Below are 56,654 nucleotides of genomic sequence, written 5' to 3' on the forward strand. Positions count from 1 at the left end.
GCGAATGGCTGGATGCGATGGGCTTTGCGATGAACCTGTTGTTCATCGGCGTCCAGACCTACCTGGCCTTCATCCTGCTGATGTCGTTGAACGCATTTCTGCCGTTCATCACCATCGCTGCGGTGGCACGCTACGGGCAGCGCGCGATATTTCCGGTCTTGCTCAGCACCTTCGTGCTGATGCTGTCGACGGCGCCGGCAGGCTACTGGCTGTCGCGGCCGGCGTATTTCGTCTATGCCGTGGCACTCATCATCGTGCTGCCGTTGCTGGTGGCGCGCATCGTGCTTGCGATGCAGGAAGTGGCGCTGCAGGCGCTGGCCTCGCGCGATGCGCAAAGCCGCTTCATCAGCACCATGAATCACGAATTGCGCACGCCGTTGAATGCGGTGATCAACTGCGCGCAGTTGATCGACACCGATCAAATGCCGGCGCAGCAACGCGAACTGCTGCAAGCGGTGACCGTCAATGCGACCGCGCTGCGCCATCGCGTCAACGAGGTGCTGGACGTGGCAAGCATCGATGGCGGACGCCTGCAGCTGCACAGCAAGCCGTTGAACCTGCTGGACGTGGTCACCACGGTGAAGGCGGTCTGCGCCACCGCAGCGTCCAGCAAGGGCGTCACTCTCGACGTGCGTGTGGAGAGCCCGCTAACGCCGCACGTGATGGGCGACGAAGGCCGCATCGAACAGGTGATCAGCAACCTGGTGATCAACGCGATCAAGTTCACCCCGGCCGGCGGCACGGTGGATCTGCTGATCGACGCGACACAGGTGCAGGAGCGCTGGAGCATCGAGGTGACCGTCACCGACACCGGCATCGGCGTGCCCGACGACCACAAGGCCTACATCTTCACCCCGTTCACTCAGCTCAGCACCGGCTTCGGTCGCGTCGAAGGCGGCGTGGGCCTGGGGCTGTACATCGCGCTGTCGGTATCCGATGCGATGGGCGGCAGCCTGACGGTGAGCGACAACCCTGCCGGTGGCAGCATCTTCCGCTGGATCTTCGAGCTGCCCGGCGCTGCGGCCGGCAGCAGCACCCTGGCATTGCGCGATGCGCTGGCGCAACACGCACAACACGTGCTTCCACTGCATTGCCTGGTGTTCGAGGACATGGATACCAACCGGCTGGTGATCGGCAATCTGCTGACCCGCGCCGGGCATCGCGTGAGCTTCCAGATCGATGGCACCGATGCGGTGCAGCGCATCCGCGAGGCAGCGCCGGACCTGGTGTTCCTGGATCTGCACATGCCCGGCACCTCCGGTTGGGATGCGCTGCGCGAAGCGCGCGATGCGATGTCGGCGCTGCCGCCGATCATCGTGCTGACCGCCGACACGCGCACCGATTCGATGCGCGAGGCCAGCGCGGCCGGCGTGGCCGGCTATCTGCCCAAACCGATCAACGCGCACGAGTTGCTGGCATTGCTCGCCCACCACGCCAGCCATGCACGCACCTGAGCTCAAACCGGGCAACGCCGCGCGCTTGTACTGGCACCATGCCGAGCACACCGGCACGCCGCTGGCGTTGCTGTACCTGCATGGCTTCAGTGCCAGCCCGGGCGAAGCAGGCGCGCTGCCCGAGCAGATGGCCGATGCGCTGGCCGCCAACAGCTATGTGCATCGCTGGCCGGGGCATGGCGTCAGCGCCCCCGATGCACTGCAGGGGCTCACTCCGGCGGTGTTGCAAGCCTCGGCGCTGGAGGCGCTGGCCCAGGCGCAACGCATGGGCCAGCGGGTTGCGATTGTTGGTTCGTCGATGGGTGCCACGCTGGGTTTGTGGCTGGCCGCGCAGCGCCCGGACGCGGTGGCAGCGGTGGTCGCCTGGTCGCCCGGCATCCGGCCCGCCGACCCGGCATTGCTCGACCAGGTCTGCGCCGCGCAGGCGCCGCTGACCGACCCGCGCCCACGCACGCCGGCTGCACGCGTTTTCTGGTCGGAGACCATCCACCCGGACGGATTTCGCGCCTTGCGCGGCTTGTTTCAGATGGTTGCCGCCGACCCACCATGGCCACGCGTGCGCTGCCCGGTGTTTCTGGGTTACTACCGCGCCGCCGATGGCCGCGAAGACCCCACCGCGTCGGTGCCGGCGATGCTGCAGATGTTCGCGGCGCTGGGCACTGCGCCTGCACACACGCAGGCGCTCGCCTTCGACAGCGGCGCGCATGCGATCGGGTCGCCGCACAAGACGCCGCTGGCGGGCGCCGTTGCGCAGGCGTCCATCGCGTTTTTACAGGCGCAGCTCGGTGCCGCCTCGCACGGCGGCGATGCGTGAGCGCAACCTAGTACGCGCTTGTCACCGCGGGCGCGAACCGCGGTGCTCGCGTCGTGGTGAATACGCAGCGCTAGCGCCGGCTGCTGCCACCCGCACCCACGTGCGCCGCCCGCTGCATGGCGATCGCATACACTGGCGCACCATTCCGCTGTCGCCACGATGACCACCACGCCTGCCACGCCCGATCCGATCGCCGCGACCCGCAAGTGGATCGAGCGCGCGGTGATCGGCTTGAACCTGTGCCCGTTCGCCAAGGCGGTGTACGTCAAGGATCAGGTACGATTGGTGCTCAGCGATGCCAGCACGCCCGAGGCCTTGCTGGAACAACTGGCCGAAGAATTGGTCCTGCTGCGCGATACGCCGGCCGAGCAGATCGACACCACACTGATCGTGCACCCGGATGTGCTCACCGATTTCCTGGATTACAACGACTTTCTGGACAACGCCGATGCGGCGGTCGAAGCGCTGGATCTTCAAGGCGTGTTGCAGGTGGCCAGCTTCCATCCGGATTACCAGTTCGCAGGCGCCGCGCTGGACGATGTGGCCAACTTCACCAACCGTTCGCCCTTCCCCACCTTGCACTTGCTGCGCGAAGACAGCGTGGAGCGCGCAGTCGCGGCGTTCCCGGATCCGGACGTGATCGTCGAACGCAATATCCAGACGCTCGAACGCCTGGGCCGCGATGGCTGGGAGCGTGTGTTGAACGGGGCCGAGCACTAAAGCCACGTGCCACTGCGGGCGTGGGTCATGACGGGCGGCAGCGCGCACTTGCCGATGTGCGAACGTCTCGTAGCGGCCAGCAAGACCTGGAGAGCGCACCTCAGCGACATGCGGATCGCGCGCTTCAGCGGTGAAGTAGTCGCGTCAGCCGTGCCTTACCGCGCAATTGCACGCGCTTGGCACGAGCCCCATCACGTGATCGGCTGCGATTGACGTGGACGCGCAGCAGCGCTGGGCGGCTCGGGGACAGTGGGCGACGCACCTCGTTTGGCATTGCGAAGACCGGTGTGTGATCCGTCAAATCCAAGGTGGATGACAACATCCAGGCAATGCACGGAGCTCCCGCACGTGCACCTTCTTGCTACGACAACGACAGCCCACACGCTACAGTGCCATCCGCCCTTTACCGATGTGCCGCATGCCATGGCCTTGATCCCCCCGATTTCCGCATGGAACCCGTCACCGCTGCAGGACCGCGTGGTAGTGATCACCGGTGGCGCGCAAGGCATCGGCCGCGGTATTGCACAGGCGGTGCTGGGCGCGGGCGGCAACGTGGTGATCGGCGATCTGGATGCCGACGCCGGCAAGGCCTGCCTGCAGGAATGGGCACTGCTCCGTCGCAGCGCTTTCGTGCGTTGCGATGCCGCGCGCGAAGTGCAGGCCATGCGCCTGATCGCCACGGCGCTCAAGCGTTTCGGGCGCATCGATGGATTGGTCAACAACGCCGGTGTGCCCGACCCGCATATCGCGCCACTGCCGCAGCTGGACTGGGACGACTGGAATCGCCGGCTGTCGAGCCTGCACGGCGCCTTCCTGTGAAGCAAGCATGCGCTGCCCGCGCTGGCGCAGTCGCCTGGCGGCGGTGCGATGATCAACATCGCCTCCACCCGGGCCTGGCAGTCGGAACCGCATAGCGAAGCCTACGCCGCAGCCAAGGGCGGCCTGGTCGCGTTCACGCATGCACTGGCATTAAGCGAAGGTCCGCAGGTGCGCGTCAACAGCATCAGCCCGGGGTGGATCAGCACCGATGCGTGGCGCGCACCGCAGCGTCGACGTGTGCCCAAAGTGTCGCGGCGCGATCATGCACAGCATCCTGCCGGACGCGTAGGCGTGCCGGAAGACATCGCGCAGCTGGCGGTGTATCTACTTGCGCCGCAGCTATCCGGGTTCGTCACCGGGCAGGATTTCATCGTCGACGGAGGCATGTCGCGCAAGATGCAGTACGTCTGAGAACAACTCACCTACGACTGCGCAGCCGCCACGCGGGCGCGGGCGGTTCTCGGAACCGGCATGTCCCACGCGTCTCGCTCCGGTGCCGATACGCCTTCCACGTCCAGCTGACGACGGCTCGCTACCTTCTTAGCGGCGCTGATCCGGCGTCGCGCTGGTCTGCAGCACCTGGTGATCGGAGCTCGGCTAGTGCGACGACTTGGGGTTTGGTGCTCACGCATCACACGACAAGCGCGCTTCCAGCAACTGCTGCGCGTCGCTCAGCGAGGGCACGATGCGATGGCCGAGCGCGCGCACGGCGGCATCTGGTTCGAGCAGGTCCGGAATCTGGATCGGTGTCATGCCGGCTGCCAATGCTGCACGCACGCCGGTGGGCGAGTCCTCCAGCACCAGGCAGTGCGCAGGGTCCACCGCCAGCGTGCGTGCGGCCAACGCATAGATATCCGGCGCCGGCTTGGGATGGGCCACATCGCTGGCCGTACACACCGCATCGAAGCGCCACAGCAGATCGGCCGCTTCCAGCTTGCGCAGCGCCAGCGGGCGCTGGGTGGATGTCGCGACCGCACGCGGCATGCCCTGCGCGGCCAGATAGTCCAGCAACGCGATGATGCCTGGTCGGTGCGGGATGCCGCGTTCGACCGCAGCGGCGTACAACTGTCGCGCATGCTCCAACATGGTGTCGGCAGCGGCCTCGCCGATGCGTTCGCCCAGCAACCGCCGGCAGGCCGCATCGCCGGTGCCCACCATGCGTAGCCAGAACGCCGGCTCGATCTGCAGGCCCTGATCGTCGGCGGCCTGCGCAAGACAGGCGGTAATGGCGCGCTCGCTGTCCAGCATCAAGCCATCCATGTCGAAGATCACCGCCTGCGGGCGGAACGGCAGCGCTGCGATCTGCGTCATGCCGAAGCGCCGCGGCCGAACAACACCTCAAGATCACTCGCGTCCAGCGCACGCCATTGCCCGGACGGCAATGCCTCCAGCGACAGCCCGCCGATGCGGCTGCGGTGCAGGGCGACCACGTGGTTGCCGGCGGCAGCGAACATGCGCCGTACCTGGTGGTAGCGGCCTTCGTGCAAGCTCAGCCGCGCGTCGCGTGGGCCACGCACTTCCAGTTCGGCCGGCAGCAGCGGCTTGGTTTCGCCCTCCAGCAAGAGCGTGCCACTGGCAAACAACGCGGCTTCGTCGCCGCGCAGGTCTTCGGCCAGGGTAATGTCGTACACCTTGTCGAGGGCGGATTTGGGCGAAATGATCCGATGCAGCAGCGCGCCATCATCGGTCATCAACAGCATGCCGCTGGTCTCGCGGTCCAGCCGGCCCACCGGCGCCAACACCGGCGCGCGCGCGCGGAAGCGTGGCGGCAGCAGCTCGTAGATCAGCCGCCCGGTGTCCTTGGTCGAGCAGGTGTAGCCGCCGGGTTTATGCAGCAACAGGCTGAAGCCCGGTGGCGGATCGAGCGGCTCGCCATCGATGCGGATGGCGTCGTGCTCCACCTGGTCGTCGGCATACAGCACCTCGCCCTGCGCATCGGTGACCGCGCCCTGACGGAACAGCTGGGTCACCTGCTTGCGGCTGCCATAGCCGAGATTGGCGATGTGTTTGACCAGCTTCATGCGCGCGCTCCACGGCCGCGAATAGCCGAGATGAGCTTGAAGCCATCGCGCTCGGCAGCCACGCGCACCTGTCCGAAACTGTCGTTGAGCACTTGCTCGTAGGGCAGATGCCGGTTGGCCACCAACAACAGTTGCCCGCCTGGGCGCAGCGCCTGTGCAGCCACGGCGATGAAGCGCTGACCGATGTCCGGGCGATCGGCGCGCGAGGGCGTATGGAACGGCGGATTGCTGACGATGAAATCGTATTGCGCCACCAGCCCGGTGGTGACATCGCGCCAGTGGTAGTGCAGCTGCGCCGGATGCGTGATGCCCTGCAGATTGCGCTGCGCCAGCGTCAACGCCCGCGCCTCGGCTTCGTACAGATCCAGCGCGGTGACCTTGGGGCAACGCGCCAGCACTTCGGCCGACAGGTAACCGAAGCCCGCGCCCAGATCGGCGCCATGGCCGGCCAGCGTGGCGGGCAGATGCTCGACCAGCAGCGCCGACGCAGGGTCGATGCGATCCCAGGCGAACACGCCGGGGCGGCTGACAAAGCGGCCATCCAGAATCCTGCGCGGTGCATCCAGCGCTGCCCAGCGCGCCTGCAACGCGGCATCGGTGTCGGCCGGCAGCGGCGCGGTCCAGTAGGTGCGGCAGTGGTACTTGGTCAGACTACCGGACAGCCCGGTGAGCTGGCGCAGATCGGCTTCGCCCGAACGCGCACCCTCGTTATTGGACTGACAGGCCACCACGCGGCCACCGGGCGCAGTCAACGCCACCGCGCGTGCGAACAGCGCACGCGCTTCTTCGCGCTGCCGCGGCGGCAGCACCAGCACCAGCGAATAGCGCGTGCTGTCGGCCTCGATTTCGCTCTCCTCGCGCACGTTCCAGCCGTTGCGCTCCAGCACTTCGGCGAACGGGCGGAAGCTCTGCTCGCAGGTCAGCGTCTCGGCCACCGCCTGCTCGCGCAGCGAAAACCCGTCGCGCGCGCGCAGGAACAACACCGGCCCGTCCGGCCACGGCAGCACGCCCTGGGCAAAAGGCAGGAACAAGGCTTGAAGCGGGGCATCGTGCGGGCCAGCCATCGGATCATCGGGTCAGGAACAGGCGGCCATTGTAAGGGACCTGTGCCAAACGCCCGCCGCACGTCTTTCAATGTCTATACGGACTATTGATGCGCACGCAACATCCGCACACCTAGGCTGGAATCCAAGCCCACCCAGGAGAGACGCGATGCGAGCCTTGTTTGTTGGAGGAGTTGTCGACAACAGCGAAATGGATCTGGACGACACCCCGCCGCCGATGCATTACCCCGCAAACACCGGCGCCGGCCGCCCCCGCTACCGCCTGCACCAGGTTGGCGAACGCGATGATGGCTCCGTGGCCTACGCGGTCTACGGCGCACCGGAAATGGCCGACGACGACATCAACCGCATCACCGAAGAACGTGGCTATGCGCAGCGCTTCAGTGCGTCGCCTGAACTGCCGCGCTAAGGGGACAGGAGTTTTTAGAGAAGGCGTTGAGTGTCTTGGCCGCGTAGCGTCTTCCTCGAAGACGCTTGACGCATCTTGCTTGCAGCGTACGCAAGCGATTGCCCGCACGCGGTACGACGATGTACTAGCCCTGTGCCCGTTTTTTTGAGATCAGACAGGAGTTCGGCCAAGCCTGCGTGCTTGGTGAAAGTTCCTGAGATGACCGAACCGGATGCGTCTGTCTCCCCACTACAAAGGGGTGAAAGAGTGACGAGTCATTCATGCGCATCCTTCCAGACTGCGCCCGCCCCTTTCATCCGGGCCTTCGGCGCAGCGTCTCCCGGTGGGCGAAGCGTGTATTCATGGCAACCGTGACTGCTTACCGGGTGCGCAGGCGAACGTCAGGCTTGCGTTCAACGCGCCTTCGGCGTCACCCGCCAGATCACGTTACCCACATCGTCAGCCACCAGCAGCGCACCGCTGGTGTCCGACGCCACACCGACCGGGCGGCCCTGCGCATTGCCTTCGGCATCCAGGAATCCGTCCAGCACCGTGATGGGCGTACCGCTGGGCTTGCCGCCAGCGAACGGGACAAACAGCACCTTGTAGCCGCTGGGCGGGTCGCGATTCCATGAGCCGTGCTGGCCGATGAAGGCACCCTGGCGGAAGCGCTCAGGCAGCAAGGTGCCGTTGGCGAAGGTCAGGCCGAGCGACGCAGTATGTGGGCCAAGCGCGTAATCGGGCTTGATCGCTGTGGACACGAGCTCGGCATTCTGCGGTGTAACCCGCTCGTCCACGTGCTGGCCGTAGTAGCTATACGGCCAGCCGTAGAAACCGCCATCGCGCACCGAGGTCAGGTAATCCGGCACCAGATCGCTGCCGATTTCGTCGCGCTCGTTCACCACCACCCACAGCGATTTGCTCTGCGGCTCCCATGCGGTGCCCACCGGGTTGCGCAAGCCACTGGCGAACACCCGGCTGTTGCCGATGGCTGGGTCGATCTCCAGAATCGCGGCACGATTCAGCTCGGCCTCCATGCCATTTTCCGCCACGTTGCTGTTGGAGCCGACGCCGACGTACAGCTTGCTGCCGTCCGGGCTGGCCAGCAGCGACTTGGTCCAATGGTGGTTGAGTCCACCAGGCAGATTGGCCACGAAGGTCGGCTTGGCGGTGATGTGCGTGTCGCCAGGCTTGTACGGAAAACTCACCAGCGCATCGGCGTTGGCAACATAGAAACGGTCGCCAATCAGGGCCATGCCGAACGGCGAAAACAGGCCGCTGACGAACTGCGCCCGCACTTCTGCCACGCCGTCACCATCGGCGTCGCGCAGCAACGTAATGCGATTGGCGCTCGCCACCGCCGCGCCGGCCTTTGTCATCATCGCGCCCTGCACTTTCTTGCGCAGTCCAACGCCGGTTTTGGCATCTTCCGGCTTGGGCGGCTCGGCCGTTTCGGCGACCAACACATCACCGTTCGGCAACACGTAGATCCAGCGCGGGTGATCCAGGTCGCGCGCAAACGCGGCGACCTGCAGATCATCGGCGGCGACGGGCTTGGCATTGGCTGCCCAGCGCTTGACCGGTGCCACTTTGACCGTGGGAATCAGCCGCTTCACCGGTTCGGGCAACTGCGGATTCGGCCCAGTGCCCTGTTCGATGGCCAGCGTGGCGGTGTCACCGCACGCGGCGAGAAGGGCGACCGTCATCAACGACAGCGGCCAGCGAGCAAACTTCAACAGGGGTGCATTCATTGCGACGAAGTCCTGAACGGCGACGGCAGCGGGTCATCATGCCGTCAACGCGACGGTAAGAAGTAAACACACCGTCAACACACCGCCGTCACGGCATCGTTTGTGGATCAATACCTGGCGGCAATGGCTGTACCGCCACGATCCGGTCCATCCAGATCCATTGCGGCTCTTGTGAGGCATCCAGGTGATCCAGGCGCAGTTGCCCGTTGACGCCTTCGTTATCGTGTTCGTCGAGATAGATCTGGAGCGTTGGGCGCACGGCAACCGTGCCGCGGATCATGCTGCCGTCCTCCAGTTCGATCCGCACCCGTTCCTGACCATCGAGCAGGGACACCCAATGTTCGAGCGTGGCGATCTGGACCTGTTCGGAATACACATGCGGGGCATATTTGGGCATTGCGCTTTCTCCATGGGCGGGACGCTTCACGCTAGGCCAGCGCGCGTGAAAGCGGCAGAAAACATGCCGCGTGCTGGTGATTGGCACGGGTCTTGGCACGGCATTCGCGCCTTGCACGCCTGCGCAAGTGCCTGTCTTGCTGCCGCAACCACGGTACGCGCGTGTTGAAATACTGCTCCACGAAAAGGGAGCGTGGTCACAAGACAACCGGCTGCTGGTGGGCGGATTTGGCGCCGTCCGGGAAGACACCGAGCACGAACTCGCGCTGCGCTAGCACCATTCAAGGCGTGGCATCACCCACTTCCCAATAACTCCATGCGCGCCAGTGCCGCTGCACGCACGTTACTCCACTGCTTCGCGCGCAGCGCGCACGGCAGCGACCAGTTGCGCCACGCTGTACGGCTTGGCCAAATGCTCCTGAAACCCGGACTCCAGCGCGCGTTTGCGGTCGTCCTCGCGGGCCAGGGCGGTCACCGCCACGGCAGGCAGCGCAGCAGGGTCCAACCCGAGGTTTTCGCGCACGGTGCGGATCAAACCGTAGCCGTCCATGCCCGGCATCCCGATATCGGTCAGCATCAGATCGAAGCGTGCGTGGCCGCGATGATCGATCAGCGCCAATGCATCGGTGGCGCTGCCGGCGGTGACCACTTCGGCGCCCTGCTCTTCGAGCAGACGCCGCAGATAATCGAGCATGTCCGGCTGGTCTTCGACCGCCAGCAGGCGCAGGCCGTTGAGCGCACGCGCTTCGACGATCTGTTCGGACATCAGGCGCCGCCGCAATTCGCGACGCGGGCGCCGGGCCTGATCGGGAACGTGTTCCGGCAGGCGCACGGTAAACGTGGCGCCCTTGCCACGGCCACCGCTGGTGGCACCGACCTGACCGCCGTGCATTTCCACCAGCTGTTGCACGATGGCCAGGCCCAGACCCAGGCCGCCATGCTGGCGCGTGGTGGTGCCATCGGCCTGACGGAAACGGCCGAACAGATGCGGCAGGAATTCGGCGGCGATGCCGTCGCCGGAGTCGCAGACCGACACCAGCAGATGCCCATCGTCGCGCTCGATACTGACGTCGATACGGCCATGCGCCGGCGTGAACTTGATCGCGTTGGAAAGCAAATTCCACAACACCTGCTGCAGGCGCGTGGCATCGCCAAGCACCAGGCACGGCGTGGGCGGCACGTGCAGTTCCAGTATCTGGTCCTTGCCTTCGGCCGCCAGCTCCTGGGTGTTCAAGGCTTCGCGTACCTGCTCGACCAGATCCAGCGATTCGACCTCCAACTGCACCTTGCCCAGCAACATGCTGCTGAGATCGAGCATGTCGGAAATCAGCCGTTTCTGCGCACGCGCGCTGCTGGCGATCACCGACAAGCCCTTGTAGTTGGGTTGACCTTCTTCCACGCGCTGCAGCAGCAATTCGCTCCAGCCCAGAATCGTGGTCAGCGGAGTGCGCAGTTCGTGCGAAAGCGTGGCCAGGAACTCGTCCTTCAACCGCGCCATACTCTCGGCCTCGTTGCGCGCGCTGCGCTCGGATTCGAGCAGTTGCTCGCGCGCCAGCTCGATCTCGCGCTGCTCGGTCACGTCCGGGCTGCTGCCGGCCAGACCGATGAAACGGCCGTCGGCCGAATAGCGCGGTGTGGCGGTCATTTCGATCCAGCGCCACTGCCCATCGTGGCGGCGTGCGCGCACCAGCGCGCGCAGGCCGCGTTGCTCTTTCAGCGATGCCGCCAGCTCGAACTGAAACGTCGGCAAGTCGTCCGGATGCAGCAACTCGCTCCACGCCGACACCGTACCGCTGGAAATATCCAGGCCGAAGAATTCGCCGTACGCGCTGTTGACGAAGCGCACCACGCCCTGCGCATCCAGCACCCACACCGGCATCGGCAACCCGTCCGCCAGCGCACTGAAACGCGCCTCGCTTTCGGCCAGCTCGCGCTCGACGCGTTTGCGCTCGGTGATGTCCATGAACAGCACCGCCACCCGCCCCTGCTCCGGCTGGCCGACCCGGAACGCATCCACCGAGTACCAGCGCTTGAGCACCTTGGCCTGCATTTCGAAATGGATGCGGTTGCCGGTGCGTGCGACGTGACCATAGCGGTCGAACCACTCCTGCTCATGCTCGGGGAGCATGCCGCGGATGGAGACGTTCAGTGCGTTGGACAGACCCGTGTAGCGCTCGAAGGCGCCATTGGTGGTGCGGATCATATAGTCCACCGCCTGCTCACCGTCGAACACCATATCGATGACGCAGAAGCCGGCATCGATATTGTGGAAGATCTCGTGATACATCGCCGGGTCCAGAAACGGCTCGGCAATGGCGGCCGGCAGGGCGGCAGCCAGCGAAGGGCTGGGAGTAGGAGTGCTCAAATCGGAAACCACGGATGCTGCCGGAGCGGATGACGTTCAGATGAAACCATGCCCGATGTCGTCAGCGGGTGCACGGCAGGCCGCCTAGGCTCACGCTTCGTTGCCAAACCCTGGAGTCACCACAGGGTGGTGGCAGCACATCCGATACAGGCGGCCAGCACCATGGTCCCGGCGACCACGCCGCGGAAGAGCCATTCCCCCTCGCGGCGCAGCTGCGCGTCCATCCAGCGCTGCGCTTCCTCGCGCCAGGCGGTGGAGCGCGCGTAGTCGGAATCCAGCAACAACAGGCGGACCCGCGACACCCCCATCTCGGCGCATTCGGCATGGCAGCGCTGGCTGAAACCGTCTTCACTGCTGGCGATCTGCGTGCCCACCGGCAATTGCAATTCGAGTTCAGGCCTGGACATAACGGGGACGCTCCTGGTCAAGCTCATGTTCCAGCGCCATGCGCGCCAGCTGGGTGTAGTTGGCACGCGGCCCCTGTCCACGACCGGTGAGCATTCCCTGGTAATCAAGGTCCTGCCAGACCCGTCCGGTCCACTCGACACAGTCTTCGGCGATGACCAGCATCAGCGAATAGCGGTAATCCAGCCCATTGGCAGCGGTGTAGGTGTAGACCGGCGGAAACTGCACCGCCACATCGACCTGCCGCGCCAGCGCCGCCAGATGCTCGCGCAGCGCGGCGCGCGGATCGGCGTCCGGTTCCAGATGCAGGGCCCGCGTGGCCAGATCCAGGTCGACCTCGCTCTGCAGGGCCACGAATGCGTCCGCGCCGGATGCGGGGTTGTGGCCGTGCTGTTTGGCCCAATCGATGAATTGCAGACGCACATCCGACGGCATGTGTGCCGACGCCGAAGACGCTGATTTTGTGCGGAAAGAGGGGCTGTCCATGCTGGCGATCTTCCGGGCTATGCCGTGAAGCGCGGGCGCAGGCGCAGTGAACCCGCCGTCATGGTGAGGCAGCGGATTAACCGCACGGCAACGTGGTCGCGAGCCCAGGCGTGCGGCGCGTTGCAGGCGCTTGGGCGCACCCCCACACTGCTGCAACGACCGGTACGTCACCGACCTTCCGCTTGGAGGCTTTCCATGAAACTTTCCACTCTTTGCGGCGCCAGCCTGCTACTGGCCGGCGTGCTGGCGGCGACCGCTGTGCAGGCCCGGGTACGCAACGTCACCGACCCTGACGCACCGCGTGCGCTGAGCAGCGATGGCAAGGTGGACGTGCGCTGGACCGACCCGGCGCAGTTCTCCGAAGTGCGCTTCAGCGGCAACCGGTGGGAGGCACAGCGCGGCGATTGGGTCACCCAGCTGGCAACCCACTTTCAGCAGAGTGCAGCGCGCCAGCTGCCCGATGGCCAGCATCTGAGCGTGACCATCACCGACATCCGCCGCGCCGGCCAATACGAGCCCTGGCACGGGCCGCGGATGCAGGACGTGCGCGTGGTCAAGGACATCTACCCGCCGCGCCTGAGCTTCACTTACACGCTCACCGGTGCCGATGGCCGGGTGATCGATCAGGGCGAACGCAAGCTGGTGGATTCGGCCTTTCTGATGAGCGGCCCGCGCCTGACCGACAGCGATCCGCTACGCTTCGAAAAAGCGATGATCGACGACTGGGTGCGCAAGCAATTCCGCAGAGATCGCAGTACGGCTGGGTTGTGAGAAAGCGCCGTTTGGCGTCAGAGCGGCAGGCAGGCGTGAGTGGATGACCCGTGAGAAGCTAGAGCACAACGGCGCGACGACACGCGCCGTTGCGCGTTGCGCGCGCATGGGACCGGTGTGCGTTTCTAGCGGCTGGCGGACCCGAGGTGCTCTGCTCTTGCTTCGTAAGAATCAAGCTTGCTGACCGTCAGGCGAAGCAGCGGTGGGTAAACGAGCGAGAGAGCCTCATGCGGTCCGGCTGCGCGTGGCTGCGCACTTACCCTCGCCCGGCACTGCGCCATTTCTCACGGAGGAAGCAGGCAACACCACTTACCGCGCTGCACTCCCGCCCACTGCGGCGACCTCGCGAACCGACGCGGGCGCGCTCAGCGCCGCCGTCTCGCCCACATACACCCGCGGCACGCGCTTGAGTCCGCACAGCAACTGATATGCGCTGACGTTGCATTGCGCGGCCAGCGGGCCGACCTGCGGGGCGTCGCCCCAGAGCTGCACCGGCGTGCCGATGTCGGCCTGCGGGTGGTCGGTGAGGTCGACGGTGAGCATGTCCATCGACACGCGACCGATCAACGAGCAGAACTGGCCCTCCACCAGCACCGGGGTGCCGTTCGGTGCAAACTGCGGGTAGCCGTCGGCATAGCCCATCGCCACCACGCCGACACGGGTCGGCCGCTCGGCGACGAAGCGCGCGCCGTAGCCCACCGGCTCGCCAACCGGCAGGTCGCGGACCGAAATGATGCGCGAGCGCAGCGTCATCACCGGACGTAGTTGCGCGGTGGTGTCGGTGTCCTGCGGGAAGGGGTTGGCGCCGTACAACATCAGTCCCGGGCGCGACCAGTCGTTGCGCAGCGCCGGCCAGCCGAGCAGGCCGGGCGAATTGCGGATGCTGGTTTCCGCACGCATGCCGCCGGCGGTGAGCGCGAAGGCCACCGCCTGTTCGTCGGTGCGGCTGCAGTCCAGTTCGTCGGCGCGCGCCAGGTGGGTCATCAGCACCAGCGACGCGATCTGCGGCAGCCCGCGCAGGCGCAACCAGGCGGCGCGGAAATCCTCCGGCGACAAACCCAGCCGATGCATGCCGCTGTCCATCTTCAACCACACGCGTAGCGGTCGCGGGCTCTGGAACTCGGCCAGCGCGCGGACCTGCTGCGGCGTGGACGCCACCGTCCACAGGTCGTGCTCGGCGATCAGGCGCAGCTCGTCGTGTTCGAAGAACCCTTCCAGCAGCAGGATCGGCGCGCGGATACCGGCCTGGCGCAGCTCCAATGCCTCTTCGATGCAGGCCACTGCAAAGCCATCGGCGTCCGGTTCCAGCGCCTGCGCGCAGCGCACCGCGCCGTGCCCGTAGGCGTCGGCCTTGACCACCGCCAGTGCCTTGCTATTGCCGAGTCGCTTGGCCAGGCGGTAGTTGTGGCGCAGTGCATCCAGGTCGATCGACGCTTGCGCAGGACGCACTACGCAGCCTCCCGCTGCGGGCGCTGGCTGCGTGTGGACAGGTAACGAAACATGTCCAGGCCCTCGGTATCGATCTCGGGCGTGCGGCCTTGCATGAGATCGGCCAGGTAACGGCCGGAGCCGCAGGCCATGGTCCAGCCCAGCGTGCCGTGGCCGGTGTTGAGGAACAGGTTGGCATACGGCGTGGCGCCGACCACCGGCGTGCCGTCCGGCGTGGCCGGACGCAGGCCGGTCCAGAATTCGGCCTGGGCCAGATCCCCGCCGCCCGGGAACAGGTCGTTGACCACCATTTCCAGCGTGGCGCGACGACGCGGATTCAACGACATGTCGAAGCCGGCCACCTCGGCCATGCCGCCGACGCGGATGCGGTCGTCGAAACGGGTAAGCGCGATCTTGTAGCTCTCGTCCAGCACCGTGGACGTCGGCGCGCATTGCGCATCGACGATCGGAATGGTGAGCGAATAGCCCTTGAGCGGGTAGACCGGCAGATGCAGGCCGAGCGAGAGCAGCAGGTCGGCCGAGTAGCTGCCCAGTGCCAGCACGTAGCGGTCGGCGGTTTCGATGCGGCCATCGATCTGCACGCCGCTGACCTGGCCGCCGCCGCGTTCCAGCCGCTCGATCTGCTGCCCGTAACGGAACGCGACGCCTGCCTGCGCGGCCAGTTCGGCCAGACGCTGGGTAAACAGGCGGCAGTCGCCGGTCTGGTCTTCGGGCAGGCGCAGCGCGCCGGCCATCTGCGTGCCGCCGCCGGCCAGGCCGGGCTCGAATTGCGCAATCTGCGCCGGGCTCAGCAGTTCGTAGGGCACGCCGTACTGGGCCAGTACTTCGATGTCCTGCGCAGCCGCATCGAGCTGTTGCTGGGTGCGGAACAGCTGGGTGGTACCGAGCCGGCGGCCCTCGAATGCGATCCCGGTCTCGGCACGCAATGCATTGAGGCAGTCGCGGCTGTAGTCGGACATGCGCACCATGCGCGCCTTGTTCACCGCATAGCGCTCGGCAGTGCAGTTGCGCAGCATCTGGCTCAGCCACGCCAGCTGGCGCAGGTCGCGGGTGGGGCGGATCGACAGCGGCGCATGCTGCTCGAACAGCCATTTCACTGCCTTGCCGGGCACGCCGGGCGCGGCCCAGGGGGAGGTGTAGCCGAACGACAGCTGGCCGGCGTTGGCGTAACTGGTCTCCAGCGCCGCCGCCGGCCGGCGGTCGACCACGGTCACTTCGCAACCGGCCTGCGCCAGATACCACGCACTGGTCACGCCAATGACGCCGCTACCGAGAATGAGCACCCGCATGTCGCTCTCCTGAAAAGGGCATTCCCCCAGAACCAAGCGTCGAGAGGGACATTTAGCCACAGTATATTGCGATCCAGGCAGTGCCATTTCTGGAATCGGCCCGCCTTTACAGTGAAACCTCCTGCCAAATCTTTCCGAGACAAACCCTATGGCCCGCGCCCGCGAGCTGGACAAGATCGACCGCAAGATCCTGCGCATCCTGCAGCAGGAGGGGCGGATTTCGTTTACTGAACTGGGCGAACGCGTCGGTCTGTCGACCACGCCCTGCACCGAGCGCGTACGCCGGCTGGAGCGCGATGGCGCCATCACCGGCTACTACGCGCGGCTGGACCCACACTACCTCAAGGCCAGCCTGCTGGTGTTCGTGGAGATCAGCCTGGCCTACAAATCCGGCGACATCTTCGAAGAATTCCGCCGCGCCGCGCTGAAGCTGCCCAACGTGCTGGAGTGCCATCTGGTCTCCGGCGATTTCGACTACCTGCTCAAGGCCCGCATCAGCGAGATGGCGTCCTACCGCAAGCTGCTCGGCAGCACCTTGCTGACCATGCCGCATGTGCGCGAATCCAAGAGCTACATCGTGATGGAAGAGGTCAAGGAGACGCTGGCGTTGCCGATCGCCGATTGAAGCCAAGGATTGTGGGTCGGGAATCGGCAACAGCAGCTCACCCGCGCCATCAGCGCACTACGCGCATGCCATCGCCCGCCGGGACCACGTCGTAATAGCGGCCGGTTTTGGTATCCAGCACCCGGTTGGCGCCGGCAGGTTGCATGCCCTGCAGCAGGCGGCCATTGCGGTCGTAAACCATCGGCTTCATCGGCGCCACCAGACTGCCAGCAGGCGCAACAGGTGTCTGTGCAGGCCCACGCGTGGGAATTGTCGGCGCGACCGGACGTTGCCCCAGCTGCGACGGCACCGGCGCGGCGGCGGGCGGCGGCTGCACCGGCGGCGGCGTGGTGATGGGCTGCAAGGTGTTGGACGAGCGGGTCGTGGTGGCCGACTGCGCCGCTGCCGCTCCGGCCATCGTCAGCAGAACGCACAGCAGGACGCGGCGGGTGGATGCGTGGATCGCCATGACAGGCACCTTGCGTGTTCGAGGGTAATGAGTGGATTGGGGCGCCGGCGTGCTACGGCAATGCATGCGACCGGCCGGAGGCTGAACGCGTTCGCCAAGTCGTTGCGGTGAGAAGCACGTCTCACCATGCACTGCAGTCACGCGCGCCAGCCAGTTTTCGCGTGCAGCGATACCACCGTCGCAGCCCCACGCTGAAGGCGCACCTGGTTGAACCGGCCCGGCAATGCCCACATCACGGAAGCAGGCGCCGGCACCCCGCTGGCGAGCGCATGCGAGAGCCTCATGAGCCAGTTCGATCTGACCCCTCCCTCCCCCGCCCAACGCGATGCCCTGATCGCCGGGCTCAGCGATGAGGAACAGCGCGTGCTGCTGCACCATGGCACCGAGGCGCCGTTCTGCGGGGTGTTCCTGGACAACAAGCTGGAGGGCGTCTACACCTGCCGCCTGTGCGGATTGCCGTTGTTCCGCTCCAGCGCCAAGTTCGACTCCGGCACCGGCTGGCCGAGCTTCTTCGCACCCTACGATGTCGCGCATGTGCGCGAGATCCGCGATATCAGCTATGGGATGATCCGCACCGAAATCGTCTGCGCGCGCTGCGAGAGTCACCTGGGCCATGTGTTCCCGGATGGCCCGCCACCGACCGGCGAACGTCACTGCTTGAACTCGGTGTCGCTGCGCTTCACCGAAAACGGCAAGCCGCTGCCCAACCCGCTGCAGCGCGACGGCGCCGAGGTGCAGCCCGCCTGATGGCGCCGTCCACCGGTCAGGCAACGGCAATGGCGGTATTTGGAAAGCGTTGAGTGACGCCTCCAGGTGCCCTTGCACCACAAGCGAGGCAGTGCTCACCCCACGCAGTCGCTTGAATTTCCAGGCAGCTGCTTGATTTTCAGATGGGCAACCACACTCAGGCGAGGGCGGCGTTCCATCCCGACGCCGTGCGTTGTTCAGGAGTCAACACGCGCCGCCCCCCGCCCCGGCACGCCTGATCGACAGGCATGGGCAGCGCCGGGACCCAGCCGCTCACATCTCGACCGTCGCCACTCCGGCGGTCCGATTCAGGCAGGAGTCCACCGATGCATACGTCCTCATCCCTGATGCTTACCGGCCTGCTGGCCGCCGCCCTGGTTGGCTGCAGCGCTGGCACCCCGCCGCCAGCAGCGGAGGCGGCCAAACCTGCAAACACCCCGCCAGCCACGGCCAGCCGCGCCGATGCCCGCCCGCCTGCCGCCGGCGCAGACGCCAGCGTGACCGGCCCGCTGCCGCGGCCCAGCAAGACGCCTGCTCCAACGGCCCCTGCAGCCGATCCGGCCCTGCCCGCGCAGGCGGTGGCCTGGCGCTGCGGCCAGCGTACGATCACCACACGGGTCGACTCGGCCACCGATGCCCTGCAGCTGACGCTCGAAGACCGCACGCTGGTCCTGCTCAGCGCCCAGGCGGCATCCGGGACACGGTTTGCCGATGCGCAGGGCAACCAGTTCTGGGAACACGCCGGCGAAGCGACACTGTCGCTGGCGGGCGGCGAGGCGATGAAATGCGTGCATGAGGCCGCCACGACAATCGGCTAAACGTTCAGTTACAGCGCACATCTTCACGCCGCGCGCTTCAAGAATCCGCCGCGCAAGCCGAAACAACTAGCACTCCCAGATTGCTTCCGGCTGCGCCATGCTCATCATCGTTGGCTTCATCGTCGTCATCGTCAGCGTCCTCGGCGGCTACGTGCTGTCGCACGGCAAGCTGGGCGCGTTGTGGCAGCCCTACGAGCTGATGATCATCGGTGGCGCGGCGCTGGGCGCGTTCCTGGTCAGCACGCCGGGCAAGATCGTCAAGGAAACGCTGACCGGCATCATGGGCGTGTTCAAGGGCCCGCAGTACAAGTCCGACGACTACAAGGACACCCTGAGCCTGGTCTACGAACTGCTGAACAAGGCGCGCCGCGACGGCTTCATGGCGCTGGAAGACCATGTCGAAAAACCGCAGGACAGCACCATCTTCGGCAACTATCCCAAGGTGGTGGCCGACCATCACCTGCTGGATTTCATCACCGACTGCCTGCGCCTGATGATCGGCAGCAACATCGAGCCGCACGAACTGGAACCGCTGCTCGAACTGGAACTGGAAAAGCACCATCACGAAGCCCTGGCGCCTGCGCATGCGCTGAGCAAGGTCTCCGACGGCCTGCCCGGCTTCGGCATCGTGGCCGCGGTGCTCGGCATCGTGATCACCATGGGCTCGATCGGCGGACCGATCGAAGAGATCGGCCACCACGTCGGCGCCGCGCTGGTGGGTACCTTCCTCGGCATCCTGCTGGCCTATGGCTTCGTGTCGCCGTTGTCGGCGGCGATGGAAGCGCGCGCCGAACAGGACGGGCGCATCTACGAGGCGGTCAAGACCGCGCTGCTGGCCTGCCTGCGTGGCTACAACCCGAAGATCGCGCTGGAATTCGCCCGCAAGACCCTGCCCTCCAATGTGCGTCCGAGCTTCGGCGATTTCGAAACGCACCTGAAGACGATCAAGTAGGGCCGCGGTCATGGCCGAGGGCAAATCCACCGTCATCATCCGACGGGTCAAGAAGGTCCAGGGCGGCGGCCATCATGGCGGCGCCTGGAAGGTGGCCTTTGCCGACTTCGTGACCGCGATGATGGCCTTCTTCCTGGTGCTGTGGCTGATGGCCGCCACCACCAAGGAGCAGCGCGCGGCGATCTCCGAGTACTTCCGCAATCCCAGCCCGCTGTCGGGCAAATCGCCGGCGCCTTCGCCGGGCATGAACGGACCCGGCGGCGCCAGCACCTCGATGATCAAGCTCGGCGGCACCGCCGATATGGCCAAGGGGCAGAAGGACGAAATGGGCCGCAAGCGCGACAATGCCGCGGACACCAGCGAAGACAGCCGCAGCAAGGACAAAAGGCGCCTGGAAGCGCTGATGCAGGACCTGAAAGAGGCCATCGACAAGAGTCAGGCGCTGGAGCCGTTCAAGGACCAGCTGCTGCTGGATCTCACCCCCGATGGCCTGCGCATCCAGATCGTGGACAAGCAGAACCGCCCGATGTTCGACATCGGCCGCGACCAGCTCAAGCCGTATACGGTGGCGATCCTGCACGAGCTGTCCAACTTCATCAATCAGGTGCCCAACCACATCAGCATCACCGGCCACACCGACACCACTGCCTACAGCAGCGATGCCGGCTACACCAACTGGGAACTCAGCGCCGACCGTGCCAATGCCGCGCGCCGCGCGCTGGTGGCCGGCGGCATGTCCGATGCCAAGGTGACCCGCGTGGTGGGGCTGTCGTCGTCGGTGCTGTTCGACAAGACCTACCCGCAGAACCCGATCAACCGCCGCATCAGCATCGTGGTGATGACCCAGGACGCCGAACAGACCGCGCTGGCCGGCGCCGGCCAGGGCGTGGCGCTGAGCAAATCAGTGCACGACGCCGACACCCAGGTGCCGGATCTGAGCGGCGCAGCGGCCACCGGGACCGACACTGTGGGCAAGCCGGTCAAGGAAGCGACCCCAACGGCGGCTTCGCCAGTGGCTGCGGCGCCGGCCCTGGCGCCGGCATCCGCCGGAACGGTCGCCGTGCGTCCGGCAGCACCGCGTCTGTCTTCCAGCGCGCAGGTGGCCTCTGCCACGGCGCTGGCCAAAGCTGCAGAAGCGGCGATGGAGAAGCACTAAAGCCAGGGCGGGGGCTTGGAGATAGGCCGCGATCCGAGATCCGCCAGGAAATCGCATCGGGAAGGCGGCCTGCTGCTGTGTTGGGCCAGCCCCGCCAGTGGCGGCGTTTACAGCGGCTCACACGGCTACCCCGTCTTGTCCAGGTGCAGATTCCGGCTATGCATCGCATCGTGCGGCGCACGCTCTAGAATGGCCGGCCATTCCCAGCGTCGAGAACACCGTGTCCCGCAATTCCAAGGCCAAGCGCGACAAGCGCAAGAAGCAGCAACCCAAGCGCCCCATCGTCCGTCTGGGCCAGGCGCCCCAGGTCACCAACCATGCCGTGCTACAGGACGCCGACGGGCGCGTCGTGGCCGCCATCGGCCTGCAAGGCGGCAGCGAGTGGATGTTGTCGATCGGCGGCCAGACCATGGGCAGCGCCGACAACCCGGTCCCGATGCTGGCCATGCTCAAGCACCTGGCCAACCTGCAGGAAGCCGAAGGCAAGACCATCTCGCTGGAATATTCGACCCAGCTGCAGCAGATGATCGACGACCTGGCCGCCGACGAAGGCCAGACCGCCGAGGAATACCTGACCAAGCTGGTGTCCGAGTTCCAGAACGCCGATGCCGATGAAGACGGCGATACCGATGCGGCAGACGCAGATGCGGCAGACGCAGCGGTCGACGCCGGTACCGATGCCGTTGCGGAAGATGCGGCTGGCGACGTGGTTGCCAGCGACGACGACAGCGCAGCAGACGCAGACGCCAACGATGCCGCAACCGACGAAGACGACAGCGAGACGGCTGGCAAGAAGCCGAAAAAGTCCAAGAAGGCCTGATCCGGCCGATGGCCGTCTACGTCGACGATGCGGTACACCTGTGGCGCGGTCAGCGCTGGGCGCACCTGCTCGGCGATACGCTGGACGAGCTGCATGCCATGGCGGCGCGACTGGGTATTGCCCGTCGCGCCTTCCAGAACAAACTCAGCGGTGCGCACTACGACGTGCCCGCACCGCTGCGCCTCGAGGCGATTGCCCTCGGCGCCATCGCCGTTTCCCGCCACACCGACCGCGCCTTGCTCAAGGCGTTGATCGCCAATGCGCGGGCGCAGGCGCGCGGCGAACACGTATAAGCAACGCCTGCGACGCCTGCAGGCAGCCCCCGTCACCTTGGTTGCTTGGTTGGTGAAGTTGCCGGACCGCTGCTCAAAACTCGACACGCAATAAGGACATACATTGCATGCCGCGCGTGCGTGTGGTGTTGTGCCTGCCACCAATGCAACGTGGCTTGGGAGAGGTTTCTTGTCCATCCGTGCTTCCCCCCCCGATGCTGTCTCTCTGTTGTCCGTCGCCGTTCTGGAAGACGACGCGCTCTTGCGCGAGGACATCCTGATTCCCGGGTTGCGCGACTTCGGCTTTCGGGTCAGCGGCGCCGGTACGGCCGGCGAACTGTATCGGCTGATGCTGCAACAGACCTTCGATCTGGTCGTCCTCGATCTTGGCCTTCCCGACGAGAGCGGATTGAGTGTGGTGACGCACCTGCGCTCGATGTTCGCCGGACTGGGCATCGTCGTGTTGACCGGCAATCGCGGTCGCAGCGACCACGTGCGCGCCCTGCACGGTGGTGCGGACGCCTTCCTGCGCAAACCGGCCGACCCGGAAATCCTCGCATTGACCCTGCGCAACCTGGCACACCGCGTGCGCACGGCCCACATCGCCGCCACGACGCCCAGGCACGCCTGGCGACTGCAATCAGACGGCTGGTGCCTGCTGGCGCCGGATGGCAAGGTCATGGTGCTGACGTCGCTGGAGCGCTGTTTGATGCGCTGCCTGGATGCGCAGCGCGGCCAGGCGATCGAGCGCGAGACCCTGGTATCGGCACTGGAGGCCATCACCGGCGATTTCGACCTGCACCGGCTGGAAATGCTGATCCATCGTCTGCGTCGCAAGGCCGCACGCATCACCAGCGATGAGACACCGACACTGCCGCTGCTGTCCTCGCGCGGAATGGGCTACCTGCTGGCGGAGTGAGGCGGCGCCAGCGCCAGCGGCAAGTGCAGGCACAGACAGGCCCCGCCTTGCGGGCCATTGCTCGCCGTCACCTGGCCACCGGCCGCGGCGATGATGCCCTGAACCACCGACAAGCCCAGCCCGGTGCCCTTGCCGACCGGTTTGGTGGTGTAGAACGGCTCCAGGATCCGCTCCAGCAGATGCGGTGCGATGCCCGGACCGGTATCGCAGAAGCGCAGGTAGACGGTGGCCTCGCGTTGCTCGCCCTCGATGCGGAACACGCCCTGCCCCTCCATCGCATCGCGCGCGTTGGCAGCGATATTGAGCAGCACCAAGTCGAGATCGTCGCGATCCATGCGCACCCACAACGGTGGACTGTCGGCGATGCACTCCAGCCGAATCTCGTGCCCGAACAACTGGCGCAAGGTGGGTTCGGCATCGCGCAGTGCCACGCGGGCGTCGAACAGGGTCGGCAGGCCCGGCTCGGCGCGACCGAAATTGAGGATGCGCCGACTGACAGTCAACGCGCGTCGCGCGGCGGTCTCGATGTTTTCCAGCGTTTTGAGCAGTGGCGCTTCGCCGTAGCCCTCCAGGGCGTCGCGCCGTTGCGCATAGCCGATGATTACGTTGATCAGGTTGTCGAAATCGTGCGCGACACCGGCTGCCAGACGCCCGAGCGCCTCCATCTTCTGGGTGTGGATCAGCTGCTCCTGCACGCGCTCGCGCTCGGCCATCTCCTGCAGCAGGCGGTGATTGAGCTGTTCCAGGTCGCGTCGGCGTTGCTCTGATTCGAGCAGGCTGTCACGCAACGCGGCGATGGTGCGATCCAGGATCAGGGTGATCAGCAGATAGGCGCCGACGGTCACCAGGCCTAAGCCGATGTTGCCGCGCACCGAGCGCCAGGGCACCGGCCAGATCACCTGTGCGAGCACGCCGAGCAACGCAGCAGCAGCCAGCAACAGGAAGACCCGCCAGAGCGCGCGACTTCCCAGCACCATGCCGGCGAGCACCAGCGCCAGCAAGGGCATGGGGTTGGTCAGCAGGTCGTAGATGTCCACCCGCATATAGGTGACCACCACGCCGATCAGCGTCGCTGCCACGTAGGTCCGCACCGCTCCGGCATTGTCGCCGCGCCGCACGCGCCACACGCCCATCGCCGCACCTGCCGCCGTGAGCACGCTCCCGGTCAGGGCAAGCAGCAGATCGAGGTGACTCAGCAGGCGCGCCGCGCCAGCCACGTAGAGAAACAGGCCGATGTCGCCGGCGGTATAGAACACGATCGCCGCCAGCAGCACTTGCAGGAACGGCGCATGCCGCTGGTCGCTGGCACTGGTGGCCACCGGCGGCTGCAACCAGCGCAGAGCGGGGATGAATTTCACAGGATTGGCGCCAGGCGACCTCGACAACTTCAGATGCTCACATCGGCGGTGAGTGGATGCAATCGTCGTTTGGTGACAGCCCGGGGGGCGCATGACAAATTTTTGACGCACTTCGCGCATGCCGACGGAACTCCACATCGACAGGGGGATGTCCTGGAGTCGGGCAGCGCCAGTCGCTCCTTCCACCACGTTCCTGGGGATATCGATGAGCTTCCTGCCTGACCATGCACCGAGCCCGCACCGCGCTCACCTCTCCGCTTCCCGCCTTGCAGGCAACACTGCCTGCATCTCGCCTCCACTGCGGCGCTCGCTCACACGCGCCATCGTCACCGTTCTGTTCCTGGCCAGTGGTGTCGCTACTGCACATGCCGCCACGCCGGCGCCAGCAGCCGTGAACCCGACGAACCAGGCAAGCACCGTCGACACCACGCCGCAGGACGCGGCCGACGATATCGGCAAGCATCTGCAGATCGTCGGTGGCAGCGACCCGTCCGAGGACGTCGGCGCCTTCGCCGGCGAGCCCTATGCGGTGGCCATCGGCGAGGCCAGCAATGCGCTCGGCGAAGGCGGCGTGGCGCTCGGTGCCGGTGCCACGGTGACGGCCAAGAACGCCATCGCCACCGGCTACGCATCTGCGGCAACCGGCGAATCGGCCGTTGCCATCGGCGGCACGACCCAGGTGTTCGACTACAACGATTCCGGCGAGATCATCGGGAGTCACCAGGACTCCACCGAGGCCAGCGGATTCGGTGCGGTGGCGCTGGGCGGCGGCGCCAAGGCCACCGCCGCGCTGGCCACCGCGGTGGGCAGTGGCAGCGAAGCGCGCAGCGTGCAAAGCACAGCGTTGGGCTACCGCGCCCGTGCGTTCGAAGAAGGATCGACCGCAGTGGGCGGCTTGTCGGTGGCCTCGGGCTATCTGTCAACCGCCAACGGCTACTTCGCCCGCGCCACTGCCACCAGCACCGTGGCCATGGGCGTCAACGCCCTGGCCAGCGGGGTCGACAGCGTGGCCATCGGCGGCGTCAGCACCGCCGCAGAGTCGGCCGGCAACAGCAGCAGCCTGACCGCGGCCACCGGTGTCGGTGCGGTCGCGCTGGGCGCAGGCGCGGCCACGCAATCCAACTACGCGATCGCCATTGGCTACAACTCCAACGTCTTCCCCAATCTGCCGGGCAACACCAACTCGGTGGCGATCGGCCACAGCGCCGGCTCGTTCGCTCCCAACACGGTCTCGCTGGGTGCCTATGCCCTGGTACAGGAGCAGGAAGGGATCGCGCTGGGTCACAACAGCTCGGCCTTGACCGCCAACAGTGTGGTCTTGGGCTCCGGCGCCGTCAGCTCCTGGTTCAACCCCAACAGCACCGCGCTGGGCGCGGCCACCCGCACCGATGGCGTCGATGCCACCTCGATCGGCTATGGCGCCAAGGTCGGAGACTGGGTGGACGATGCCTGGAACCGCGCTCCGGTCAGCGCGGTGGCCCTGGGCGCCTTCTCGCATGCGACCCGCAGCTACAGCGTGTCGGTGGGCGATCTTGCGTCCGGACTGACGCGACAGATCACCAGCCTGGCCGCCGGCACCGAAGATACCGATGCGGTCAACCTGGGGCAGTTGCGCAGCGTGGCCTCCGCACTGGGCACCAGCGGCGTGTTCGATGGCCAGGGCAACCTGCTCGGCGGCAGTTATCTGATCGGCGGCAAGACCTATACCGACATCAGCGGTGCGATGGGCGCCATCGATTCGGCATTGATCGGCTTCGGCAACCGGCTAGGCAGCATGACGGCCGTCGCCGGCGGCGAGATGGCCGTCGGCAGCGGCGCCGGGACGCAGGCGCCGACCGTCGGTGCAGGCACCAACGCCGTGGCAGTGGGATCGGGGGCCACCGCCAACGGACAGAACGGCCTGGCGGTCGGCGCTGCGTCGCTGGCCTACGGCCCGCAGGACACCGCGGTGGGCGCCAATGCCAAGGTCAACGCCGACGGCAGTACGGCGGTGGGCGCCAATACCAGCATCGCGGCGCAGGCCACCAATGCCGTCGCGCTGGGCGAAAGCGCCAGCGTGACCGCGGCCTCCGGGACCGCGGTCGGCCAGAACGCCCAGGTGTCGGCCGACAACGCCGTGGCACTGGGACGTGGCGCGGTGGCCGATCGCGCCAACACGGTCTCGGTGGGCAGCGCCGGCGCCGAGCGGCAGATCACCAACGTGGCCGCCGGCCGTTCCGACACCGACGCGGCCAACGTCGCCCAGGTCTCTGCGGGCGATGCGCGCACCTTGAGTTCGGCCAACAGCTATACCGACAGCCGGGTGTCGGCGCTGAGCGACAGCTTCACGCAATTGCACAACGACAGCATGCGCCGCTTCCAGAGCATGGATCGCCGCATCGACCGACTCGGCGCGATGAGCTCGGCGATGCTCAACATGGCCATCAATGCGGCCGGCACGCAAAGCGAACGTGGACGTATCTCCGTCGGCGCCGGCTTCCAGAGCAGCGAGCATGCACTGTCGATCGGTTACGCCCGCAAGATCGGCGAGCGCGCGTCCTTCAGCCTGGGCGGCGCCTTCAGCGGCAGCGATTCCTCCGCCGGCCTGGGCTTCGGCATGGATCTGTGAGCCTGCACCGCACGCACCGCCATCTCTCTCTATCTCCTGGAATTTCGCCCATGAACACCGCCTCTCCGCCGCTCCGGACGCTGTTGCTGAGTGCCCTGCTCGCCACTGCCCCTTTCCAACTCCATGCGGCCGATGCGCTGCTGGAACAACGTGGCCTGGTCGACAGCCCGGCGCCCGCCGGCTCACCCGCGGCCGGCCGCCTCATCATCAAATACAAACCCACCATCGGCTCCAACGCGCTGCGCGAATCCATCCTGTCGTCGGCTGCACGCCGCGCCAATGTGTTGCCTCTGAGCAGCAACGCAGCGCGTAGCGCGCCGGTGGCTGCGCGCGTCCTGCGCACCACCGGCACCGGCGCCAGCGTGCTGCGCCTGACCGGTCACCTGACTGCTGCCGAGCAAACCAAGCTGATGACCGAACTACGTGCCGATCCGGCAGTGGAATACGCGCAATTCGATCGGATGATGCAGCCGGTGCTCGATATGGTTGGGTCGACCGTACTGCCGGCACAGGCGCGTGCAACGGCGCAGGACACCGATCCGCCGGCACCCGATGACAAGCTTTACGCCAAGTATCAATGGCATATGCAGGACAGCACGGGCGGAATCCGCGCGCCCAAGGCCTGGCAGACCTCCACCGGCGCCGGTGTGGTGGTGGCGGTGATCGATACCGGCATCCTGCCCGACCATCCCGACCTGAAGAACAACGACCACATCCTGCCGGGCTACGACTTCATCAGCAACGCAACGGTGTCTCGTCGCGCCACCGACGACCGCGTCCCCGGCGCGCTCGACTATGGCGATTGGATCGAAGACAACAATTCCTGCCTGCAAAGGGCGGGCGATAGTACCTGGCACGGCACCCACACTGCCGGCACGATCGGCGAACTGACCAACAACGGCATTGGCGGCGTCGGCGCCGCGCACGACGCGCAGATCCTGCCGATCCGCGTGCTCGGGCAATGCGGCGGCATGGCCTCGGATATCGCCGATGCGATCGTGTGGGCGTCGGGCGGACACGTCGATGGCGTGCCGGACAATACCCATCCGGCCGAAGTGATCAGCATGAGCCTGGGCGGCCCCGGCAGCTGCGACAGCAATACGCAGCAGGCGATCAATACGGCCGTCGCCAACGGCACCACGGTGGTGGTGGCCGCCGGCAACGATGCCATCGACGCAGCGCAATTCAGCCCGGCCAGCTGCAGCAACGTGATTACCGTGGGTGCCACCCGCATCACCGGCGGCATCACGTTCTATTCCAACTTCGGATCGGTCGTCGACCTTTCAGGACCGGGCGGCGGCGCGACCGACGACACCGGTAATGACGGCTGGGACGGGCTGATCCTGTCGACCGGTTATAGCGGCAAGACCACTCCAACCTCCGGTCAATACAACTATCGCGGTGAGGCCGGAACCTCGATGGCCGCGCCGCATGTCGCAGCCGTCGCTGCATTGGTGCAAAGCGCGTTGGCGAGCGCTGGCAAGACACCGCTCCGCCCATCGCAACTGCAAGCGGTGTTGCGGCAGACCGCACGCGCATTCCCCGTTGCACCGCCGGCGGCGACCCCGATCGGCACCGGCATCGTCGATGCGACAGCGGCGATGGACTACGTCATCAACAATTGCAGCGGCAGCACCTGCAAGCCGTTGACGATCCCATTGAGCAACCGCACGCCGCTCACCGCGCAAAGTGCCGGTGTCGACGAGGAGCGCTTGTATAGCTATACCGCCACCGCGGGGACGCCGTTGAACGTGATCTCCTACGGCGGCGGCGGCAATGTCGCCGTGTACGTGAAGTTCGGGGCCGAACCCACCACCAGCAGCTACGACCTGCGCTCGGTCCGCGCCGGCAATGCGCAGACGGTGCGGCTGCCATCGCCACAGGCCGGCACCTACTTCATCAAGCTGGTCGGCGGCGACGGCGGTTTCAGCAATGTGTCCTTGATGGCCCGGCAGTGATCTAGCGGGCATCGCTCCGGCGCGGCAGGCATGCAGCAGTTCGCTTCATGTCTGCCGCCCGACAACGTTGTGCTCATCCATCCAAACGAGGATCTCCCATGCAGAAACGTTCTAGATTCCAACGCGCACCGCTGCACCTGACCTGCCTTGCCGTTCTCGCCGGTGTTGCCGCACCGGCGATCGCCGCGCCGTCGGCCACGCCGGCCGCGCATCAGGACGCCGCACCACTCGCCCACTTGCCTGCGCAGTTGCGCAGCGCGCAAAAGCTCGGTGCGTTGGCACCCAGCACCGCGATCAGCCTGGTGATGACCCTGCCGTTGAAGGACGGCGCAGGCGCTTACGACTATGCAATGCGCGTCTCGCGTCCAGGCGATGCGCTCTATGGCCATTACCTGACGCCGGCGGAATTCACCGCCCGCTTCGGTGCGCGCCAGGACGCCATCGCTGCGGTCAAGGCCTTCGCGCAGGCGCATGGCATGCAGGTCAGCAGCGTCGGCGGCGCGGGCTCGCTGATCACCTTGAAGGCATCGGCGGCCACGTTCGCACAGCATCTGGGCGTGACCTTCAATCGCTACCAACGCAGCGACGGCAAGACGTTCTTTTCGGCAGATCGACAACCGCAATTGCCCAGCGCGCTGGCCGGGCATGTCGGCGGCATCGTCGGACTGCACGACACCGTCCGCTTCGCACCGCTGGCCATCCGCGCGCCGACCGATCTGGCGGCACGCGCCGCCATTGCCGAAACTGGCGCCCGCCGCGGTTCGCCGGATGCCACCCAGGCCATCGGCCACGGCCCCAACGGTGGCCTGAGTCCGCAGGACCTGCGCCGTGCCTATGACATTCCCGATCAACTGGCCGCGGGCAAGCAGGAGACCCTGGCCCTGTTCGAGCAAGGCGGCTTCCTGCCCAGCGACATCGCCACCTACGTCAAGCAGTTCGGCTTGCCGAACGTGCCGGTGAAGGTGCGCAACGTCAATGGCTATGCCGGTGCCGTCAACGATCCAAGCGTCGCCGTCGAAGCCGCGCTGGACATCGACATGGCGATCGCCGTGAACCCGCAGTTGCGGCAGATCCAGGTCTACGAGGAAGGCGACGACCCGTTCCCGGTAGCCCTGCTGTCGTCGTTGGGTGCCATGGCCGACGACAACACCGCCCAGACGGTCAGCATTTCCTATGGGATCGACGAGGAATTCATGGGCGACGCCGCGCTGGCCGCAGAAGGCCAGGTGCTGGCCCAGATGGTGGCGCAGGGCCAGGGGGTCTATGTCAGTTCGGGCGATCAAGGTGCCTACGGGCGCAGCGGCAGCGGCCTGCATGTCGAGGACCCCGGTAGCCAGCCGTTGGTGACGTCGGTGGGCGGCACGACGCTGTTCACCGAGCCCACCGGCGGCTACTTTGGCGAGGAGGCCTGGAACCAGCTTGGCGCAGGCTACGGCGCCACCGGTGGCGGCATCAGCAGCTACTGGCCGCTACCGGACTACCAACTGGTTCCGGGCGCCGACGGCAAACTCGTCTCGATCGCCGCTGCGAACCAGGGATCGTCCGCGCGCCGCAATGTGCCCGACATCGCTGCAGTGGCCAGCCCAAGACACCGGTAGCGATCTATTCGGCGCTGGAAGGCGGCTGGATCACTCTGGGTGGGACCAGCGTCTCGGCACCGATCTGGGCCAGCTTCATGTCCATCGCCGACCAGGCGCACCAGGCTGCCGGACTGGGCCGGATCGGCTTCGCCAATCCGTTCCTCTACGAAGGTCTCAAGGGCACGGTGTCCTTTGACACCAATGACGTGCTCGATGGCAACAATGGCAACGCCAACCTGTTCGACGGCGTGGCGGGTTTCAACGCCGGCCAGGGCTACGACAATGTCACCGGTCTGGGATCGATGCTGTCGTCCTCGCTGCTGGTCGACTCTCTGTTGGAGGTTCATGACAGCAGCACGCCCCCACCGAACCAGGCGCGCGGCGTGCATGCCAGCACCACGGCCACAACCAGCACGGTGCAATGGACCGCCACGAACACCGCGACCGGCTATGCGATCATCGCGCAGGACAACGCCACCGGTGCGTACACATCCTATGCGGTGTCGCGCGGCACACGCTATACGCTCGGCGGACTTAAGCCGAACACCTTCTACACGATGTACGTGGTCGCGTTGAACAGAGGGGGGGCCACCGTGGGCTCGCCGGCGGTCGTCAAGACGGCCAAGAGCTGACCTGCACAGCAGACGCCGCCCGGGCTACGGCCCGGGCGGCAGCGGCCTGCAAGACGTTTTGTTAGCCGCCCTTAGAACGGATCGCTGCCCGGACGCAGATCCGCGCCCAGGATCGCGGCCAGCCGCTGCATGTCCTCGTCGTTGCGGCTGAGCGCCATCCAGCCGGCGCGGTCGTCGCTGCCGGTATCCCAGCACCACAGGGTGTAGCCGTATTCGCGCAGGCGGTCGTAGGCCACCGTCAGCAGCGCGGCGGTGTCGTTGGCGGCCAGGAAGTCGTCATCGTCGATGTCGCCGCCCCAGTCGATCCGCAGGTTCCAGCGCGCGGCCAGTTCGTCGATCGCACTGATCAGCGTTTCGCTATCGCTCCCATCTACAAAGAACCCGGAACGCCAGTCGATCGCATCCTTCAGCGCCCATAACCACGCATCGCCTTCGGTCTCGCCGGCGCTCTCGCGATAGGCATCGAACTGGCGCAGCGCGGTCTCTTCGTCGCCTGGATTGATCAGCAGCAGCAGGTTCCAGATCAGTCCATGATGAGTGTCCGGATCGTCGTCGCTGTCGCCGCTCAGGTCATCGGGCTCATCGTAGTCGGCGCTGTTGTCGGGCATCACGGTCTCACTTCCACAGATCACAAGACGCAAGTGTGAGGCCTGATGGCGCGCAAGCAAACCGATGCGCGCACGCAACTGCATCGCCGAGGCTGGTCTTCACGGCGCAGGTCCGTATCCTGTGCAGCCGAAGACGGCTATCCCGGCCGCCATGACGCCATTCCCATGAGCGATACCCCTCCCGATCACCTGGCCATCGACGCGCGCAGCCCGTTCCACGATGCGCAAGCCCTCAATCGCGGCGTCGGCGTGCGCTTCAACGGTGTCGAACGCGACAACGTGGAGGAATACTCGGTCAGCGAAGGCTGGATCAAGGTGCAGGTCGGCAAGGCGCGCGACCGTCGCGGCAACCCGATGACGATGAAGATCAAGGGCGAAGTGGCGGCCTATTACCTGGACACCAAAAACGACGCCAAGCCAGCCGCCGAGTAACCGCGCGACGGAGAAATCGCCGCGCCCAACACGCGCGCCAGCGCGGCCAATACGCCGATGCCCTACAGCGCCGTCAATCGCGGCGCCGCGCAGTCCGCCGCGCGACAACGCACGACTCCGGCGACACCGGAACCGGCACGACTCAGGCCTTGAGCCGATAGCCGCTGCGGAAGATCGCCGCCACCACGCCCAGGCACACCAGCAGGAACACGAACGTCATACCGGTGCTCACCGCAATATGCACGTCGGCCTTGCCGTAGAAACTCCAGCGGAAGCCACTGATCAGGTACACCACCGGGTTGAACAGTGTGACCTTCTGCCACAGCGGCGGCAGCATGTTGATCGAGTAGAAACTGCCGCCCAGGAAGGTCAGCGGCGTCACCACCATCAACGGAATCACCTGCAGTTTCTCGAAGCCATCGGCCCAGATGCCGATGATGAAACCGAACAGGCTGAAGGTCAGCGCGGTGAGCACCAGAAAGCCCAGCATCCACACCGGGTGGGCAATCTCGTAGGGCACGAACAGCCGCGCGGTCAGCAGGATCAACAGCCCCAGCATCACCGACTTGGTTGCGGCCGCGCCCACGTAGCCGATCACGATCTCCCACCACGCCACCGGCGCGGACAGCACCTCGTAGATCGTGCCGGCCCAGCGCGGCATGTAGATGCCGAACGAGGCATTGGAAATGCTCTCGTTGAGCAGCGACAGCATCACCAGCCCGGGAATGATGAAGGCGCCGTAGCTGATGCCGTCGATAGCGCCCATGCGCGAGCCGATCGCCGCACCGAACACCACGAAGTACAACGAGGTCGACAACACCGGCGAGGCGATCGACTGGGTCAGCGTACGGAACGCGCGCGCCATTTCGAACCGGTAGATCGCCGCAATCGCATGCAGGTTCATGCGCGCACCTCCGGCTGACGTGCACCATGCACCAGGTTGACGAAGATCTCTTCCAGCGAACTTTCGCTCGAATGCAGGTCCTTGAAATCGATGCCCTGCTCGTTGAGCCGGCGCAGCAACGCGCCGATGCCGGTCTGCTCGGCCTGGGTGTCGAAGGTGTAGATCAGGCTGTTGCCATCGGCCGAGAGTTCCAGCGGCAGGTCCGCCAGCGTGGCGGGCACTGCCTGCAGCGGAGATTGCAGGCTCAACGTCAGCTGCTTCTTGCCGAGCTTGCGCATCAGCGTGTGCTTGTCTTCCAACAGCACCAGCTCGCCGCGATTGATGACGCCGACGCGGTCGGCCATGTCTTCGGCCTCTTCGATGTAATGGGTGGTCAGGATGATGGTGGTGCCCTGCTCGCGCAGCCGGCGCACCATCTGCCACATGTCGTGACGCAGCTCCACGTCCACCCCGGCGGTGGGCTCATCCAGAAACAGGATGCGCGGCTCGTGCGCCAGCGCCTTGGCGATCAGCACACGCCGCTTCATGCCACCGGAGAGCGTGGAGATCTTGTTGTTGCGTTTGTCCCACAGCGATAGCTCGCGCAGGATGGTTTCCAGGTATTGCGGGTTGGCCGGCTTGCCGAACAGCCCGCGGCTGAAACGCACCGTGGCCCAGACCGTTTCGAACGCATCGGTGGCCAGTTCCTGCGGCACCAATCCGATGCTGGCGCGCGCGGCGCGGTAGTCGCGCACGATGTCGTGGCCGTCGGCCAGGACGGTGCCGGTGCTGGGGTTGATCAGCCCGCAGACGATGCTGATCAAGGTGGTCTTGCCGGCACCGTTGGGGCCGAGCAGCGCGAAGATCTCGCCGCGCCGGATCTCAAGATCCACCTGTTTGAGCGCCTGGAAACCGCCAGCGTAGGTCTTGCTCAAGCCCTGGATGGAAACGATCGAAGTCATGGGTCCGACACGAGAGACGATAAGCGCCACAGGGTAGGCGGTGCGCCGTGACGATGGGAGTGGCGCAGATGGGATGCTGTCTCCCGACCCATATGTGCCTGGTGCTTGGTCCCCGCTGCACACGGACAAGACCGGCAGATTGCGCGTTGCGTCCGCTCACGGGCTGCGCTGCTTACATCCTTGTGGCGCGCGGTGTCGTAGGAGCGCACCCGGGCGCGAGATGCGTTTTCTGGACAGCCCCGTCGCGCCCGGGTGCGCTCCCACAAGAAACGGCGCCACTGCTCTGGCTCTTGCGATTCCCCATTCCCGATTCCCGCGCGCTCAAGCGCGCTTACGCGACTCGATCAGATCCAGATTGCGCACCAGCCGGCGCGACAAGTCGTCGGAAATTTCGTGGCGGCGCGCAAGCTTGAACAGCTCGTTGCGCTCGGCCACCAACGCCGCATGCCGAAACTGCCGCAGCGCCTTTTCGTAGGCAACCGCCTCTTCCGGATCGGTCTCGGCCATGTCCACCGCGCCCAGCTTGCGCTGATAGCGCTGACTGACCTGATTGGCCGCCGCGTTGTAGCGCTCGGCATGTTTACTGCCGTCCACCAGCCGCTGCCGCAATTTTTCCACTGCATCCAGCGCGGCCTGCGAAGCGGATTTCACTGCCAGGTCTTCCTTGAGCTGCTCGTCTTCTTCTTCGGGCAGCTCCAGCCCGCGCAACAGCTGCGGCAACGCGACGCTGGCCACCAGCAACGACACCAGGATCACCGAAGCAGCCAGGAAGATCGCCAACTGCCGGGCCGGGAACGGCGAGCCGTCTTCCAGCATCAACGGCAGCGTGAGCACGCCTGCCAGGGTGATCGCGCCGCGCACGCCAGCCAGCGACACCGCCACCACGATCCGCCACGGCGGGCTGACATGCGCCTCGCCGCGTCGCTGCGCCTTGAAGATGTTCCAGCGCAGCGACAGGAACACCCACACGAAACGCAATGCCATCAGGCTGGCGCTGATGGTCGCCACGTACACCGCCAGCCACCACGGATTGAGGTGCCCGGCTTCCTGCACGCTGCGCACCGCACCGTCCAGAATGCCCGGCAGTTGCTCGCCCAGCAGCACGAAGATGATGCCGTTGAAGGTGAACTGCACCGTGTCCCACACTGCCGAGCGCTGCAGGCGCATGTTGCCCGGCGCGTTACCGGCCATTTCCACGTAGCTCATGGTGATGCCGGCCGCGACTGCAGCCAGGATGCCCGACGCATGGAAGGCTTCGGCCAGCAGATAGGCGGCGAACGGCGTCAGCAGATTGACCAGGATCGCCGAACCGGGTTCTTCGCCGAAGTGGCGCCAGATCCAGGCCTGGACCCGGCTCAACCCGAAGGTGGTCGCCACGCCCAGGGCCAGCCCGGCCAGCGCCACCCACAGGAAGGTGAGCGACGCGGTGGCGATCGAAAAGGTACCGGTCAGCACCGCGGCCACCGCGAACTGGAAGCACACCAGGCCCGACGCATCGTTGAGCAGCGACTCGCCTTCCAGGATGTGCATCAGGCGCTTGGGAATCGACACCTTGGAGGCGATCGACGACACCGCCACCGGGTCGGTGGGTGAAATGATCGCCGCCAGCGCGAACGCCACTGCCAGCGGCATCGCCGGAATCAGCCAATGGATGAAGAAGCCGGCGCCAAGCACGGTAAAGATGACCAGCCCCAATGCCAGTTCCAAGATCGCCGCCTTATCGCGGAACAGGCCTTGTTTGGGAATGCGCCAGCCATCCAGAAACAGCAGTGGCGGCAAGAACAACAGGAAGAACAGTTCCGGCTGCAGTTCGTGCCCCGCATCGAACACGCCGGAGATCACCGCGCCTAGCGCGATCTGGACCAACGGCAACGGCAGCGAGAACGGCAGGATGCGGATGACATAACCGCTGGCCGCGACCGCCAGCAACATGGCGAGGACGACATCGATCGAATGCATGAAAAACCCGGAAAGAAGAGACGGCCGCACGTGCGGGCTAGCATATTGCGACGCACAACGACGTGCCTACCGGAACATACCGGTTTGCAACCGACGATGAAACCACCGCACCGCAGGGGACCGAGCGCGGTGCTGCGGAATGATCGCCACCACGGCGTCGGGCTGCAGCGCGGTGGCGGTTGTCTGTGGATCAGACACCGTCGCTGCCCGATGCAGAGGCCGGGCCGACGACGCGGCATGCTTCATCAAGACAGATGACCCGCAGCGCCATGACCACTGCGCCAGCGTGGCACTGCAATCGTTCCGCAATGCGCATGCGCACTGCAGGCAGCAGGCAGCAGGCAGCAGGCAGGCGATGATCCATCGCCAAGGCCAACGCCCGCTCTGTCGCCTGGAGCGCCGCGCCGCCGAAGCCACCGACACGTGATCGCTCGCAACCGCACCCATGCCGGCCGCATGCCCGCGCAAACTGGCGCAACGAAGATCAGCGGTAGCGAAGGTGCCTGTTCGCATGCCGCGTCGATTGCCGAGCGCCCTCGACCGGCACCAGGAAGGTCGCTTCATGCAATTTCAGCTTGGAGTCGTAGTGACTCACCGTCACCTTGACCGCCCTGACCTTCTTCTTGAAGGCGTACGGCCACTGCGCGCCCACCATCTCCTGCCCGATCTTCTGACCGTCAGCGTCTTCGACGAGCGTGATGCGCACGGGGTAATTGCCTGCGCCGCGGTTGTCGGCATCGTTGGCATCGAACACGTCGATATGCGCTTTCGAAAACGCCAGCGTCGACGGGCCGCCGTCCTTGTTGTTGGCGCTGTCGTCGAATCCGACGTTCTTGTAGCGATAGGTCAGCAGGATCACTTGCGTAGGAACCCAGGAGCCGCCGCCATGATTGGGAATTTTCACCTTGGCCACGCGTGCGGAATCAACGGTGAATTCCCACTCCCTCGGGACTCTCCATTTCTGCCCTGGTCGATAGGTCTCATTCGCAGGAACAGCAGCGGTCGCTGATGGCGCAGGCGTGACGGCTGATGCCTGTGCAGCGCCGAATACCGCCAGCGTGCCTGCCAACAGCAGTGTCGGCAGCACCCATCGATTGGATTCGCTCTTTTTGGTTTTCATGTTTTACGGCCTATCAGCACTGATGATCGTGCAAGGGCGTCAACACTACTTGCACCGCCCGCGTCGCTTTTGCCGATCGCGAACATTCGTGCCGCATTAGGGAGGTCGTGCGATAGCGACGATGCCTCTGGACGTTGTGACAGCTGATCGCGCGCCGTGCATTGCAGTTTCGCAGTCCAGTTTTTAAGCCGTCGGTCGGCATGTATGGTTATCGGTGCTCGAACAGACTCAACCACGCGACACCCGATCAAGGTCGCTACGGAATGCGACGACATTGCAGCGCAGCATGCTTATGTAAAAAACGCGTGATGCATCCGCGCCGCATCCGGCCGCGTATCAAGATCCACGATTGCCATCCAGGTAATCGCTCACCCAAAGGATCGATGCCTCATGAAGACCTCATTCCAGTCGCTTGCCCTCGCCACCGCCATTGCCCTTACCAGCGCGATGGCTCCCGCCTACGCGGCGTCCAATCCGATGGTGGGTGGCGCGCCGATGCTGGCGACCAAGGACATCGTCGACAACGCAGTCAACTCCAAGGACCACACCACGCTGGTGGCAGCGGTCAAAGCCGCTGGCCTGGTGGATACCTTGAAGGGCCCGGGCCCGTTTACCGTCTTCGCCCCGACCAATGCCGCGTTTGCCGCATTGCCGGCCGGCACCGTGGACACGCTGCTCAAGCCCGAATCCAAGCCGACGCTGACCAAGGTACTGACCTACCACGTGGTACCGGGCAAGGTGGATGCCGCCTCGTTGATCGCCAAGATCAAGGCCGGCGGCGGCAGCGCCACGCTGACCACCGTGCAGGGCGAACCGCTCACTGCAAAGCTCAATGGCAAGAAGGTCACCATTACCGACGTCAAGGGCAATACCGCCAACGTCACCATTGCCGATGTCATGCAGAGCAATGGCGTGATCCACGTGGTGGACAAGGTGTTGATGCCGTAATTGCCTGCAGTTCCACGGCGCTGCGTGCTTGCTGACGCATGCACGATGCCATCGGCGGAATGCGATTGTTCCGCCGATGGCGTAGTGCTTTTCTGCAAGAGCGTGATCGAATCAGACGCACTATTTGAAGCGGTTGGCGATCCATCGCGCGACCGCCGCGCAGACCTGGAAAGTGCTCGACATCGACAGGGAAGACGCCTTGTCTATGTCGCTGACGGGCACCTATCGCGCAACACCTGACGACTGCCCGGCACATTCTGTTGGCCACTGTTGATCAGTACATCTGCGGCAATGGATCTGCGGACTTCTGCGATGCACACCGGTGCGCGCAAGCGTTCATTCGACCAAGCTGTGCGTTGCTCGAATCAGCCTCCAGCAACCACCACACAACCGCGAAGCGGCGATGATGGAGTGACCGGCATGCCGGTGGCTCCGTTTGGTGCCTGATGCTCAGACACCGCGCGCGTGCAGTTGCACGCGTATTTCTTTGCCTGCGTCGCGCATTACCTGTCTCGCTTGATCGGTCGGTCCTGCGGCTGCGGCGGGTCCAGCAATTGGCGGAGATCTTCGACAAATCCGCGATAGGCTTCTTCGCGCGCATCCGTCGATGGCTGCCGCAATACCCACGATGGATGCACGGTGGTCAAGACCGGTGTGCCATCGTCCAGGCGCTGCCACTGCCCGCGTTCGCGCATCAATCGAAAGCTGCTCCCCAACACTGCCTGCGCCGCAGTCGCGCCCAGGCAGACGATCTGCGCTGGACGCAAGTGCGTCCGCTCGGCCTGCAACCAGCCACTGCACGCCTGCACATGCGCACGCTCCGGATTGCGGTGCAGCCGCCGCTTGCCGCGTTGTTCGAAACGAAAATGCTTGACCGCATTGGTCACGTAGAACGTCTCGCGACCGACCCCCAGCTCGCCCAGCGCTATGTTGAACAGGCGCCCTGCGGGCCCGACGAACGGACGCCCGCTCAAGTCCTCTTCATCGCCCGGCTGCTCGCCGATCACCATCACCGCTGCATCGTCGGGCCCTTCGCCGAAGACCGTCTGCGTCGCCGGTTGCCACAGGTCGCATCGCCGGCAATCGCGTGCAGCGCTACGCAACTGGGACAGACTGTGGGTGGCCACGTCCGGCACTGGCGCAGGCGCCGCCGGCACCCGCCGCCGCACGGGCTCGGGCGCGCGCTCGGCCATCTCGCGCACGCGCACGCCGGCGTCGCGGATCAGCTCCGGCAATAGCGTGGCTTCGGGCAGGTTCTTCCAGTATTTCTGCGGCATTTCCTGCCGCATCATGGTCGGATTGAGCCGCGCTGGATTGAAGATATGCGCGTAATAGGTGCGCCACAGCGTTTCCTGCGCATCGTCGGCCGGCACCTGCGTGCGCACCGCGCCTTCGCCGAAGTTCAGCGCCTCGCCATCCCAGCGCACGCTGCGGTAAGGGGTCAGGATCGCCCAGTGCATGCCGGCAAACCGGCGAGCGAAAAACGGCGCCACCCGGTCCACGATGCAGTGCTCGGGCTCGAACCAGGCAACAAAGTCTTCTTCTTCGCCGGGCAACCGGCGAAAGCGCACGAAGGCCTTCATCTTGTGCGTATCGCGCTGCACCGCTTTCTGCCACTGCCGGAGCCGGTGCACATCCACATCGGTGGCACGCTCCAGCAATGCCTTTTCGCCGGAGGCGACGCGCCACAGCAATCGATACAGCACGGCGTGCCGTTGCGGATCGCGATGACACAGCACCGACGCCGCCAACTGCATGAAATCCGCCGAGACCCGTGGTGGCGGCACCACAGCCGGCAATTCCGACAGCCCCTGCCCCCTCAACAGTCCGCCCTGCGCACCGCCGTTCCAGGCCACATCATCCGGCTCCACCTGCGCGCACCACCCTGCCCGCGCCAACGCACGCCAGGCCTCGAAACTCCACGGTGGTTCCACCTCAGCGCTGAACATCGGTTGCCTTATCTCTTGTCTGGATGCCGAGACGCGCTTTCGAACCGCACGGCCGCGCATTGCCGTTTGCCCGAACGCACGTTACCCGTGCTGGCGGGGTTGGACGCTATTTGATAGGGAATTTGGGGTCGGTGAATCGCAACAGTCGGGCAATGCGTTTGCGTAACGACTGACGTTTATCGGCATCGCCGCAGGCGAACGTACCTCATCCGCCCTTCGGGCATCTGCTCCCTGTGGGAGAAGAAGGCAGCACCGAAGCGTGCGGACACGATCAGTCGAACAGACTCGCTTGCCGCGGCGCTGGCGCCAATTGCGCACGCAACCTCACTGGATCGTCCAGCCGTTGGCGCGGATGGTGATCGAGCACGCTCACGAACGGCAACAGTTTTTTCATCGGCACCCGCAGCCGTGCCAGGTCGCCGACGCGCAGCCGCGCATGCCGTCGCGACAACAACAGCCGCTCCACGTTGCGTGTGCCCAGGCCGGGCACGCGCAGCAGCATCTCGCGCGGTGCCGCATTCAAATCCACCGGAAACCGCTCCGGGTTGCGCAATGCCCAGGCCAGCTTGGGGTCCACGTCCAGATCGAGCATGCCGCTGGACTGCGCCGGCGCGATTTCTTCCACGCTGAACTCGTAGAAGCGCAGCAACCAGTCGGCCTGATACAACCGATGTTCGCGTTGTAGCGGCGGCGCCTGCAGCGGCAATTTGGACGAGGCATCCGGGATCGGACTGAAGGCCGAGTAGTACACCCGACGCATGCGGTAATTGCCGTAGAGATTGTGGCTGGTATCCAGAATGCTGCGGTCGTTGGCATCGTCGGCACCCACGATCATCTGCGTGCTCTGCCCGGCGGGTGCGAAGCGCGGCGGCTTGGCGCGGCGCACTGTTTCAGCCTTGCGTTCCAGCTGATTTTCCTCGATGCGCCAGCGCAACTCGCCCATCGCCGAGCGGATGCCGCCCACGCTCTTTTCCGGCGCCAGCAGCGTCAGGCCCTGCTCGGTGGGCAATTCCACGTTGATGCTCAGGCGATCGGCATAACGCCCGGCAGCCGCCAGCAACTCCGGCGTCGCATCCGGGATGGTCTTGAGGTGGATATAGCCGGCGAAGTGGTGCACCTCGCGCAGTTGCCGCGCCACTTCCACCAGCTGCTCCATGGTGTAGTCGGAGTTGCGGATGATGCCGCTGGACAGGAACAGACCTTCGATGTAATTGCGCTTGTAGAAATCCAGCGTCAGCGTGACCACTTCTTCCGGCGTGAAGCGCGCGCGGCGCACATTGCTGGACACGCGATTGACGCAATACGCGCAGTCGAAGATGCAGAAATTGGTCAGCAGGATCTTCAACAGCGACACGCAGCGACCATCGGGCGTATACGAGTGGCAGATGCCCATGCCCTCGGTGCTGCCGATGCCGCCGGTGCCCAGCGAATTGCGCTTGTTGGCGCCGCTGGAGGCACAGGAGGCGTCGTATTTGGCGGCGTCGGCGAGGACGGCGAGCTTGTCGAGGATTTTCACACGGGCAGCTTGCAGCGGTGGCGTCTCAGCCTATGAGATTCGTCCGCACCCGCTCGTGAATGCTTCAGAGCGCTGCGGCACCAGCGTGGTGCCTGCAGCGCTCGCGCCGGCATCGCACCGGCAACTCCCACTTGACACGCGCCACTGCGCCATCACCGATGCGCACGGCAGCACTCAGCTGAAAGACGCCGACGCGCCCGCTTCCGTACCCGGCGCCAAGAGCGGTTAACAAAACGCCGCGAGCGGTCGTCAGGTGGGTGCGGGCGGCGCGGGGGACCAGAGCGTACAAGCAGTACAGGCCGATTCCGGGCACCGACCGGGCCTGCCTGGCGGCAGCGCAGTAGTGTTGTCAGATGCTCTAAACCGCCATTGGGTCGGCCACCGCTGCATGGCCGTCGAAGCGATAGAGATCCATCGCCAGGAACCCCGCATCGATGCCGGCGTCGATGCGCTGCGCGTCGAGCCGGTCGTCGCCGGCCGCGCCCATCGCCACGTACAGCGGCAAGAAGTGCTCATCGCTGGGATGTGCGCGTTCGGCATGCGGTGCCTGGCGGCGGTAGTCCAGCAGCGCGGCGACGTCGTTGTCCAGCAGCTTGCGTTCGATCCACTCGATGAAGGGCCGCACGTACGGCGCTTCGCGCTCGGCGCTGTAGCCGTGACGGAAATCGTGCAGGTTGTGGGTGATGCTGCCCGAACCGATCACCAGCACGCCGTCATCGCGCAACGGCGCCAGCGCGCGGCCCACCGCGAACTGATGCGCCGGACCAAGCTCGGGCTGAATCGACAGCGACACCACCGGGATGTCGGCATCGGGATACAGCAAGCGCAGCGGCACCCAGACGCCGTGATCGAAACCGCGCTGCGGATCCAGATGCGGATGCAGGCCGGCCTGCTCCAGCCGGCGCACGATCTGCTGCGCCAGGGCCGGCTCGCCGGGCGCCGGATAGTCCAGCGCATACAACGGTGCCGGGAAGCCGCCGAAATCGTGAATGGTGGGCGGCCGTGCCGCACCACTGACCAACGGGCGGCGCCCCAACCAATGCGCGCTCGCCACCACGATGGCGCGCGGCCGCGGCAATACCTGCCGCAATTCCGCCAGCCGCTCGCCCACCTGCCCCGGCTGCAGTGCAGTCATCGGCGAACCGTGCGAGATATACAGGGAGGGCAAGCGGGTCATGGGCAGCTCCTTGATGAATGAAACAGCATCAGCGCGTCGGCTTCAATGCGAACGCGCCGTCGCCGAGCAACGCCTGCACGATCAGCAGCACCGCCCATAACGCCGGGTATTCCCAGCCACCGCCCGGGTTGGAGAAACCAAACCCGTTGGCGCCATGCACGCTGACAATCGTGCCGAGCAGCAGCGGGACCCCGAGCAGCGCCACCCAGCGCGCATGGATGCCCAGCAGCAGGGACACACCAAGGCCCAGTTCCAGCGTCATGCTGATGTATGCCAACCCGCCGGGCAGGCCGAGCGACTGGAAATAGGCCACGGTGCCGGCCGGGGTGAACACCAACAGTTTGGTCAGACAGTGCACCAGAAACAGTACGCCCAGGCTGACGCGCAGCAGGGCGGTGCCATAGGCAACGGAACGCGGAGATGCGGGGGTGGTCATCGTGGCGGACTCCTGTGAGGACAACGGCAGCTTATTCCTTGCAGAATTTTGATAAATACGCTTACTTCAGATAATTTATTTCACTTAATGAAACAATTGGAGCTGTCATGGATACCCTCGACGCGATGCGCGTGTTCGCCGCCGTGGCCGAGCGCAGCGGCTTCAGCGCCGCCGCCGATGCGCTGGACCGCTCCACCGCCAGCGTCACCCGCCAGGTCGCCGCGCTCGAACAGCGGCTCGGCACCCGCCTGCTCAACCGCACCACCCGCCGGGTCAGCCTGACCAGTGCCGGTAGCGCCTACTACCAGCGCTGCCTGCAGCTGCTCGCCGATCTGGACGACCTGGAAGCCACCATTGGCGCACAGGCGCTGGAGCCGGCCGGCGTGCTGCGGGTGAATGCGCCGGTGAGTTACGGCATCGAGCGTCTGGGCGCGTTGCTGCCGGGCTTTCGCGCGCGCTACCCACAGGTGGAACTGGACCTGTCGCTGTCCGACCGCCTGGTCGACATGGTCGAAGAAGGCTTCGACGTCGCCATCCGCATCACCCGCCAGCCGGCGCCGATGCTGATCGCGCGGCAGTTGGGCAAGGTACGGATACTGCCGTGCGCGTCGCCGGCCTATCTGGCGCGTGCGGGCACCCCGCAACACCCATCGGATCTGGCCGGCCACGAATGCCTGCTCTACCACTATTCGCCCACCGGCGATGAGGTGCGCTTTCACGGGCCCGAAGGCGATATCGATGTACGCCTGCATGGCGGCCTGCGCGCCAACAACGGGCATGTGCTGAACGCTGCCGCGCTGGCCGGACAGGGCATCGTGATGCAGCCGGACTTCCTGGCCGAATCGCATATCGCAACTGGACGCCTGGTGCGCATTCTTCCCGAATACACGCTTGGTGAAATCGGCATCTTTGCGGTCTACACCAGCCGCAGCCACCTGGCGCCGAAGGTGCGCAGCTTCATCGATTACCTGATCGCATGCATGGACGAGCCAAAAACTGATTGAGCATTGAGGGCGACGCAAAGAAACACGTCACGCATCTGGCACGTGCATGCAATCGCAGCCGGTCGTCGGCAACCAATCGATCCAGACAGATGCCGACGTACGGACACGCAACGATCACAACAGGTCCTGCGTCATGTGACACAAGCACCTGTGTATCCAGGCAACACGCAGCACCTGGGCAGACACATCACGCTTAGCCAAGCCCAGCAAACGACCGCGGCAACAGTTCGTCCCGTGCGTGGTCATTCTGCTGCCGTAAACGGTATGCGCACAATTCGGTTCCCTCGTTCAACAGGAATGTCCATGAGCAAGATCGCCATCGTGTATTTCAGCGGCTACGGCCACACCGTCAAGCAGGCCGAAGCCGTGCAGGCCGGCGCAGCCAGCGTTGGCGAGGCCACGCTGTACCGCATCGACCAGGACGGCAACCCGCCCGACGACGCCTGGGAAGCGATCGGTGCCGCCGACGCCATCATCTACGGCAGCCCCACCTACATGGGCGGACCGGCGTGGCAGTTCAAGAAATTCGCCGATGCCAGCTCCAAGCCGTGGTTTGCGCAGGCATGGAAGGACAAGGTCGCTGCCGGTTTCACCAATTCGGCATCGGCGAACGGCGACAAATACGGCACCATCCAATACTTCTGGACGCTGTCGCAGCAGCATGGCCAGATCTGGGTGGGCACCGGGCTGCCGCCAGCCAACACCAAGGCGCACGGCCCGCAAGACGTGAACTGGACCGGTGGTTGGGGCGGCGCGCTGGCAATTTCGCCGTCGGACGCATCGCCGGATGAAGCGCCGCGCAGCGGCGATCTGGAGACGGCCAAGCTGTTCGGCAAGCGCGTTGCCGAGGTCGCCGCCAAGCTCAAGGGCTGATCGCACGTCACACCAGCCCGCGCAAATCGGCAGCATTGCCTGCCGACCTGCGCGGGCTGTGCGTTGGCGCGTGAGCCACATCGCGCTAACGCCGTTGCCGCCATTGTTCCCCGACCTTTTGCTGCACGGAGTCCCCCACCATGCAAACCCGCACGCTTGGCCGTTCCGGCCCCACCGTTTCGGCTCTCGGCCTTGGCTGCATGGGCATGAGCGCGTTCTATGGCGACCGCAGCGACGAGGCCGCTTCGATCGCGGTGATCCACCGCGCGCTCGACCGTGGCATCAGTCTGCTCGACACCGCCGACATGTACGGCCCGCACACCAATGAAGTGCTGGTCGGCAAGGCGATTGCCTCGCGCCGGCATGAAGTGTTCCTGGCCACCAAATTCGGCATCAAGCTCGACCCCAACGATCCGACGGTGCGTGGGATCGACGGCAGCCCGGCGTATATACAGTCCGCGTGTGAGGCCAGTCTGCGTCGGCTGGGCGTGGAGCATATCGACCTGTATTACCAACACCGCGTCGACCCCAATGTGCCGATCGAAGACACCGTGGGCGCCATGGCGCGCCTGGTCGAACAGGGCAAGGTGCGCTTTCTCGGTCTGTCGGAAGCGGCCGCTGCCACCATTCGCCGGGCACACGCGGTGCATCCCATCACTGCGGTGCAGACCGAATATTCGCTGTGGTCGCGCGAGCCGGAAGACAACGGCGTGTTCGCCGTCGTGCGCGAGCTCGGCATCGGGTTCGTACCGTACTCGCCGCTGGGGCGCGGGTTTTTGACCGGTGCATTTTCGTCGCCGGACGATTTCGATGCCGACGATTACCGCCGCCATTCGCCGCGTTTTCAGGGCGACAACTTCACCCGCAATCTGCAGCTGGTGAAGCAGGTCAAGACCATTGCTGCCGACAAGGGCATCACGCCGGGGCAACTGGCGCTGGCCTGGGTGCTGGCGCAGGGCCAGGACCTGATTCCGATTCCGGGTACCAAGCGGCTGGCCTATCTGGAAGAAAACATCGCCGCGCTGGATGTGGCGCTGATGCCGGACGAGCTGGCCCGTATCGATGCGATCTTTCCGCCGCAGGCTGCCGCCGGAACGCGCTATCCCGAAGCGATGATGGGCGCGGTCAACCGCTGAAACGCGCTGCGTGTGTGCCTTATTCGCAGTACGGCAGCGCTCGTTGCGGCACTGCGTTGGCGCTGGTGAGCTCGCTGTGCACCTGTGTCGCCCTCCGACGAATCACGCGCGCGATGAGAAGGCATGGGCCTGCGTCGCAGTGCCCGTTTGATTGCGCACAGTCGGCCAGCCAACGCCTCCGCTCACATCTTCGCCGCGCCCTCGCTTGCACACTGAGTGCAGCTCTCCCACGAACCACGCCCAATGCTGTCCTTCGTGATTCCCGCCCATGACGAGGCAGCGCTGATCGGCGATACGCTGCAGTGCTTGCACGCCTGCGCGCAGGCCATGCAGCTGGACTATGAAGTGATCGTGGTGGCCGATGCCTGCGAAGACGCCACTGCGGCCATTGCACGCAGCCATGGCGCACACGTGCTGGAGGTGCGACTACGCCATATTGCCGCCACCCGCAACGCCGGCGCACAGGCCGCGCAAGGCGAACGCCTGCTGTTTGTGGATGCCGACACGCTGATCAATCCGCAGGTCCTTGGCGCAGCGTTGGCCGCATTGGATACCGGTGCGGTAGGTGGTGGTGCGCAAGTGCGTCTGCAGGGCAGGCGCGTGTGGTCCGAGCGCGCGGCGCAGGCGGTTCTTGTCTGGTTTTTCCGTGTGTCCGGCATTGCGCCGGGGTGCTTTCTGTTTTGCACGCGCGTGGCGTTCGTCAGCGCGGGAGGCTTCGATACGCGTTACTACGCCGGCGAAGATGTGGCACTGAGCCGCGCACTGGCGCGCTGCGGACGCTTTGTGATATTGCGCCAGACCGTGCACACCTCCGACCGCAAACTGCACAGCTTTTCCAAGCGTGAGCACCTCGGCCTGCTGCTGCGGTTTCTATGGCGCGGGCGGCGCATGCTACAGACCCGGGATGCGCTGGGCTTTTGGTATCAACGCCGGCGCTGAACCGGGCGTGTCCGCCACACCACGATCCGCAGCGGAGCCCGTCTTCGAACCGGCACCTGGCACCGCAGGCAACTTACACTGTGCTGTCTGTTCCAGTTATACGAGTTGCGCCGCATGGCTTCTTTGCATCGTCCCATCCTGATCGCTGCCATGTCTGCCGCGCTGCTGACCACCGCCGCGTGCCACCGCGATGACGCGACGCCGGCTGCGAGCACGCACCCAACGCCGCCCAGTAAGCCCAAGCTCGGCGATTTCGGCTTCGATGTCGCCGGTATGGACCGTGGCGTGGCGCCGGGCGACGACTTCTTCGATTACGCCAGCGGCCACTGGGTCAAGACCACGCAGATTCCCAAAGACCGCTCCAGCATCAACAGTTTCGTCGCCATCTCCATCGAGACCGAGCGGCATAGCCGCGACATCATCGAAGGCGCTGCCGCCAACGACCGCGTGACCGGCGAAGACAAGCAGATCGGCGACTACTACGCCGCCTATATGGACGAAGCCAGCATCGAGACCAAGGGCGTGCGCCCGGTGCAACCGGAACTGGATGCGATCGCCCAACTCGACGACAAGCACGCGTTGGCGCGCACCTTGGGCGGCCAGCTGCGCGCCGATGTCGATCTGCTCAACTCCACCAATTTCTATACCGACCGGCTGTTCGGCCTGTGGGTGTCGCAGGACCTGCATCACCCGGACCGCTACGTGCCCTATCTGGTGCAAGGCGGCCTGGGCATGCCCGAACGCAGCTTCTACCTGGACGGCGGGCGCATGGCGCAGCTGCGCGACGCCTACCGCGCGCACATCGTCACGCTGCTGGAGCTGGCCGGCATCGGCGATGCACCCGCGAAGGCCGAGCGCATCCTGGCGCTGGAAATCGCGATGGCGCGCGTGCACGCGACCCCTGAGCAAACCACCAATGTGCAGGCCGGCGCCAATGCCTGGAAACAGGCCGATTTCGCGCGCAATGCCCCCGGCCTGGACTGGACGCTATTCTTCGACGCGGCCGGTTTGAATGCACAGCAGGATTTCATCGTCTGGCAGCCGCGCGCGGTGAGGGGGTTGTCGGCGTTGGTGCAGTCCGAGCCGCTGCAGACCTGGAAGGATTACCTGAGTTTTCGCGCGCTGGATCGCGCCTCGCCCTATCTGTCCAAAGCCTTCACCGACGAGCGCTTCGCGTTTTACGGCACCACGTTGGAAGGCACCCCGCAGCAGCGCCAGCGCTGGAAACGCGGCATCGACGCGACCAATGCCGCCTTGGGCGACGCAGTGGGCAAGCGCTACGTGCAAAAGTACGTGAGTGCGCAGACCAAGACGCGTGCCGAAGCGATGGTCAAGAACATCATCACCGCATTCGGCCAGCGCATCGATGCACTGGAGTGGATGAGTGCAGAGACCAAGCAGCACGCCAAAGCGAAACTCGCCGGCTTGACGGTGGCGGTCGGCTACCCGGACACCTGGCGCGACTACAGCGGGCTGGATGTGCGCCGTGACGATGCGCTGGGCAATGTGGAACGCGCCCAAGTGTTCGACTACCGCCGCAACCTGGCCAAGCTGGGCAAGGCGGTCGATCACCGCGAGTGGTACATGCTGCCGCAGGAGGTCAACGCGCTGAACGTGCCGCTGGAAAACCGCCTGATCTTCCCGGCGGCGATCCTGCAACCCCCGTTCTTCGATCCATCCGCCGACGATGCAGTGAACTATGGTGCGATCGGCGCGGTGATCGGCCACGAGATCAGCCACAGCTTCGACAACATGGGCGCGCTGTTCGACGAACACGGCGAACTGCACAACTGGTGGACGCCGCAGGACCTGAAGAAATTCGAGACCGCCAGCAATGCGCTGGCCGCGCAGTTCGGCGCCTACAAGCCGTTCGACGATCTGGCGATCAACGGCAAGCTGACACTGGGTGAAAACATCGCCGATGTTGCGGGCCTGGCCACGGCCTACGATGCCTACCAGCTGTCGCTGCGGGGCAAACAGCCGCAGACCATCGACGATTTCAGCCCGGATCAGCGCTTTTTCCTCGGCTTTGCGCAGGCCTGGCGCAGCAAGTACCGCGATGCGGCGCTGCGCAATATCGTCCTCACCGATGTGCACGCCCCCGGCCGCTTCCGCGCGCAAACCGTGCGCAATCTGGATGCGTGGTATTCCGCCTTCAATGTGACGCAGGGCCAGAAGCTGTATCTGGCGCCGGAGCAGCGGGTCAGGATCTGGTAGGTGCTGGTCGTGGTCGATGCAGCGCGCGTGGTGCGGGCGTCTGGGCGCTGTTCGTCCTTGCAAGTGGCAGTGCCATGCAGCGCTTACAAGGCGCGCAAGCACGCACGTATTGGTCACTGTCGAACCGGCGGCACGCCGATCGACGCCTTGGCGCGCTCCTGCGCCCGCACTGCGGAACGCATGCTCAGCGCAGCTGCCATCACGTCTGGTCAGGCCATTCAAGCAGCATCGCCGGCGGCAACTGCATGCGTCTGCATGCACGCGCAGAAAGCCCGTCGCGCAAGGCCGTGCGGAACAGCGGCGACAGGCGGCGCAACAGACGTGCCGAGGCGCGGGCTTGGACACGTTGCGTGGTGGTACGGCCCAGCATGTCGCTGGCCCAGCCGGGCAACAAGGCCGTACCGGCGCCAAGAAACACGCCGCGCGACAGGCCTGCCGCGGGCACTGGCAGCTGGATGCTGGTGAGGATGTCGAGCACCTCGCGCGAGCGTGCGTCCATGCGTAACTCTCCACGTACCGATGCGAAATACGCCTCCACCTGCGCCTCGCTGGCCGGCACATCGGCCGCGCCCAAGGCTTCGGCCACGCGTCGCGCTTCGTCGTAATAGCGGTCGGCGATGGCTGCGGGCACGTCGCGGCAATAGCGCCGGCATCCCTGCAAAAACCCGTATGCCTCGGTGACATGCACCCAGGTGAGCAACTGCGGGTCGTTAGCGTCGTAGGGCAGCCCCTGGGCAGTGTGGCCGCGGATATGCGCATGGATCTTGCGCACGCGCACAATCAGCTGTTCTGCCTCCGCACGTGGCGCGTAGGTGGTGCCGGCGACGAAGTTGGTGGTGCGCCGCAGCCGCCCGATCAGGTCGGTGCGGAAGTTGGAATGGTCGTAGACCCCGGCCAGCGCGCGCGGATGCAACAACTGCAGCATCAATGCGCACAAGCCGCCCGACAACATGCCCGGAAATTCGGAGTGGATGCGCCAGGTGACGCTGTCGGGTCCGAAGATGCCGGGATCGCCCAGCGGCTGATCGTATTCGATGGTGCTCTGGCCGCGCGGAAACGCGCCCAGCACCCAGCGGCGGATCTGTTCGGCGGCGGGGGCAGTGAGGGTACGCAGGACGGCTGACATCCGGCCATGATACGCAGGCCGCTGCAACGCCAGGTCAGTGGATACCCGACATGGCCTCTGCTCCTACGCCAGCGATGGCGGCTGCCCTGCGTCGACGGTCGTGCTGAGGCCGGAAATGCGGGGGCCTGTGACCTGGCATCCATCCGGCGCCTCGATCAGCCAGGCACTCACGCGCGCGCCTGCGTGTCTCACAGCAGGCGAGGCTCGGCGCCGCGTGATGGCCGGTGCCACCTCCACCCGACGGTCCGGCACGCCGGCTTGCTCGCGTCTATACACCCGGCAATCGCCGCAGCACCAGGTGTGCAGTGCAGCAAGATCTTGGACATCGCGCGACCATGCGGCGGCGGCCTTGCAGCAAATCCGCCTGAATTCAGCAATTTGTGCGCGCAAGCGCAGAATTGCGCGGCCTCAGCCTCGCCAGAGGCATTGCCATGCACAGCGAAAGTGCTAGAACTAAGGCCGTCCGACACCGCCCTGCATCGCCAGCGCGTCTCGGACGCTCCAGGGCACCGGCCGCGGCCAGTGCAGCAAGTCGTTCGTACCAGCCATCCGTCAGGAGCTTGTCATGATCGCTTTGTTCCAGGGTTTGAGCCTGCTATTGCAGGACAACGCACTCCATCGGCTCCCCTTCGACGAGCAGGTGGCCCACTGGCGCGACAAGACCGACGCGCAACTCGACGAAGAGCTCAGCCTGCTCAAGGTGGCCAAGAAACAGTGGGTGATCGCCTCGATCATCGGCTGGCAGGCGATCTCGCTGGTATTGCTGGGCGTGATCACGCACCAGCTGTGGCAGAACGACTACCACCTGACCTTCAGCCGCGTGGTGATCATCTTCACCTCATGGGCATCGATCCTGTTCGTGATGTGGTACATCGCCGATCTGTTCGACCACAGCGCCGGTTTCGAACGCTGGCTGCGCGCCTTCAACAGCCGTGCGCGGGTGACGCCGGACGCCGATTCGGTCGAGTGCGTTGCCGATGCGCTGGACATGACCCGCCGCTACCCGGAGGTACTGCGCTACAAGCAGGAAGTGACCTCCAAGCGCGAGCTGCGCCACGAGGACATCGTCAACATGCGCGAGATGGGCCGCCTGCGCCGCTACACCGAACTGCTGCGCGATCTGGACCGTTTCGATGGCGCGCCACGGTTGGTGGTCAATTCCTGACCAGCGGCAGCACGCCCATGCGGTGAGGCGCGGCAACGAAACACACCCAACGCAGTGTTCGTGCGCTGCAAACAACACGGCCGGTGCGCACTGCACCGGCCGTTTCGTTTCATTCCCAGCGCTGACTGCCAGCGGTTGACGGTCGCCAGCGCCCGCGAGCAGCGCACCCGAACGTGCAAGCGCTCACGCCTGCGCAACCGCCTTCTCTACCGACGGGGTACGCCAGCCGCTGCACACGCCCCAGATGTAGAACACCACGCCGACCGCGGCGACCACTGCCAGATCGGTGCCGTAGCTGAGATAGCCATGGCCGCCGAAGTCGGCGCTGCCGGCCCACGACAGCAGCGCGATGGTGGGCAGGTAGCAGATCATCCAGGCCGCGCCCTTGAGGTTGCGGCGCAGGTCCGGCCAGCCCTGCTTGGCCTGGTAGTAGCAGTACACCGGCAGCGCGACAACCATCAGCAGGATGATCTCGCCGGTCAGCGGCCAGCGCGCCCAGTACAGCAGCTCGGTGGCCATCACAAAGGCCACGCCGGCCAGCACCGGCAGCGCGGCGATGCGCAGCGGACGATGCAGTTCCGGCGCATGGCGACGCAGCGCCATCGCGCTGATCGGGCCGGTGAGATAGGAAATGATGGTCGCCACCGAGATCACCGCCGCCAGCGTGCCCCAGCCGCGGAAGAAGAACAGGAACACGAACGACACCGCCAGGTTGAAGAACATCGCCATGCGCGGCACGCCCCACACCGGGTGCAGCTTGCCCAGCGCGGCCGGCATGGTGCCGTTCTTTTCCATGCCGTACACCATGCGCGCGGTGGTGGCGGTATAGGTGATGCCGGTGCCGCTGGGGCTGACGAACGCATCGATGTACAGCAGCATCGCCAGCCAGTGCAGGTTGACGATGATGGCCAACTCGGCGAACGGCGAGCGGAAATCGATGCCATGCCAGCCGGCCTTGGCCAGCAGATCCGGCGGTACTGCGCCGATGTAGGCCACCTGCAGGATGACGTAGACCACCGTGGCCAAGGCGATCGAACCGAGCACCGCGAACGGAATGCTGCGGCCCGGGTTACGCGCTTCGCCGGCCAGATTCACCGGGCTCTGGAAGCCGTTGAAGCTGAAGACGATGCCGGCGGTGGCCACCGCGGTGAGCACCGCGGCCAGGTCGATCACGTGCGCGTCGCCATGGATGCCGACGCTGAAGTTTTCGCTATGGAAGCCACTGACGATCAAGGCCACGCCGGTCGCTGCCGGCACTACCAGCTTGAACACCGTGATCAGCGTATTGGAGCGCGCGAACAACTTGACGCTCCAGAAATTCAGAAAGAAATACACCAGCACCAGCACCGCCGAAATCAGCAAGCCGGGTACCGACAACTCGCCGGCCCCGCCGGGCACCTGCACATACAGCCCTTGCGCCCAGGCCCATGGCCAGGACGCCATGTATTGCACCGAGGCCTCGGCCTCGACCGGGATCACCGAGACGATGGCGATCCAGTTCGCCCAGCCGGCAATAAAGCCCACCAGCGAGCCGTGCGAATAGTGGCTGTAGCGCACCATGCCGCCGGATTCGGGGAACATGGCACCCAGTTCGGCGTAGGACAGCGCGATGGTGGTGATGATCGCCGCCCCCAGCACCCAGGCCCAGACCGCACCGGGACCGGCCAGCCCGGCCGCGCGCCAGGCGCCGAACAACCAACCGGAGCCGATGATCGAGCCCAGGCCGGTGAGCATGAGGGCGAAGGGGCCAACGTCGCGGCGTAGCGAGTGTTCGGACATGAGAAGCCTGTCAATGAGGACGCCGTGAACCGGCAACAAGCCTGTAATGATCGCAGAAGCGACCGCTTGCCGTCAGTGCGTATTCAGGTTTACTGGAGTTTCCGCCGGGTTTCTTGCTGATCCTGCGCCGAGCGGCCCACCCCACACACCCTCTTAGCCGTGGCAATCGGCACGCGGTGCGACGATGTCCACGCAGGTGTGCGTCTGGCCGGAGACGCCGCGCACTTCGCGCACTTGCCCCGGTGCCAGCGCAAAGCTGTCCAGGGTCTTACGCGCGCAGGCCGGTGCGCTGGCGGCGTCGCCGGCGCTGCGGGCCACGCACTGTTCCGCGTAGATCAGGTAATAGCAGCGGCCGGAGTCGCTGGCCAGGCAATGGACGTTGGCCGTGGTCGCGGTGGTCAGCGTCTTGCTGAAGATCACATCGCGGCCATCGCTGGTGGCACGGGTGATCGAGGTGGTGCCATTGCGTTCATGGCAGCCGGCCAGAGCGAGCAGGCAGTACACCAGGGAGGCGATCAGGCGCATGGAGGCAGTCCTTTTTTTTGCGAACGGGGGAATGAGAGCGGCCGGCAACGCACGTGCGCAGGCCTCGGGTGGACGCCAACGCTGCGCGAAAACGGATGGACAACTCACGCTTGCACTTCGGGTTTGAGCGTGCCGTCCGTACCTGACGACCGCGCGCACCGTGTTGCGCACCGCGCCTACATGCCGCGGAACAGACTCATGAACGGCTGGCTGACGGTAAGCGTTTCGCTGCGGCCGCGCAGCGCCAGCCGGCCCTTGCCGGTGTCGTCGCGCTGCACCGAGGCAACCGCTTTCATGTTGACGATGGTCGAGCGGTGGATCTGTTTGAACACCTGCGGGTCCAGCACATCCAGCAGTTCGCGCAGCGGCGTGCGCAACACCGCTTCGCCGGCGGCGGTCATCACCGTGGTGTACTTCTGGTCGGCCTGGAAATACGCCACCTCTTCCAGCGCGATCAAGCGCGTCTCCCGACCGCTGCTGGCGGTGAGCCAGGCCAGCGGCGGTGCAATGCTTGCGGCCGCCGGGCGTGCCGACAGGCGCTGCAGCAAGGCCTCCAGCAGCGCACCATCCGGCTGGCCGGCAGCGGCGCGTTGTTGCACGCGCTGCCAGGCGGCCTGCAGGCGCTCGCGACCGATCGGTTTGAGCAGGTAGTCCACCGCGCCGTGTTCGAACGCGTCGATGGCGTACTGGTCGTAGGCAGTGACGAACACCACCTGGCTGTGCGGGCTGACCTCGCGCATCGCACGCGCCACCTGGATCCCGGTGAGGCCGGGCATGCGGATATCCAGAAACACCACGTCCGGCTGCTGCGTGGCGATGGTCTCCAGCGCGCTGGCACCATCTTCGCAATCGCCCACGATCTGCAACTGCGGGCACACCTGCGCCAGCAGCGTCAGCAACGACTGCCGCAGCAACGCCTCGTCTTCGGCCACCACTGCACGCAAGGCGTTCATGCCTGCACCTGCGGAGCGTGCGCGGCAGCGGTGGGCAACGGCAGCGGAGCGGGTGCAGGGACCAGCTGCGCCGGCAGCGGCAGGCTGATGGTCGCGGCCACTCCGCTGGGGAAATTGGACACGATGGCAAAGCTCGCCTTGCCTGCGTAAATCAGCTGCAGCCGCTCGCGCAGATTCTTCAGGCCGATGCCCGTACCCTGGCTGTGCGTGTTGAAACCCTGACCATCGTCGGCCACGGTCAGGGTGGCATGGTCGTCGTGGCGACGCGCCAGGATCCACACCGTACCGCCGCCCGGCTTGGCTTCCAGCCCGTGTTTGATCGCGTTTTCCACCAGCGTCTGCAACATCATCGACGGCAGCGGCAGCGAACGCAGTTCGTAGGGCACTTCCACCTGCAAGCCGAGCCGCGTGCCCATGCGGATGCGCAGGATCTCCAGGTACGCCTGGGTGCGTTCGAGTTCTTCGCCCAGGGTGGCGATGGCACCGTCGGCGCTGGGCAGCGAGCTGCGCAGGTACTGGATCAGATGGCCGATCATGATGTCGGCGCGCGGCGGGTCGGTGCGCGCCAGCACCTGCGCACTGGCCAGCGTGTTGTAGAGAAAGTGCGGCTCGACCTGGGCGTGCAGCAGATTCAGGCGCGCCACGGCCAGCTCCTTTTCCATCACCGATTGCTCGGCGGCAGCTTGTTCGTCGCGACGCTGCTCGCCGACCCGGCGCACCACCGCGCGATTGATCGCCTCGGCGTTTTCGTAATTGCTGCCTTCGTCCACCGCAAACAGATCCACCCAGGCACCGGCGTCGGGCTCGCACAGCACGGTGACGCTGCTGGTGCCCTGCCCTGGCGCGATCGTCGCCAGAATCTGGTTGTGGGTGATGGCAAAGCGCGCGAACAGATTCCAGCGCGACGGCTGACGCCCTGCGTATGGATCGATACGGCGCACCTTGGCGCGGATCAGCAGGCTGCCCGGCGCGCACTCGATGTCCTGCACACGCGGTAGCGCACGCACCGCCTCCTCCATCACCGCGAAGCTGGCCTGCACATCCAGCGGTACTTCGATCTGACGGCGCTGGCGGGTGGACAAGGTGGTGTGATCCAACCGCTCGGCGATCAGCCGCACCCGCCGCACATGGGTGATCGAACTCATCAATGCCAGCGTCAGCATGATCATGCAGGCCAAGGCGAAGATCGGGCCGATGGAACCGAACAACTGCGCCCACATGATCCCCGCCACCAGCAACGCGGCGGCCCAGGCGAACACGATACGCACGATCAGGAAGACGCTGGCGGACACGGATGGCAGCTCGTTTGGATGGGACGCGGCGAGCATAGCCGGCCCGCGCCACTGCGGAAGCACCGGGCGACGAATGGCCGCCAGCGTGGCGTCAAGCGCCAGGATTGCAGTGCGAAACCGTGGCACTGTGGCGCAAGCACCGGCAGTTGCGCGCGCTATGCTGGCGCAGGCGGTCGCTGCTCATGCAACGTTGGGTTGCTGGTAGGCGGCGGGCAGCACGCGTGGAAAAGGCGGCCGTGCGCAACCGCGCAGGCGTCGCTCGCCGCATCGTGTCGATCACCTCACCCATCACACCACCAAGGGAGTTGCATGCACCGTCGTCATTTTCTACGCAGCGCCGGTGTTGCGCTGGCGGCCGCTTCCACTGCGAGCTGGGCGGCAACCGACAAGGCACTGACCCTCCCGCCGGCAGCGCTACCGGCGACGCCGCCGGGTGGTCTGCCGGCGACGTTCGCGGCGACCCCACCCTTGGCACCGATGCGTGCCTCGATCGATCGCATCATCGCCATCAACGGGTGCACGCGTCCATTCCGTGCGCAGGGGCCACGGATCGAAGCCGAGCGCATCGGG

At 65.6% G+C, this 56,654-nt stretch carries 52 protein-coding genes, 1 other RNA gene and 1 pseudogene (1 of these 54 running past the window's edge); 27 read left to right on the forward strand and 27 right to left on the reverse strand.

The window, feature by feature from the left end; genetic code table 11:
- The 4 genes and pseudogenes from XBLMG947_RS10690 to XBLMG947_RS10705 all read left to right on the forward strand — a co-directional run.
- Positions 1 to 1,454: ATP-binding response regulator (locus XBLMG947_RS10690; protein ID WP_065468475.1), on the forward strand; the 1,454-nt coding region annotated here is incomplete at its 5' end.
- Positions 1,441 to 2,268 (forward strand): alpha/beta hydrolase, encoded by an 828-nt coding sequence (locus XBLMG947_RS10695; protein ID WP_065468477.1) that lies wholly within the window; start codon positions 1,441 to 1,443, stop codon positions 2,266 to 2,268. The genes XBLMG947_RS10690 and XBLMG947_RS10695, both read left to right, overlap by 14 nt.
- A 159-nt stretch (positions 2,269 to 2,427) precedes the next feature.
- On the forward strand, positions 2,428 to 2,988 hold the full coding sequence (locus XBLMG947_RS10700) for a DUF1415 domain-containing protein (protein ID WP_065468479.1): 561 nt from the start codon (positions 2,428 to 2,430) through the stop codon (positions 2,986 to 2,988).
- Positions 2,989 to 3,411: 423 nt separating this feature from the next.
- Positions 3,412 to 4,218 (forward strand): annotated as a pseudogene (locus tag XBLMG947_RS10705) (SDR family oxidoreductase).
- Positions 4,219 to 4,431: 213 nt separating this feature from the next.
- Here the strand turns inward: XBLMG947_RS10705 and XBLMG947_RS10710 are convergent.
- The 3 genes from XBLMG947_RS10710 to XBLMG947_RS10720 are packed head-to-tail and all read right to left on the reverse strand — an operon-like array spanning position 4,432 to position 6,892.
- Positions 4,432 to 5,118 (reverse strand): HAD family hydrolase, encoded by a 687-nt coding sequence (locus XBLMG947_RS10710; RefSeq protein ID WP_065468481.1) that lies wholly within the window; start codon positions 5,116 to 5,118, stop codon positions 4,432 to 4,434.
- Positions 5,115 to 5,828: a pseudouridine synthase gene (locus XBLMG947_RS10715; RefSeq protein ID WP_065468484.1), complete on the reverse strand. Its 714-nt coding sequence runs from the start codon at positions 5,826 to 5,828 to the stop codon at positions 5,115 to 5,117. The genes XBLMG947_RS10710 and XBLMG947_RS10715 overlap by 4 nt, the downstream gene beginning before the upstream one ends.
- Complete coding sequence (locus tag XBLMG947_RS10720; protein WP_065468486.1) at positions 5,825 to 6,892, reverse strand: class I SAM-dependent methyltransferase; 1,068 nt, start codon at positions 6,890 to 6,892, stop codon at positions 5,825 to 5,827. The genes XBLMG947_RS10715 and XBLMG947_RS10720 overlap by 4 nt, the downstream gene beginning before the upstream one ends.
- A gap of 148 nt (positions 6,893 to 7,040) precedes the next feature.
- Here XBLMG947_RS10720 and XBLMG947_RS10725 point away from each other — a divergent pair, with 148 nt between their 5' ends.
- Entirely contained in the window at positions 7,041 to 7,301 is a 261-nt protein-coding gene (locus XBLMG947_RS10725) for a hypothetical protein (protein WP_083993025.1), read from the forward strand.
- 392 nt (positions 7,302 to 7,693) lie between these two features.
- Here XBLMG947_RS10725 and XBLMG947_RS10730 read toward each other — a convergent pair whose 3' ends face one another.
- The 5 genes from XBLMG947_RS10730 to XBLMG947_RS10750 form a co-directional block, all read right to left on the reverse strand.
- On the reverse strand, positions 7,694 to 9,031 hold the full coding sequence (locus tag XBLMG947_RS10730; protein WP_065468491.1) for a PQQ-dependent sugar dehydrogenase: 1,338 nt from the start codon (positions 9,029 to 9,031) through the stop codon (positions 7,694 to 7,696).
- A gap of 88 nt (positions 9,032 to 9,119) precedes the next feature.
- Entirely contained in the window at positions 9,120 to 9,428 is a 309-nt protein-coding gene (locus tag XBLMG947_RS10735) for a DUF3247 family protein (RefSeq protein ID WP_065468494.1), read from the reverse strand.
- A gap of 342 nt (positions 9,429 to 9,770) precedes the next feature.
- Positions 9,771 to 11,804 carry a PAS domain-containing hybrid sensor histidine kinase/response regulator gene (locus XBLMG947_RS10740; protein WP_065468497.1) on the reverse strand — a complete coding sequence of 678 codons (2,034 nt, stop codon included), beginning with the start codon at positions 11,802 to 11,804 and terminating at the stop codon, positions 9,771 to 9,773.
- A 104-nt stretch (positions 11,805 to 11,908) separates the two neighbouring features.
- Positions 11,909 to 12,199 (reverse strand): hypothetical protein, encoded by a 291-nt coding sequence (locus XBLMG947_RS10745; protein ID WP_065468499.1) that lies wholly within the window; start codon positions 12,197 to 12,199, stop codon positions 11,909 to 11,911.
- A complete protein-coding gene (locus XBLMG947_RS10750) occupies positions 12,186 to 12,632 on the reverse strand; it encodes a hypothetical protein (protein WP_065468503.1) in 447 nt (148 codons plus the stop codon). Before XBLMG947_RS10750 ends, XBLMG947_RS10745 begins: the two co-directional genes overlap by 14 nt.
- A 246-nt stretch (positions 12,633 to 12,878) precedes the next feature.
- On the opposite strand from XBLMG947_RS10750, the gene XBLMG947_RS10755 reads away from it, so the two are divergent.
- Positions 12,879 to 13,454, forward strand: coding sequence for a DUF3016 domain-containing protein (locus tag XBLMG947_RS10755; RefSeq protein WP_065468505.1), 576 nt, complete (start codon positions 12,879 to 12,881; stop codon positions 13,452 to 13,454).
- Positions 13,455 to 13,763: 309 nt separating this feature from the next.
- Here XBLMG947_RS10755 and alr read toward each other — a convergent pair whose 3' ends face one another.
- Positions 13,764 to 14,903: an alanine racemase gene (alr, locus tag XBLMG947_RS10760; protein ID WP_065468508.1), complete on the reverse strand. Its 1,140-nt coding sequence runs from the start codon at positions 14,901 to 14,903 to the stop codon at positions 13,764 to 13,766.
- Complete coding sequence (locus tag XBLMG947_RS10765) at positions 14,903 to 16,192, reverse strand: D-amino acid dehydrogenase (RefSeq protein ID WP_065468511.1); 1,290 nt, start codon at positions 16,190 to 16,192, stop codon at positions 14,903 to 14,905. Before XBLMG947_RS10765 ends, alr begins: the two co-directional genes overlap by 1 nt.
- A 148-nt stretch (positions 16,193 to 16,340) precedes the next feature.
- Between XBLMG947_RS10765 and XBLMG947_RS10770 the strand changes: the two genes are divergently transcribed.
- The gene (locus tag XBLMG947_RS10770; protein ID WP_065468513.1) at positions 16,341 to 16,817 is read left to right on the forward strand and encodes an Lrp/AsnC ligand binding domain-containing protein; all 477 of its coding nucleotides are present in this window, start codon (positions 16,341 to 16,343) and stop codon (positions 16,815 to 16,817) included.
- Positions 16,818 to 16,866: 49 nt separating this feature from the next.
- Here the strand turns inward: XBLMG947_RS10770 and XBLMG947_RS10775 are convergent, their stop codons facing one another.
- Positions 16,867 to 17,265, reverse strand: a complete 399-nt coding sequence (locus XBLMG947_RS10775) for a hypothetical protein (RefSeq protein WP_065468515.1) — start codon at positions 17,263 to 17,265, stop codon at positions 16,867 to 16,869.
- 282 nt (positions 17,266 to 17,547) lie between these two features.
- Between XBLMG947_RS10775 and msrB the strand changes: the two genes are divergently transcribed.
- The 7 genes from msrB (at position 17,548) to XBLMG947_RS10810 (ending at position 22,949) form a co-directional block, all read left to right on the forward strand.
- A complete protein-coding gene (gene msrB, locus XBLMG947_RS10780; protein ID WP_065468656.1) occupies positions 17,548 to 18,012 on the forward strand; it encodes a peptide-methionine (R)-S-oxide reductase MsrB in 465 nt (154 codons plus the stop codon).
- A gap of 347 nt (positions 18,013 to 18,359) precedes the next feature.
- Positions 18,360 to 18,830 carry an MliC family protein gene (locus tag XBLMG947_RS10785; RefSeq protein WP_083993027.1) on the forward strand — a complete coding sequence of 157 codons (471 nt, stop codon included), beginning with the start codon at positions 18,360 to 18,362 and terminating at the stop codon, positions 18,828 to 18,830.
- Positions 18,831 to 18,927: 97 nt separating this feature from the next.
- Entirely contained in the window at positions 18,928 to 19,782 is an 855-nt protein-coding gene (gene motA, locus XBLMG947_RS10790; RefSeq protein WP_065468519.1) for a flagellar motor stator protein MotA, read from the forward strand.
- 10 nt (positions 19,783 to 19,792) lie between these two features.
- Entirely contained in the window at positions 19,793 to 20,938 is a 1,146-nt protein-coding gene (gene motB, locus XBLMG947_RS10795) for a flagellar motor protein MotB (RefSeq protein ID WP_065468521.1), read from the forward strand.
- Positions 20,939 to 21,158: 220 nt separating this feature from the next.
- Positions 21,159 to 21,758 carry a hypothetical protein gene (locus XBLMG947_RS10800; protein ID WP_065468523.1) on the forward strand — a complete coding sequence of 200 codons (600 nt, stop codon included), beginning with the start codon at positions 21,159 to 21,161 and terminating at the stop codon, positions 21,756 to 21,758.
- Between the two features lie 8 nt (positions 21,759 to 21,766).
- Entirely contained in the window at positions 21,767 to 22,051 is a 285-nt protein-coding gene (locus tag XBLMG947_RS10805) for a DUF4031 domain-containing protein (RefSeq protein WP_065468525.1), read from the forward strand.
- Between the two features lie 208 nt (positions 22,052 to 22,259).
- Positions 22,260 to 22,949 carry a response regulator transcription factor gene (locus XBLMG947_RS10810; protein ID WP_065468527.1) on the forward strand — a complete coding sequence of 230 codons (690 nt, stop codon included), beginning with the start codon at positions 22,260 to 22,262 and terminating at the stop codon, positions 22,947 to 22,949.
- Here XBLMG947_RS10810 and XBLMG947_RS10815 read toward each other — a convergent pair.
- The gene (locus XBLMG947_RS10815; protein ID WP_065468529.1) at positions 22,931 to 24,307 is read right to left on the reverse strand and encodes a sensor histidine kinase; all 1,377 of its coding nucleotides are present in this window, start codon (positions 24,305 to 24,307) and stop codon (positions 22,931 to 22,933) included. The genes XBLMG947_RS10810 and XBLMG947_RS10815 overlap by 19 nt on opposite strands.
- A gap of 205 nt (positions 24,308 to 24,512) precedes the next feature.
- Between XBLMG947_RS10815 and XBLMG947_RS10820 the strand changes: the two genes are divergently transcribed.
- From XBLMG947_RS10820 to XBLMG947_RS23625, 4 genes are all read left to right on the forward strand, one after another.
- The gene (locus XBLMG947_RS10820; protein WP_065468531.1) at positions 24,513 to 26,915 is read left to right on the forward strand and encodes a YadA family autotransporter adhesin; all 2,403 of its coding nucleotides are present in this window, start codon (positions 24,513 to 24,515) and stop codon (positions 26,913 to 26,915) included.
- Positions 26,916 to 26,965: 50 nt separating this feature from the next.
- Complete coding sequence (locus XBLMG947_RS10825) at positions 26,966 to 28,873, forward strand: S8 family serine peptidase (RefSeq protein WP_065468533.1); 1,908 nt, start codon at positions 26,966 to 26,968, stop codon at positions 28,871 to 28,873.
- 98 nt (positions 28,874 to 28,971) lie between these two features.
- Entirely contained in the window at positions 28,972 to 30,471 is a 1,500-nt protein-coding gene (locus XBLMG947_RS10830; RefSeq protein ID WP_245228153.1) for a S53 family peptidase, read from the forward strand.
- Positions 30,472 to 30,548: 77 nt separating this feature from the next.
- Positions 30,549 to 31,085, forward strand: a complete 537-nt coding sequence (locus XBLMG947_RS23625) for a fibronectin type III domain-containing protein (RefSeq protein ID WP_245228154.1) — start codon at positions 30,549 to 30,551, stop codon at positions 31,083 to 31,085.
- A gap of 71 nt (positions 31,086 to 31,156) precedes the next feature.
- On the opposite strand, the gene XBLMG947_RS10835 is transcribed toward XBLMG947_RS23625, so the two are convergent.
- Entirely contained in the window at positions 31,157 to 31,693 is a 537-nt protein-coding gene (locus tag XBLMG947_RS10835; protein ID WP_065468658.1) for a DUF6630 family protein, read from the reverse strand.
- A gap of 165 nt (positions 31,694 to 31,858) precedes the next feature.
- On the opposite strand from XBLMG947_RS10835, the gene XBLMG947_RS10840 reads away from it, so the two are divergent.
- A complete protein-coding gene (locus XBLMG947_RS10840; RefSeq protein WP_065468535.1) occupies positions 31,859 to 32,125 on the forward strand; it encodes a DUF3297 family protein in 267 nt (88 codons plus the stop codon).
- Positions 32,126 to 32,267: 142 nt separating this feature from the next.
- Here XBLMG947_RS10840 and XBLMG947_RS10845 read toward each other — a convergent pair whose 3' ends face one another.
- From XBLMG947_RS10845 to XBLMG947_RS10865, 4 genes are all read right to left on the reverse strand, one after another.
- Complete coding sequence (locus tag XBLMG947_RS10845; RefSeq protein ID WP_065468537.1) at positions 32,268 to 33,029, reverse strand: ABC transporter permease; 762 nt, start codon at positions 33,027 to 33,029, stop codon at positions 32,268 to 32,270.
- Positions 33,026 to 33,970, reverse strand: a complete 945-nt coding sequence (locus XBLMG947_RS10850; protein WP_065468539.1) for an ABC transporter ATP-binding protein — start codon at positions 33,968 to 33,970, stop codon at positions 33,026 to 33,028. Before XBLMG947_RS10850 ends, XBLMG947_RS10845 begins: the two co-directional genes overlap by 4 nt.
- 321 nt (positions 33,971 to 34,291) lie before the next feature.
- Positions 34,292 to 35,929, reverse strand: coding sequence for a Na+/H+ antiporter (locus tag XBLMG947_RS10855; RefSeq protein ID WP_065468541.1), 1,638 nt, complete (start codon positions 35,927 to 35,929; stop codon positions 34,292 to 34,294).
- A 484-nt stretch (positions 35,930 to 36,413) separates the two neighbouring features.
- The gene (locus XBLMG947_RS10865; protein WP_245228155.1) at positions 36,414 to 36,998 is read right to left on the reverse strand and encodes a hypothetical protein; all 585 of its coding nucleotides are present in this window, start codon (positions 36,996 to 36,998) and stop codon (positions 36,414 to 36,416) included.
- A 441-nt stretch (positions 36,999 to 37,439) separates the two neighbouring features.
- Between XBLMG947_RS10865 and XBLMG947_RS10870 the strand changes: the two genes are divergently transcribed.
- On the forward strand, positions 37,440 to 37,997 hold the full coding sequence (locus XBLMG947_RS10870) for a fasciclin domain-containing protein (protein ID WP_065468547.1): 558 nt from the start codon (positions 37,440 to 37,442) through the stop codon (positions 37,995 to 37,997).
- 503 nt (positions 37,998 to 38,500) lie between these two features.
- Here the strand turns inward: XBLMG947_RS10870 and XBLMG947_RS10875 are convergent.
- From XBLMG947_RS10875 to XBLMG947_RS10895, 5 genes are all read right to left on the reverse strand, one after another.
- On the reverse strand, positions 38,501 to 39,946 hold the full coding sequence (locus XBLMG947_RS10875; protein WP_065468549.1) for a UdgX family uracil-DNA binding protein: 1,446 nt from the start codon (positions 39,944 to 39,946) through the stop codon (positions 38,501 to 38,503).
- Between the two features lie 271 nt (positions 39,947 to 40,217).
- Positions 40,218 to 41,462, reverse strand: coding sequence for a putative DNA modification/repair radical SAM protein (locus XBLMG947_RS10880; protein WP_065468552.1), 1,245 nt, complete (start codon positions 41,460 to 41,462; stop codon positions 40,218 to 40,220).
- 223 nt (positions 41,463 to 41,685) lie between these two features.
- Positions 41,686 to 41,760, reverse strand: a non-coding RNA gene (locus XBLMG947_RS10885) — sX9 sRNA.
- Positions 41,761 to 41,820: 60 nt separating this feature from the next.
- Positions 41,821 to 42,639 (reverse strand): dioxygenase family protein, encoded by an 819-nt coding sequence (locus XBLMG947_RS10890; RefSeq protein ID WP_065468554.1) that lies wholly within the window; start codon positions 42,637 to 42,639, stop codon positions 41,821 to 41,823.
- A 28-nt stretch (positions 42,640 to 42,667) separates the two neighbouring features.
- Positions 42,668 to 43,075 carry a DoxX family protein gene (locus tag XBLMG947_RS10895; protein WP_065468556.1) on the reverse strand — a complete coding sequence of 136 codons (408 nt, stop codon included), beginning with the start codon at positions 43,073 to 43,075 and terminating at the stop codon, positions 42,668 to 42,670.
- Positions 43,076 to 43,182: 107 nt separating this feature from the next.
- Here XBLMG947_RS10895 and XBLMG947_RS10900 point away from each other — a divergent pair, with 107 nt between their 5' ends.
- The 5 genes from XBLMG947_RS10900 (at position 43,183) to XBLMG947_RS10920 (ending at position 49,244) form a co-directional block, all read left to right on the forward strand.
- The gene (locus tag XBLMG947_RS10900; protein WP_065468558.1) at positions 43,183 to 44,079 is read left to right on the forward strand and encodes a LysR family transcriptional regulator; all 897 of its coding nucleotides are present in this window, start codon (positions 43,183 to 43,185) and stop codon (positions 44,077 to 44,079) included.
- Positions 44,080 to 44,382: 303 nt separating this feature from the next.
- Positions 44,383 to 44,952, forward strand: coding sequence for a flavodoxin family protein (locus tag XBLMG947_RS10905; RefSeq protein ID WP_065468560.1), 570 nt, complete (start codon positions 44,383 to 44,385; stop codon positions 44,950 to 44,952).
- Between the two features lie 140 nt (positions 44,953 to 45,092).
- The gene (locus XBLMG947_RS10910) at positions 45,093 to 46,088 is read left to right on the forward strand and encodes an aldo/keto reductase (protein WP_065468562.1); all 996 of its coding nucleotides are present in this window, start codon (positions 45,093 to 45,095) and stop codon (positions 46,086 to 46,088) included.
- A gap of 243 nt (positions 46,089 to 46,331) precedes the next feature.
- Positions 46,332 to 47,027 (forward strand): glycosyltransferase, encoded by a 696-nt coding sequence (locus tag XBLMG947_RS10915; protein WP_065468564.1) that lies wholly within the window; start codon positions 46,332 to 46,334, stop codon positions 47,025 to 47,027.
- A 150-nt stretch (positions 47,028 to 47,177) separates the two neighbouring features.
- Entirely contained in the window at positions 47,178 to 49,244 is a 2,067-nt protein-coding gene (locus XBLMG947_RS10920) for a M13 family metallopeptidase (protein ID WP_065468660.1), read from the forward strand.
- Positions 49,245 to 49,443: 199 nt separating this feature from the next.
- On the opposite strand, the gene XBLMG947_RS10925 is transcribed toward XBLMG947_RS10920, so the two are convergent.
- Entirely contained in the window at positions 49,444 to 50,370 is a 927-nt protein-coding gene (locus XBLMG947_RS10925) for an oxygenase MpaB family protein (protein WP_065468566.1), read from the reverse strand.
- Positions 50,371 to 50,848: 478 nt separating this feature from the next.
- Between XBLMG947_RS10925 and XBLMG947_RS10930 the strand changes: the two genes are divergently transcribed.
- Positions 50,849 to 51,535: a hypothetical protein gene (locus XBLMG947_RS10930; RefSeq protein ID WP_083993029.1), complete on the forward strand. Its 687-nt coding sequence runs from the start codon at positions 50,849 to 50,851 to the stop codon at positions 51,533 to 51,535.
- A 183-nt stretch (positions 51,536 to 51,718) separates the two neighbouring features.
- On the opposite strand, the gene XBLMG947_RS10935 is transcribed toward XBLMG947_RS10930, so the two are convergent.
- From XBLMG947_RS10935 to XBLMG947_RS22625, 4 genes are all read right to left on the reverse strand, one after another.
- A complete protein-coding gene (locus XBLMG947_RS10935; RefSeq protein WP_065468573.1) occupies positions 51,719 to 53,314 on the reverse strand; it encodes an APC family permease in 1,596 nt (531 codons plus the stop codon).
- 153 nt (positions 53,315 to 53,467) lie between these two features.
- Positions 53,468 to 53,839: a hypothetical protein gene (locus tag XBLMG947_RS10940; protein WP_065468574.1), complete on the reverse strand. Its 372-nt coding sequence runs from the start codon at positions 53,837 to 53,839 to the stop codon at positions 53,468 to 53,470.
- A gap of 176 nt (positions 53,840 to 54,015) precedes the next feature.
- The gene (locus XBLMG947_RS10945) at positions 54,016 to 54,792 is read right to left on the reverse strand and encodes a LytR/AlgR family response regulator transcription factor (protein ID WP_065468575.1); all 777 of its coding nucleotides are present in this window, start codon (positions 54,790 to 54,792) and stop codon (positions 54,016 to 54,018) included.
- Positions 54,789 to 56,084: a sensor histidine kinase gene (locus XBLMG947_RS22625; protein WP_181093205.1), complete on the reverse strand. Its 1,296-nt coding sequence runs from the start codon at positions 56,082 to 56,084 to the stop codon at positions 54,789 to 54,791. Before XBLMG947_RS22625 ends, XBLMG947_RS10945 begins: the two co-directional genes overlap by 4 nt.
- A 309-nt stretch (positions 56,085 to 56,393) precedes the next feature.
- On the opposite strand from XBLMG947_RS22625, the gene XBLMG947_RS10955 reads away from it, so the two are divergent.
- Positions 56,394 to 56,654 carry the beginning of an FAD-dependent oxidoreductase gene (locus XBLMG947_RS10955; RefSeq protein ID WP_065468579.1) on the forward strand. 954 nt of this gene lie beyond the right edge of the window, so only the first 261 of its 1,215 coding nucleotides appear in the window; its start codon is at positions 56,394 to 56,396; its stop codon lies beyond the right edge, outside the window.

Origin of the sequence: Xanthomonas bromi, assembly GCF_900092025.1 — a bacterium.
Classification (GTDB): domain Bacteria; phylum Pseudomonadota; class Gammaproteobacteria; order Xanthomonadales; family Xanthomonadaceae; genus Xanthomonas; species Xanthomonas bromi.

Excerpts from the sequence above, each read along its gene's own strand:
- XBLMG947_RS10925 (WP_065468566.1), bottom strand. The coding sequence starts at position 50,370 with ATGTCAGCCGTCCTGCGTACCCTCACTGCCCCCGCCGCCGAACAGATC.
- XBLMG947_RS10845 (WP_065468537.1), bottom strand. The coding sequence starts at position 33,029 with ATGAACCTGCATGCGATTGCGGCGATCTACCGGTTCGAAATGGCGCGC.
- XBLMG947_RS10875 (WP_065468549.1), bottom strand. The coding sequence starts at position 39,946 with ATGTTCAGCGCTGAGGTGGAACCACCGTGGAGTTTCGAGGCCTGGCGT.
- XBLMG947_RS10945 (WP_065468575.1), bottom strand. The coding sequence starts at position 54,792 with ATGAACGCCTTGCGTGCAGTGGTGGCCGAAGACGAGGCGTTGCTGCGG.
- XBLMG947_RS10730 (WP_065468491.1), bottom strand. The coding sequence starts at position 9,031 with ATGAATGCACCCCTGTTGAAGTTTGCTCGCTGGCCGCTGTCGTTGATG.
- XBLMG947_RS10700 (WP_065468479.1), top strand. The coding sequence starts at position 2,428 with ATGACCACCACGCCTGCCACGCCCGATCCGATCGCCGCGACCCGCAAG.
- XBLMG947_RS10830 (WP_245228153.1), top strand. The coding sequence starts at position 28,972 with ATGCAGAAACGTTCTAGATTCCAACGCGCACCGCTGCACCTGACCTGC.
- XBLMG947_RS10855 (WP_065468541.1), bottom strand. The coding sequence starts at position 35,929 with ATGCATTCGATCGATGTCGTCCTCGCCATGTTGCTGGCGGTCGCGGCC.
- XBLMG947_RS10825 (WP_065468533.1), top strand. The coding sequence starts at position 26,966 with ATGAACACCGCCTCTCCGCCGCTCCGGACGCTGTTGCTGAGTGCCCTG.
- XBLMG947_RS10835 (WP_065468658.1), bottom strand. The coding sequence starts at position 31,693 with ATGCCCGACAACAGCGCCGACTACGATGAGCCCGATGACCTGAGCGGC.
- XBLMG947_RS10695 (WP_065468477.1), top strand. The coding sequence starts at position 1,441 with ATGCACGCACCTGAGCTCAAACCGGGCAACGCCGCGCGCTTGTACTGG.
- XBLMG947_RS10920 (WP_065468660.1), top strand. The coding sequence starts at position 47,178 with ATGTCTGCCGCGCTGCTGACCACCGCCGCGTGCCACCGCGATGACGCG.
- XBLMG947_RS10765 (WP_065468511.1), bottom strand. The coding sequence starts at position 16,192 with ATGCGGGTGCTCATTCTCGGTAGCGGCGTCATTGGCGTGACCAGTGCG.
- XBLMG947_RS10720 (WP_065468486.1), bottom strand. The coding sequence starts at position 6,892 with ATGGCTGGCCCGCACGATGCCCCGCTTCAAGCCTTGTTCCTGCCTTTT.
- XBLMG947_RS10910 (WP_065468562.1), top strand. The coding sequence starts at position 45,093 with ATGCAAACCCGCACGCTTGGCCGTTCCGGCCCCACCGTTTCGGCTCTC.
- XBLMG947_RS10725 (WP_083993025.1), top strand. The coding sequence starts at position 7,041 with ATGCGAGCCTTGTTTGTTGGAGGAGTTGTCGACAACAGCGAAATGGAT.
- XBLMG947_RS10905 (WP_065468560.1), top strand. The coding sequence starts at position 44,383 with ATGAGCAAGATCGCCATCGTGTATTTCAGCGGCTACGGCCACACCGTC.
- XBLMG947_RS10805 (WP_065468525.1), top strand. The coding sequence starts at position 21,767 with ATGGCCGTCTACGTCGACGATGCGGTACACCTGTGGCGCGGTCAGCGC.
- XBLMG947_RS10745 (WP_065468499.1), bottom strand. The coding sequence starts at position 12,199 with ATGTCCAGGCCTGAACTCGAATTGCAATTGCCGGTGGGCACGCAGATC.
- XBLMG947_RS10735 (WP_065468494.1), bottom strand. The coding sequence starts at position 9,428 with ATGCCCAAATATGCCCCGCATGTGTATTCCGAACAGGTCCAGATCGCC.
- XBLMG947_RS23625 (WP_245228154.1), top strand. The coding sequence starts at position 30,549 with ATGTCCATCGCCGACCAGGCGCACCAGGCTGCCGGACTGGGCCGGATC.
- XBLMG947_RS10890 (WP_065468554.1), bottom strand. The coding sequence starts at position 42,639 with ATGACCCGCTTGCCCTCCCTGTATATCTCGCACGGTTCGCCGATGACT.
- XBLMG947_RS10850 (WP_065468539.1), bottom strand. The coding sequence starts at position 33,970 with ATGACTTCGATCGTTTCCATCCAGGGCTTGAGCAAGACCTACGCTGGC.
- msrB (WP_065468656.1), top strand. The coding sequence starts at position 17,548 with ATGAGCCAGTTCGATCTGACCCCTCCCTCCCCCGCCCAACGCGATGCC.
- motB (WP_065468521.1), top strand. The coding sequence starts at position 19,793 with ATGGCCGAGGGCAAATCCACCGTCATCATCCGACGGGTCAAGAAGGTC.
- XBLMG947_RS10755 (WP_065468505.1), top strand. The coding sequence starts at position 12,879 with ATGAAACTTTCCACTCTTTGCGGCGCCAGCCTGCTACTGGCCGGCGTG.
- XBLMG947_RS10710 (WP_065468481.1), bottom strand. The coding sequence starts at position 5,118 with ATGACGCAGATCGCAGCGCTGCCGTTCCGCCCGCAGGCGGTGATCTTC.
- XBLMG947_RS10895 (WP_065468556.1), bottom strand. The coding sequence starts at position 43,075 with ATGACCACCCCCGCATCTCCGCGTTCCGTTGCCTATGGCACCGCCCTG.
- XBLMG947_RS10900 (WP_065468558.1), top strand. The coding sequence starts at position 43,183 with ATGGATACCCTCGACGCGATGCGCGTGTTCGCCGCCGTGGCCGAGCGC.
- XBLMG947_RS10870 (WP_065468547.1), top strand. The coding sequence starts at position 37,440 with ATGAAGACCTCATTCCAGTCGCTTGCCCTCGCCACCGCCATTGCCCTT.
- XBLMG947_RS10840 (WP_065468535.1), top strand. The coding sequence starts at position 31,859 with ATGAGCGATACCCCTCCCGATCACCTGGCCATCGACGCGCGCAGCCCG.
- XBLMG947_RS10940 (WP_065468574.1), bottom strand. The coding sequence starts at position 53,839 with ATGCGCCTGATCGCCTCCCTGGTGTACTGCCTGCTCGCTCTGGCCGGC.
- XBLMG947_RS10820 (WP_065468531.1), top strand. The coding sequence starts at position 24,513 with ATGAGCTTCCTGCCTGACCATGCACCGAGCCCGCACCGCGCTCACCTC.
- XBLMG947_RS10785 (WP_083993027.1), top strand. The coding sequence starts at position 18,360 with ATGCTTACCGGCCTGCTGGCCGCCGCCCTGGTTGGCTGCAGCGCTGGC.
- XBLMG947_RS10750 (WP_065468503.1), bottom strand. The coding sequence starts at position 12,632 with ATGCCGTCGGATGTGCGTCTGCAATTCATCGATTGGGCCAAACAGCAC.
- XBLMG947_RS10715 (WP_065468484.1), bottom strand. The coding sequence starts at position 5,828 with ATGAAGCTGGTCAAACACATCGCCAATCTCGGCTATGGCAGCCGCAAG.
- XBLMG947_RS10775 (WP_065468515.1), bottom strand. The coding sequence starts at position 17,265 with ATGGCGATCCACGCATCCACCCGCCGCGTCCTGCTGTGCGTTCTGCTG.
- XBLMG947_RS10915 (WP_065468564.1), top strand. The coding sequence starts at position 46,332 with ATGCTGTCCTTCGTGATTCCCGCCCATGACGAGGCAGCGCTGATCGGC.
- XBLMG947_RS10770 (WP_065468513.1), top strand. The coding sequence starts at position 16,341 with ATGGCCCGCGCCCGCGAGCTGGACAAGATCGACCGCAAGATCCTGCGC.
- motA (WP_065468519.1), top strand. The coding sequence starts at position 18,928 with ATGCTCATCATCGTTGGCTTCATCGTCGTCATCGTCAGCGTCCTCGGC.
- XBLMG947_RS10935 (WP_065468573.1), bottom strand. The coding sequence starts at position 53,314 with ATGTCCGAACACTCGCTACGCCGCGACGTTGGCCCCTTCGCCCTCATG.